The organism is Streptomyces olivochromogenes (assembly GCF_001514115.1).
GTDB classification, from domain to species: Bacteria; Actinomycetota; Actinomycetes; order Streptomycetales; family Streptomycetaceae; genus Streptomyces; species Streptomyces olivochromogenes.
Genome location: NZ_KQ948473.1, coordinates 1 through 57,006 on the forward strand (window position 1 = coordinate 1; position 57,006 = coordinate 57,006).

Sequence of the window (57,006 nt, forward strand, 5' to 3'; positions counted from 1 at the left end):
GGGGCGACCGAGGGTTGGCAGAGGCGTGCGATGAACTCGTGGCCAACGTGCGGAAAGGGGTTGGCCAAGTCGTGACCGGGGTTGCCGGGGAGTTGCCCGACCGTTGCCCGCGCTTGGCCGAAGCCGTAGGCTCGGCGCATACCTCTGACTGAGTCAACTATCAGGTCCGAGCAACCGATATCAGGTCCGAGCGACCAAGGCCGCTGAGCCAGACCCGAACAGGCAGACCCGAACAGCCGGCGCCGACCATCCGGGGTTGAGTGATCATGACCGTCCAGGACTTCCGCTCCTTCAACCGCTTCTACACGAACGTCATCGGCGCCCTCGACTACGGCCGCCACCTCTACGCCCCCTACACCCTCACCGAGTCCCGTGTGCTGTACGAGCTCGCCCACTCCCCCCGCACCGACGCCGCCGACCTCCGCGGCGAACTGTCCCTGGACGCCGGTTACCTGAGCCGCATCCTGAACAAGTTCGAGCAGGACGGCCTGATCGAGCGGACGCCCTCGGAGCGGGACCCGCGGCGGCGGCGCATCACCCTCACGGCACAGGGCAGGGAGACGGCGGCCCTGCTGGACGAGCGCTCACGGGAATCGGTGGGGGCGCTGCTGGCGACCGTGCCGGCCGACGACCACCCCCGGCTCGCCGAGGCGATGCGGACCGTACGCACGCTGCTCTCCTCCGGGCGTCCACCCCGCGGCGAGGACGTCGTCCTGCGCGACCCCGGGCCCGGCGACCTCGGCTGGATCGTGCAGCGCAACGCCGCGCTGTACGCCGCCGAGTACGGCTGGAACGCCGACTACGAGGGCCTGGTCGCCCGGATCGTGGCGGACTTCGCCGAGGACCACGATCCGCACCTGGAGCGGGTGTGGATCGCCGAACTGGACGGCCGGCCGGTGGGCTGCGTGATGTGCGTACGCGACGACGCGCCCGGGACCGCCCGCCTCCGGCTCCTCCTCGTCGAGCCGGACGCGCGCGGGCTGCGCATCGGCGACCGGCTGGTCGAGGCCGTCATCGACTTCGCGCGCGACGGTGGCTACCGGGACCTGGTCCTGTGGACCAACGACGTGCTCTCCGCCGCCCGCCGCATCTACCAGCGCCACGGTTTCGTCCTCGTCGCCGAGAAACCGCACCGCTCGTTCGGAGCGGACCTGACCGGCCAGGACTGGCGGTTGGATCTGCACCCCCCGCAGGAGTGACCGGCCGGGCTCACACGGGTCGTTCCTGACGGTCCCGCAGGGAAAGGCTCGCCCCCCGCCGTGTCCGGATCCCGCATCAGAGGACCTCCCGGACCACCCACCACCGATTTTCCTTTCGACTCTCCTTTTGACCAACAACGGCGGACATCGGTACGCGAGTAGGGTCCATGCTCATGAAGCTGGCCTTCTCCACGCTCGGCGTGCCCGGGCTCCCCATCCCTGACGTCGTACGACTCGCCGCCGCGCACGGCTACCACGGGGTGGAGCTGCGCGCGCATCCCGAGGAGCCGGTGCACCCCGGGATCGGGGCGGCCGAGCGGGCCGAGGTGGTCGCCGAGTTCAAGGCGGGCGGCATCGAGATCCTGGGCGTGGCGGGCTACGCGCGGGTGGCGGCGCCGGGCGACGACGATACCGTCGTCGCCGAGATCAAGGAGCTCCTCGACCTCGCCCACGACCTGGGCGCCCCGTTCGTACGCGTCTTCCCGGGCGCGAGTTCCGAGCAGAGCGTCGAGGAGGCGGACGCGACGGCGGCTCGGCGGCTCGGCACGGCCGCGGAGTACGCCGCCGACCTGGGCGTACGGATCCTGCTGGAGACCCATGACTCGCACCGCACCGGCGCGGACGCGATCAGGATCCTGGGCCTGGTCGGCCACCACCACGTGGGCTCGCTGTGGGACGTCATGCACACCTGGCTCGGCGGCGAGGAGCCGGCCCAGACCTACGCGGCCCTGTGCACCTACCTCGGCTACGTCCAGGTCAAGGACATCGCCTCCGCCGAGGACACCACCCCGCTCCCCCTCGGCGCGGGCGTCCTGCCGCTCGCCGACTGTGTGGAACTCCTCTCCCGGGAGGGCTGGGACGGCTGGCTGTGCTGGGAGTACGAGAAGCGGTGGTACGAGGGGGCCGCGCCGCTTCCTGAGCTGCTGGGACCGGGCCGGGAGCACCTCGGGCGCCTGCTGAACGACTCCGCCTAGGACCGGTTCCGGCGACGCGCGCACACGCCCGGACGGGTGTCCCACGGCTCGCCGCCCCTTGCCGACGGGCTATCGTGGAGCGCATGTCGGCATCGGAACTGATCCGTATCGTCTCCCGCGACTCACCCATGGCCCTGGCCCAAGTGGAGCGCGTCCGGGCCGAGTTGGGCGCGCTCCATCCGCACATCCGCACCGAGGTCGTGCCCGTGAAGACGACCGGTGACAAGTGGATGGGCGACCTGGCCAAGGTCGAGGGGAAGGGCGCGTTCACCAAGGAGGTCGACGCGGCGCTGCTGGCCGGTGAGGCCGATCTCGCGGTGCACTGCGTGAAGGACATCCCCGCGGACCGTCCCCTCCCGGCGGGGACGATGTTCGCCGCGTTCCTGGCGCGGGACGACATCCGGGACGCCCTCGTGCACCCGGACGGGCTCACGCTGGACGAGCTGCCGCAGGGGACGCGGATCGGCACCTCGTCGGTACGGCGGGGCGCTCAGCTGGCCGCCTCGCACCCGCACTTGGAGTGTGTGCCGTTCCGGGGGAACGCCAACCGGCGGCTGGAGAAGCTGGCGGCGGGTGAGGCGGACGCGCTGCTGCTGGCGGTGGCGGGGCTGGAGCGGATCGGCCGGGCGGACGTGATCACGGAGATCCTGTCGACCGAGACGATGATGCCGCCGATCGGGGCGGGCATCCTGGCCCTCCAGTGCCGTGAGGGCGACACCGACGTGATCGAGACGATCAGCGACCTCGGCGACCCGAACACGCACCGCGAGGCCACGGCGGAGCGGATGTTCCTGCACGTCCTCCAGGGCCACTGCAACTCACCGATCGCCGGTTTCGCGAAGGCCCACCGCGGTGGCGAACTCTCCCTGCGTGCCTGCGTGTTCACCCCGGACGGCAAGACCGTACTGAACGCCCACGAGTGGGCGGGCCGTCTCGACGCCGCGACGCTCGGCACGTCGGTCGCCGTCGCCCTGTTGCGCCAGGGCGCCCGCGAACTGATCGACGACATCCCCCACTGATCACCCCCCGCCGATCACCTCACTGATCACCGCAGCGACCCGGCCCAGGCGGCGAAGGTCTCGTGGAAGGCGGGGAACGTCTTCCGTACGCAGCCGGGGTCGTCGAAGGAGACGCCGCCCGGCGCGCGGAGTCCGGTCACCGCGAAGGACATGACGATGCGGTGGTCACCGTACGTCTTGATCTCCGCGCCCGGCACGGGCTGCGCACCGGGGTGGATCTCGATCCAGTCGGCCCCGGTCTCCACCCGTACGCCCAGCCGCCGGAGGTTCTCCGCGCAGGCGTCCAGGCGGTCGCACTCCTTCACGCGTGTGTTGGCGACGTCCTCGATGCGGACCGGGCCCGAGGCGAAGGGCGCGATCGCGGCCAGCGTCGGCATGGTGTCGGAGATGTCCCGCATGTTGACCGTGAGGCCGCGCAGTTCGCCGGTGCCCGCGACCGTCGTCCCGCCGGAGCCGATCTCCACCCGCGCCCCCATCCGCCGCAGTACGTCGACGAAGCCCAGGTCGCCCTGGAGCGCGCCGGTGCCCAGGCCGGGGACCGTCACCTCGTGGCCGGTCAGGGCGGCCGCGGCGAAGAAGTAGCTCGCGGTAGAGGCGTCGGGCTCGATGGCGTAGGTGCCGGCGCGGTAGCCGCCGGGCGAGACCACGAACACCTCTCCCTCCCGGCGCACGGACGCGCCGAACGTCCGCATCATCGCGAGCGTGATCTCGACGTACGGCGCCGAGACCAGGTCCGTGACGGTGATGCGCAGGCCCTTGCGGGTCAGCGGGCCGAGCAGCAGGAGGGCGGTCAGGTACTGGGAGGACTGGCCCGCGTCGAGCGTCACGTCACCGCCCTCCACCCCGGCCGCCGCGATCCGCAGCGGATGGTGGCCCTCCGCCTCGTCGTGCCGCAGGTCGACGCCGAGGTCGCGCAGGGCGCGGGTGAGCGGGAGCAGTGGGCGGCGGCGCATCTGCGGGGAGGCGTCGAAGCGGTAGGTGCCGTGCCCGGCGGCGGCGAGGGTCGGCAGGAAGCGGGCGGTGGTCGCGCCGTCGCGGCAGTACACGTCGGCGTCGGTGGCCGCCGGGCCCTGGGGGCGGCCGTCGATCTGCCAGGCGTGCGGGGTGCGGCCGACGCGGTAGCCGAGCCGTGTGAGGCCCTCCGCGAAACCTTCCGTGTCGTCCGACCGGAGCGGCCGTACGAGGGTCGTGACCCCGTCGGCCGCCGCCGCGAGGAAGAGCGCACGCGCGGTGATGGACTTGGAACCGGGGATGTCGACGACGGCCATGTCCTCATGCTGGCTCCCCGACCCGCTCCGGCGCGGGAACGTCCGCCAAATGGACCTGTCTGCGCGAGCCTGATGTCGCACCGTCCCGCCCATTCGCCCCACCTGCACCAATTCCCCGAACCGGCGGAAACCGGGGAACCCCGACCCGCACCGGTTCGTCCAATCCGCATACTGCCGGATGAGTCTCCGCAGAGCGGTGTCGGCCTCGCTGCTGGCTGCGAACGCTGACCACCCTCTCCGCCGCCTGCGGCCGGCAGCACGCCGTCACCGGCGCGCCCCCCTCCAACTGCGCCGGTGACGGCCCCTCCCCGGGATACTGTGCACACCCTTGACTGGAAGAAACTTCCCGGATATTCGTGACTCCTCGGAAGTTTCCTTCATGAGGGAGGAGCGCACGTGGGGCCATCGAGATCTGCCAGACCGTCCAGACGTACCGTTCTCGCCGCCACCGCCGGGACCACCGCGGCCCTGACCTTGAGCACCACCTCCGTCCGGGCGGCCGAGGACCGGCCTGATGAATCGTCGCTCCGGGCGCTCGTCTCCCGTATGACGCTGGAGGAGAAGGTCGGCCAGCTCTTCGTGATGCGGGTGTACGGGCACTCGGCCACCGCGCCCGACCAGGCCGACATCGACACCAACCTCGAGGAGCTCGGCGTCAGGACGGCCGCCGAGCTGATCGCCAGGTACCGCGTCGGCGGGATCATCTACTTCACCTGGGCGCACAACACCCGTGACCCGCACCAGATCGCCGCCCTCTCGAACGGCATCCAGAAGGTGTCCCTCGACCAGCCGCGCGGGCTGCCCGTCCTCATCTCCACCGACCAGGAGTACGGAGCGGTGGCCCGGGTGGGCAAGCCCGCGACGCTGTTCCCGGGCGCGATGGCGCTGGGCGCGGGCGGCTCGCGGGAGGACGCCCGTACGGTGGGGCGCCTCGGCGGCGCCGAACTGCGCGCCCTCGGCATCCGACAGGACTACTCCCCGGTCGCCGACGTGAACGTCAACCCGGCCAACCCGGTCATCGGCGTACGCTCCTTCGGCGCCGATCCGGACGCCGTGGCCGGGCTGGTGACGGCCGAGGTGAAGGGCTATCAGAGCGCCGGGGTCGCGGCCACGGCGAAGCACTTCCCGGGGCACGGGGACACCGCCGTCGACAGCCACTTCGGCTTCCCCGTCATCACGCACAGCCGCGAGCTGTGGTCGTCCCTCGACGCCGTGCCCTTCCGGGCCGCCGTCCGTGCCGGCATCGACTCGGTCATGACCGCCCACATCATGGTCCCGGCTCTCGACCCGTCCGGGGACCCCGCGACGCTCTCCCACCCGATCCTCACCGGCATCCTGCGCGAGGAACTCGGCTACGACGGGCTCGTGGTGACCGACTCGCTCGGCATGGAGGGCGTCCGGACGAAGTACGGCGACGACCGCGTCCCCGTACTGGCACTGAAGGCCGGTGTCGACCAGCTCCTCAACCCGCCGTCCATCCACGTGGCCTGGAACGCGGTCCTGAACGCCGTGCACGGCGGCGAGCTCACCGAGGCCCGCCTCGACGAGTCCGTCCTGCGCGTCCTGCGCCTCAAGGCCAAACTGGGCCTGCTGGAGAACCCGTACGTCAGCGACTCCGGCGTCGACCACACGGTCGGCACCGCCGCGCACCGCAGGGCGGCCGACCGGATCGCCGAGCGCACGACGACACTGCTGGTCAACGAGGAGCGCCTGCTCCCGCTCTCGCGCCGGAGCACCCCGCGCGTCCTCGTCGTCGGCGCCGATCCCGCCTCGCCGTCCGGTACCGACGGACCGCCCACGACCGTCCTCGCGACCGCCCTCACCGAGCTGGGTTTCACGGCGACGGCACTGTCCACCGGAACGGCGCCCTCCGCGGCGGGCATCGACAACGCGGTGGCGGCGGCCGGGGGTGTGGACGCGGTCGTCGTCGGCACGTACAACGTGACGGCGACCGGGTCGCAGAAGACCCTCGTCGAGCGGCTCGTGGCCACCGGCGTCCCGGTGGTCGCGATCGCGATCCGCAACCCGTACGACGTGGCTCAACTCCCTGACGTGCGTGCTTACTTGGCGACCTACTCCTGGACGGACGTCGAACTGCGCGCCGCCGCCCGAGTGATCGCGGGCAGCGCGAGGCCCCGCGGGAAACTGCCGGTGGAGGTGGAGCGGGCGGACGACCCGACGAAGGTGCTGTATCCGATCGGGTACGGATTGACGTACTAGGTCCGGTATGGGCCGACGTATCACCCCGGGTGGGGATTGACGTACAGGCCCTACGCCGCACACCCGGCGCACTACCCCCAAAGGACGCAAAGCACCCCGGATGTCTGGCGTGTGCCCGTCGCGACGGGTCACGCTGGGCGGGGGTATCGGGGGGAAGCCATGCGAGCCAGCTCGTCGGGTCGGCGTTGCGTCGGGGTGGTGTGCGCGCTGCTGCTGGTCCTCGCCGCGCTCGCGGGGTGCGACCGCTGGTCGGGCTCGGGGAGCGCCGAGCCCGGCGCGGGGACGACGTCGACGCAGCCCTCGGGCTACGGGGCGGTGTTCCTCGCGGTCGACGAGTGCAGTTCCTTCGGGACGACCAGCTTCACCGAGGTGCCCTGCAGCAGCGAACGGGCCGCCGCGCGGGTGATCGCCCGTTACGACGGCAAGGTGGCCGACGGGCCGCTGTGCCCCGCGACCACGGACTTCGTGCTGCACATCAGCGAGACCCGGCCCGCCTCCGACGAGAACGGCGACGGGGTCGTCCCCCAGGGTTACGCCTGCATGCGCAAGCTGGAGGCCCCGCACCCCGGCGATCCGGGCGGGGGCGGCGGGCCCCGCACCATCGTCGGCGACTGCGTCTACAGCTCCGGTGACGGGCAGGTGCGGGAGACCGCGTGCGACGGCAAGGGCAAGAAGCCCCCGGACTACAAGGTGACGTCGGCGGTCGTCGACCGCGCCGAGTGCCCGTCGGCCACGGCCCTCTACGTCCAACTGGGCGGCGGCAGACCGGTGGGCTGCGCCCGCCCCGTGTAGCCGAGGGGCGGACGCAGCCGGTGAACCAGGTTGCAACCGGTGAACCGGGTTGCAGCCGGTGAACCGGGTTACGGTCGCAGCGCGGGCTCGCGCTCGATGTCGCGCTGGTCCAGCTTCGCGTCGAACTTCGCGAGGGGCCTCGCCGCCGACGGGTTCTCCTGGACCGTCGCCGAGGCGACACCCGCCCACTCCAGGATGCGGGCCGTCGCGAGGGCTTTCTCGTCGGGGACGAGTCCTGCGACGTTGGCACCGTGGTTCAGGCCGGGGGCGGTGAAGACGTACGAGTCGCGCGCGCCCTTGCCGAGCCGGAAGCGCTCCGCGCCCCAGGGGTCGTTCTGGCCGTAGACGAAGAGCATGTGGTCGGCGTGGTGGCGGACCCAGGAGTCCACGTCCGCCATGGCCCACGGCTGGAACCTCATGGGGATCGAGCGCGGCACGAAGTTCCGCGGCGGCTGGTAGCCGTAGCGGATGTACTTCTTCTCGATGGCCGGGAAGTGGATCGTGGGCGCGCCGAGCTGCGTACCCGCCTGGTAGTAGTACGGCGTGTACGTGTTCAGGCCCTGGTCGGTGTAGGCCGAGAAGCCCGAGATGGTGTCGACGGAGTCCCAGATCGCGTCATCGGTGGCGTGGGCGGCGTCGGCCGGGATCGAGGCGCAGTCCGAGAGCAGGCTGTACTGCCAGAAGCCCCACACGTAGTCGAGCACGACCGCCTCGTACGCCTTGTCGAGGCTTCCGATGGTGGTGAAGGTGTAGCCGTTGTCGGCGGCGTACGCCTCGTACTTCTTCTCCAGCGGTGCGCGCCGCACCAGCGCCTCGCGCTGCACGGCGTTCAGCTTGTCGCGGCACTCCTTGGTGCCGACGTTCCTGAAGAAGCGGTCGTACGCCGAGTCCTCGTTGTTCACCACGTCATTGGGGGCGACGTAGGCGACGACGCCGTCCATGTCGCGCGGGTAGAAGCGCTCGTAGTACGTGGCGGTCATACCGCCCTTCGAGCCGCCCGTGGAGAGCCACTTCTGGCCGTAGATCGGCTTGAGGGCCTCGAAGATGCGGTGCTGGTCGCTGGCCGCCTGCCAGATGTCGAGCTTCGACCAGTCGGCCGGATCGGGCCGGGACGGGGTGAAGAAGCGGTACTCCATCGAGACCTGGTTGCCGTCCACGATCTGGGTGGGCTCACGGCGGCCGGGGTTCGTGGAGACGTTGTAGCCGCCGGTGTAGAAGACCGTCGGGCGGGAGACGTCCTTGTGCAGCACGGTGATCCGCTGCTGGAACGTGCCCTTGGACGGGTGCCGGTGGTCGATCGGCTGGGTGTAGTTCAGAACGAAGAAGCGGTAGCCGGTGTACGGCTTCTCCTCGATCAGGCTCATGCCCGGTATCGCGAGCAGCCTGTCCTTGATGTCGGTGTCCGTGCTTGTGGTGCCTGGTGCCGTCTCCGGCTGGGCGGCGGTGGCCGCCCCGGCCGTGCTCAACGTGCCTATGAGCACCGTGAGCGCCAGCAGCCATCTGAGCGCCTTGCGCATGCACACTCCCCTGTGAAACGGATGTGCGCTGGAAGCTATCGGAGCAACTCACGGGCGCACCAGGGGAGATGGGGAAAACCCTATGGGAAGGCAGGTGTCTTGGCCGGTTCAGCACCCGGCCGGTTCAGCACTCGGCCGGCTCAGCAGAGGATCCAGCTCGAGCTCACCGAACCCGAGCCGACCGAGCCCTCGACGCGGACGCAGCGGTGGCCCGCGTGGACGGTCACCGGGCCCGCGTGGTGCGAGAAGCTGCCCCGGTCGACCACGGGTCGGCTGCCGCGCGCCTGCACGCTGACGGACATCGTCCGTTTGCGGGACTGCTGATTCTTCGGGACGGTCATCGCGCAGACATAGCCGTCGCGCTTGTAGATCTGGACGGAGCCGGTCGAGAAGCTGAGCGTTCTGACCTTGCGACCCGAGCAGTACGAGTCGGCCGCCTGCGCGCTGCCCGGACTCAACAACGCCATCAGCCCGGCTGCGGTCAACACCGCAAGGCCCAGCGCCAAGCGCCGGCGTATCGCACCACCACGGTCCACTGTCGTCCTCCCCCGGCCATTCAGCGTACTGGTGTACGGACGCAGCACGTACATCGGATGGTTGCCTTCACCCGAGAGAGGTTTTCTTCCGTGTTTGGGGCAACCCCACCCCTTTGTTCGGTGTCCAACTGGTCAGAAAACCGAACGAAAGGTACTCATCCATGTCCCGCACGTCACGTTCACGTACGGCCGTCGGCGCCCTCGTCGCCGCGGCGCTCCTCGCCACGGCGGGTGCCTCCGTGCCCGCGTTCGCCGGCTCCAGCGCTCCCCCGCCCGCCCGCAGCGGCGCCAACGGTCCCGCCTACGACCGGGTGGCGAACTTCTACGGCGCCTACATCGACGCGGTCACCGACGAGGGAAGCGGTCACCTCGGCTCCCAGCTGCGCACCTTCTACCTGACCAAGGATCTCCGCACCCGCCTGGCCAAGTGGGAGAGCCGCGAGCACGCCGACGGGGTGCTGCGCGCACAGGACGTGCCGCGGGCGTGGAAGGTGACGGCCGGAGACAGCGGCGCGGGCCACACCTGGTCGACGGTGCGCCTCACCTGGGGCTCCGCCCAGCACCCCACGTACACCTATCTGACCGTGCAGTCGGACCTGGCCACGAAGAAGATCTCCGACATCAAGGCGAAGAGCTGAAAGCTCAGGCCGATGAGGGAACCGGCTCTTCCTCCTCCGGGGCCCCGACGAACGTCCTCCACAACTCCGCGTAGTGGCCGCCTCGTCGGAGGAGCTCGTCGTGGGTGCCGTCCTCGGCGACGCGGCCGTGGTCCATGACCACGACCCGGTCGGCGCGGGCGGCCGTCGTCAGGCGGTGGGCGACGACGAGCGTCGTACGGCGGCCGGCGAGGCGGTCGGTGGCCTGGTTGACCAGGGCCTCCGTCGCCAGGTCCAGCGCCGCCGTCGCCTCGTCGAGGAGCAGCACGTCCGGGTCCACGAGTTCGGCGCGGGCCAGCGCGATCAGCTGACGCTGGCCGGCGGAGAGGTTGCGACCGCGCTCGGCGACCTCGTGGAGGTAGCCGCCGTCGAACGTGGCGATCATGTCGTGGGCGCCGACCGCGCGGGCCGCGGCCTCCACCTCGGCATCGGTCGCGTCGGGACGCCCGTAGGCGATGGCGTCCCGGACGGTCCCCTGGAAGAGGTACGCCTCCTGCGGGACGACGCCGAGACGGTGCCGGTAGGAGGTCAGGTGGAGCGAGCGCAGATCCGTGCCGTCGACCGTCACCCGCCCGCCCGTCGGGTCGTAGAACCGGGCGACCAGCTTCACCAGCGTGGACTTGCCCGCGCCGGTCTCGCCGACGAAGGCGACGGTCTGTCCGGCCGGGATGCTCAGCGAGACGGCGCTGAGCGCCTCCTCGTCGTCGCCGTAAGCGAAGTCGACGTCCTCGAAGGCGATGTCGCCCCGCAGGGAGAGGACCTCCAGCGGTTCGTCGGCGGCCTTCGTCGAGGTCGGCTCCTGGAGCAGTTCCTGGATGCGGCCCAGCGAGACCGTGGCCTGCTGGTAGCCGTCGAAGACCTGCGAGAGCTGCTGCACGGGCGCGAAGAACAGGTCGATGTAGAGGAGGTAGGCGACCAGCGCGCCCGTCGTGAGGGTGCCGGCGTCCACCCGGTGCGCGCCCACGATCAGCACGCCTGCCGACGCGACCGACGACAGCAGCTGCACGAAGGGGAAGTAGATCGATATCAGCCACTGGCCGCGGATGCGCGCCTGGCGGTAGCTGTCGCTGCCCTGCGCGAACCGCTGCCTGCCCGAGCGCTCGCGCCGGAACGCCTGCAGGATCAGCAGTCCGGAGACCGACTCCTGGAGGTCGGCGTTGACCGCCGACACCCGCTCGCGGGCGAGTTCGTACGCCTTCACGCTCGCCCGGCGGAAGAAGAACGTGCCGATGACCAGCGGCGGAAGGGTGACGAACACGACCAGCGCGAGCTGTACGTCGATCACCAGCAGCGCGCCCATGATGCCGAAGAAGGTGACGACCGAGACGAAGGCGGTGACCAGGCCCGTCTGGAGGAACGTCGACAGCGCGTCGACGTCCGTCGTCATCCGGGTCATGATCCGGCCTGTCAGCTCCCGCTCGTAGTAGTCGAGCCCCAGGCGCTGGAGCTGCGCGAAGATCTTCAGGCGGAGGGAGTAGAGGACCCGCTCGCCGGTCCGGCCCGTCATCCGGGTCTCGCCGATCTGCGCGGCCCACTGGACGAGCACGGTGACCAGCGCCAGCGCGGCGGCGGCCCACACCGCGCCGATCGCCATCCGGGTGACGCCCTGGTCGATGCCGTGCCGGATCAGCACCGGCAGCAGCAGGCTCATGCCCGCGTCCACGGCCACGAGCCCCAGGCTGACGAGCAGCGGGAGCCCGAAGCCGCGCAGCAGCCTGCGCAGCCCGTAGGACTCCTCGGGCCTGACCGCACGCGCCTCGTCGATGCCGGGGGTGTCGGTGGCCGGGGGCAGCGCCTCGACCAGGGTGAGGAGTTCGGGCGTGGCGGGCATGCCGGACAGGGCGTTGTCCTTGGGCTCCCGGTCGCCGGTCCACAGATGGGGAGTGACCCCGCGCTCGGCGTCGAACTCGGCGTCCAGCTCGTCCCGTACGGAGGTGTCCTCCTGGGGCACGGCGGGCTGGGCGTGGCCGGGCGAGACGCCGCCCAGCTCGTCCGGGTCGGTCAGGAGCCGGCGATACAGCGGGGAGCGCTGCTGGAGTTCCTCGTGGGTGCCGATCTCGGCGAGGCGGCCGCCGTCGAGGACGGCGATGCGGTCGGCGAGGTTGAGGGTGGAGCGGCGGTGGGCGATGAGGAGGGTGGTGCGCCCCTCCATGACCCCCTTGAGGGCCTCGTGGATCTCGTGCTCGACGCGGGCGTCCACGGCGGAGGTGGCGTCGTCCAGGACAAGCAGGCGGGGGTCGGTGAGGATGGCGCGGGCGAGGGCGACGCGCTGGCGCTGGCCGCCGGAGAGGGTGAGGCCGTGCTCGCCCACCTTGGTGTCGTAGCCCTCGGGCAGCTCGGCGATGAAACGGTCCGCCTGGGCGGCGCGGGCCGCGGTCTCGATCTCCTCCTGGGTGGCGTCCGGGCGGCCGTAGGCGATGTTGGCGCGCACGGTGTCGGAGAACAGGAAGGAGTCCTCGGGGACCATGCCGATCGCGGCGCGCAGCGACTCCTGAGTCAGCTCGCGGACGTCGTGCCCGCCGATGAGGACGGCGCCGTGCGTCACGTCGTAGAAGCGGGGTATCAGGAGCGAGACCGTCGACTTGCCGGAGCCGGAGGAGCCGACCACGGCGAGCGTCTCGCCGGGGCGGATCTCGAAGCTCAGCCCGTCGAGCACCGGCTGCCTTTTCGAGGTGCCCTCGTAGGCGAAGGACACGTCGTCGAACTCGACGGTCGCGGGCGCGTCGGCCGGGAGGGTCTTGGTGCCGTCCTTGATCGACGGCTCGGTGTCGATGAGCTCGAGGACGCGCTCGGCGCCCGCGCGGGCCTGCTGCCCGACGGTGAGGACCACGGCGAGCATCCGTACGGGTCCCACGAGCTGGGAGAGGTACGCGGAGAACGCGACGAAGGTGCCGAGCGTGATCTGTCCCCGTACGGCGAGCCAGCCGCCCAGCGCGAGCATCGCGACCTGGCCGAGGGCGGGCACGGCCTGGAGGGCCGGGGTGTACTTGGCGTTGAGCCGGATGGTCCGCAGCCGCCCCGCGAAGAGCCGCCGCCCGACGTCCCGGAGTTTCCCGGTCTCCTGCTCCTCCTGTCCGAAGCCCTTCACCACGCGTACGCCGCTGACGGCGCCGTCGACCACACCCGCCACGGCGGCGGCCTGCGCCTGCGCGTACCAGGTGGCGGGGTGCAGTTTGGAGCGGCTGCGCTTGGCGACGACCCAGAGGGCGGGTGCGACGGCGAGCGCGACCAGGGTGAGGGGCAGGGAGAGCGAGGCCATGATCCCGAGGGAGATCAGGAAGAGCAGCACGTTCCCGATGGTCATCGGGAGCATGAAGAGCAGGCCCTGGATCAGCTGGAGGTCGCTGGTGGCGCGGCCGACGACCTGGCCGGTGGACAGCTCGTCCTGGCGTCGTCCGTCGAGCCGGGTGATCGTCCCGTACATCTCGGTCCGCAGGTCGTGCTGGACGTCGAGGGCGAGGCGGCCGCCGTAGTAGCGGCGGATGTAGGTGAAGACGTAGACGAGGACGGCGGCGCCTATGAGCGCGCCCGCCCAGGGCGCCATGGCCTTGGTGTGGTTCCCGATGACGTCGTCGATGATCACCTTGGTGATCAGCGGGACGACCGCCAGGACCGCCATGCCGCCCAGCGAGGAGCCGAGCGCGAGCAGGACGTACTTCGGGTACCGCCACGCGTACCCGGCGAGCCGCTGCGCCCAGCCGCCCCTGTCCCCTTGCTCGAATGCCACGCCGGTGCCTTCCGTAGATCTCACTCCGCCGGAAGACACCAACGCTGAAACAAGCGGATTTCATCCCTCCGCAATAATCAGCCGTTCACCGTGTGTGGCAGGCGGGCACTCAGGGAGTACAGACGGGTGGTCTGGACGGCGTTCTGGTTGTCGTCGCTGACCAGGAGGAGCTGGAGACGGCCGTCGTGGGTGCGGCCGGTGATCGTCAGGCCCTCGATGTTGTCGAGGAGGGGGTTGGGCTGGGGCTGCTTGGCCCGGGCGCCCAGTGAAGGACAGTTCACGAGGTCGGCGAGGAGCGTCTTGCGGGCGAGCCGCACGCCGTCCTGGCCGGTCAGGGTGTCGACGCGGCGGGTGTCCGTGGCGTGACGGAGGTCGGCGAGGTAGAGGCGGACGGTGTTGCCGACGCCCGCGGTGAAGCCGCGCTCCAGGACGAGGAGGCGGCCGTCGGGGGTGGCCTGCGCCTCGGAGACGCCGAGGCCGGTGTCGGCGCGGTAGCCGTACTGGGCGGAGAGCCGGAAGTCACCCTGCCGGGTCGCGCGGTCCCAGGTCTGGAAGCGCACGATGCCGGCGGTGTCACCGCTCAGTGACCCCTCCATGGCGGCGAGCAGGGTGCGGCCGCCGGGGAGGAGCGTGAGCCCTTCGAAGGTCAGGTTGGAGGTGGCGCGGCCCGCGGGAGCGACCTTGAGCGCGTCCGGTACGGGGAGGCTCCCGACGAGGGTGCCGTCGCGCTCGTAGCGGCGTACGGAGGGATCGGTCTCGGAGGTGACGAGACGGGTGCCGTCGTAGTCGACGGCCAAACCCTCGGAGTCGAGCGCGGCGCCCTTCTCGTCGACGAGGTTCACGACGCTCGTCGGCTTCAGCGTCTCGCGGTCCAGGGTGAAGAGCGAGGACCGGTCGGAGAGCGCGGCGATCCGGCCGCCGCGGTCGACGGCGAGCGCGGAGAGGTTGCCGACGAAGGTGCCGTCGTACGTCGTCTTGTCGAGCGCGTCGGAGTAGCCCGCGATCGAGACGGCGGGCGAACAGGCGTGGACGCCCGGGGCTCTGCCGCTGTGGGCGTTGGCCGGAGCGGCGGCGGCCACACAGGTGGCCGCCGCCAGGCCGGCGGTGACGGTGGCGAGTACGGATCTCATGCGCATGCCGGTCACGGTAGGACGGCCGGGTGACGCGCGGGAGACCGCCTCGTGAAGCGTCAGCCCGCGGACGGTACCGCCGGGATCGCTTCCTGGGGGGTGGCCGTGGGCACGTAGCGCAGCACGCTCGCGCTGGTCGTGGAGGTGGTCGGCACCAGGTCCTTGTGGATGGCCTTGGCGACGGCCTGGATGGTGTTGACGCCGTACTGCATGGTGCTGTTGTCCTGCGTCAGCACGGTGATCATGTAGTCGTGGCCCGCGCCGTTGAAGGTGCCGATGCTGTGCACGCGCCAGCCGTGCGTGGCACGCGACAGCCAGCCGTTCTTGACGTGCACGGCGACCGAGGACGGCGCTCCGGCCGGGGTGCCCCAGCGCTGCGAGGAGATGACCTTGCCCATCAACTTCAGCTCGTAGGCACGGGCGTTGTCGCTCAGCACGGAGTTCTTGGCGGTGAGCAGCGCGAGCAGCTTCTGCTCGTCCCGGACGGTGATCTGGGTGAGACCCCAGTAGTTGTTGGCGCCCGGCTTGGTCTGGGTCATCCCGGCAGCGGCGAGGAAACCTTTCACCTTGGTCACGCCGAGCTGCTTCCACAGCGTGCTGGTGGCGTTGTTGTCCGACTTGGTGATCATGGCCGTGGCGAGGGTCTGCTCGCGGCTGGTCAGATACCGGTTGTGCTTCTTGGCGTCCCACAGCAGCGTGGCCAGCACGGTGGCCTTGACGACGCTGGCGGAGTCGTACGCCGTGCTGCTCCGCAGGGTGCAGGTGGTCTTCGCCGTACGGTCGTAGAGACCGACGGCGACGGTGCCGGCGCGGCCTCTGAGCGCCGTGGTGATGTCCTTCTGCAGCTTGACGGCCAGGCCCGCCTTGCTCGACGTACAGCTGACCTGCGGTGCCGCGGCTGCGGCCGGCGCGGCGGCGGCCGCGAACGGCACGATCACCCCGGCGCCGAGGCTCGCCGCGAGCACACGGGCACGCCGGGATATCCGGTGAGTCATGGAGGTTCCCCATCCCCTTCGACCAATACGAGCGCGCCTGTGGCGCACTCGCCTCTCATGACTCGTTCAGGTAGCCGAAAGTTGTACGTGTGTTCCCAGGAGGGGAGTTCGAGGCAGGGAAGTTCGGGGTCTGATCACAGAGGGCATCTGGAGGGTTCCGGTGAGTGACGGGGGGCGGGCCGCGCGCCGTCGGGAAACCGTCAGGTGTCGGCGCTGATCCATCGGGCGACGTCATCCTCATCCTCGATGCCGTCAGGGCCACCAGGGCCGTCATGGGCCGGCAGGGGAAGACGGGCCCCCCGGCTCTCCGCGATGCGGTGTACGTCACGCAGCGCCTCGACCATGCGAGCGGCCAGGAAGCGGAGTTGGGCGGCAGTGACCTTGTGGTCGTCGAGCATGTCGGCGGCATGGTCGAGGAGTGCGGCGGACATCCCCAGCTGCACGCTCTCGACGGCGTCGGCGACGCGGGAGAGACGGCCGGTCCCGTCGCCGACGAGATAGCAGGGCTTGCCGCCCTCGCCGGACCACGGGAGCAGCCGCGCCGATTCCGTCCCGCCGTTGATCACGGGGCCACCTCCACACCATGGATGAACCTCGGCCCGATGTCGACGCCGTGCACGGCCAGCCACAGGGCACGCCGCCGGGCCCGCTGCCTGCGCACCTCCTCGCTCCGCTCATGGGCGACGAGGTAAGGGCGGACGATCTCGTGGTCCTCGCCGCGCAGAGGTCGAGAACCAACGCGGCGGGTCGTCTGGCCAGGGGCGTACAAGAGGGTGGGACGTCGGTACGCCGGGGCGGTGACGGTGGCCGCGCGACGGCGGCGCCCCGAGCCGGGGAACAGCAGCCGCAACAGCGGCTCGAAGAGGCGGGCGACTCGGTGGCTCATGTCGTCAACTCCGTTGGGTTCAGACTCAGGGACATCGCTTTGCGTAGCGGTCTGCTTACAGAGTGAGACGGGTCGGGCTAGGCTCGCCAGAGGGTGGGATGTGACCAGGCATTTGTCACAAGGGAGTTGGCCATGACCAGCACGTACGGTGACTGGCTGAAGCAGCAGCGCGAGACGGCGGGGCTGACGCAACAGCAGTTGGCCGAGGCGGCGGTCATGACCCGTTCGCACATCGCGCACATCGAGGCGGGGCGCCGGATTCCCTCCCGGGAGGACGCGCGACGGCTGGACGAGGCTCTGAACACGGGGAATGTGCTGAGTAGTTTCCTGCCGGTCGAGGACGCGGCGGTCGCCGACTACTTCGAGGCAGCCCGGTATCTCGAACAACAAGCGGCAGTGATCCGCGAGTTCGCGCCCACCTTCGTGCCTGGCATCCTGCAGACGGAAAGGTACGCGCGTTCCCTTCTGAGCGTCGGATACCCCCCTGCGAGTGAAGAGGAATGTGACAGGGCCGTTGTCACACGGCTTGAGCGCTCAAGGATCCTCACCGACCCAGTGGTGCCCGTAGTGTGGGCGCTACTGGACGAGGCGGTCCTGCGACGCCCGGTCGGTGGCCCGCAGGTCATGGCGGAGCAGCTCATGCACATCGTCCGCCTGACCGAGACCAAGCGCGTACGCACCCATGTGATTCCGTACACCGTGGGCGCGTACCAGATCCTGAACAGCATGCTGACGTTGATGTGGTTCGAGGACCAGCCTCCGGTGGCCTATTCCGAAGGCCTGCAGTTCGGCAAGGTTCACGACTCCCCCGCCATCGTCGAACGACTCCAGGGCGCCTACCATCTCGCACTGAGCGACGCGTTGCCGCTGCAAGAGTCACTTGCCCTGTTGAGGGCGACAGCGAAGGACTACGGACACCATGGCTGAGCACACCATCTCGCGCGCAGACATACTGAGCGGTTGGCGCAAGTCGTCCTACAGCGGAACCGAAGCCAACAGCTGCGTCGAGGTACTGGACAACCACCCCTCCGGCGTCCCCGTGCGCGACTCCAAGGTCCCGCACGGCCCCGCGCTGGTCTTCTCGGCCGCGGACTGGTCGTCGTTCGTCGCGGCCGTCAAGCACGGCAGGTTCCCGGGCTGAACAACCGGCCGGGCCGAAGCCCCGGCCCGGTGGTCTGTTCGGACGCCCGGATCCCGCGGTGTCAGACCACCGCCGGACGGGCGGGGTCGTACGGGTCCCATCTCGAGTCCCACACCGTTGCGGGCCCCCGGAAGCGGATGGCCTCCCGCTCCGAGACGTGGATCGGGTAGGCCCCGACGATCCGCACCAGATCCTCCGGGGGCGCGTCGGAGTCCGCGAGGTCGATCGCTTCGGGGAGCGCGAGGGCGGGCGCGGGGCCGGCCAGGACCAGGCTGCTCAGGCCCGAACCTGCCACGTACGGCTTCATGTAGCCGATCACCATGCCTGGAGAGAACGGGCAGAAGCCGCGCAAGGCGGCAACGGCGAGGGCAGGAACCCTCGCCCATGCCTGATCGCCCGAACGCATCGTGATGCAGAGTTCGCGGGCAGGCGGCTGCCCGTTCGCCCGCTGCCACGGTGACAGCCCGTAGGTGACCCCGGTGACGAAGCCGGGTTCCGGGACGTCCGCGAAGACGAGGGCGAACACCTCGCCGTCACCAGGCTCGCGAGGCGGGACCTCCTGGATGTCCGGCTCCGTGCCGACCATCGCGCTCAGGCGCTCCGCAAGGCGAGCGAGCCGGTCTGGGTCGTTGAGGGGCGTCATTCGCCGAACCGCCAGTCCCACTCCGGCTCGCTGTCCTCAGTGCTCTGATCTCCGCCATGAACTCTCGATGCTCCGAGCCCGGCACGAGCCGCACGAGCGTGGGCTTCACTGGACGGTCCCTTCGAGGTTGTCTCCCGCCGGGTGAGGCCCAGCCCGGCCACGTCGTCGTAGCGGCGGCACATCTCCTCGACCCGGGCCTCGACGAAGTCGAGCGCCTCGTCGAGGCCGAGACCGTCGGCCCGCTGCCGGTACGGGACATGGACCCCGGCGGGCCACTCGCCCATGTCCCGCTCCAGGTCGAGCCGGACGAACGCCTCCACCGCGACCCCCGCCCCGGTGAAGGTGAGGGTCACGGCCAGGCGGTACTCGCTCAGCTCCTGGTCGCGGGTCAGGTCCATCCAGGTGATGGCATGGTCGAGCGTCATCTGCGGTGAGCCGTCCACGACGTCGAGCCGTACCTGCGGGCTGAGTGTCGAATCGCCGTCGTCTCCGGAATCGCTGCCGAAGTCGCACGCCAGGTAGGCGCCGAGCATGAACTCGGCCAGCTGCTTCTGGAAACGATCGAGAAGCAGCAGGAATCCCGAGAACTGCTCTTCCACAGAGGGCACGGCGAACGCTCCAAGTTCATGACGACGTCAGGGGTCAGGGTTCCGCACGGAGTCGGACGACAGGGCCTAGGACGCCCTGAGAGTGAACAGCACCCATGCCCCCTTGTGTCCATCCGTCCCCTTGTTGATCTTCATGACCACCAGGGTGAGCTTCGTTCGGATCCACAGCTGACCCCCAGGCAGACCACAGTGCGCACCCATCACCCCCCGGCACGGTGCAGTGGTGACGTCTGCCACCGATCCGCATCCCCACGCCTCCGCGCCCCTCGCGGCCAACACCGACTCGCCGCCTTCCGCGCGGTCCGGACCACCGGAGACACAGTCCGGCCCGCCGGAGAAAGCGCCCCGCTGGTCCCTCCCCGCCCTGATCGCGATCATGGTGCTGGCCACGGTGCTGTACTCCTGGAACCTGTCCGGCTCCGGTCTCAACAGCTTCTACAGTTCCGCGATCTACAGCGGAACCCAGAGCTGGAAGGCGTGGTTCTTCGGCTCGCTCGACGCGGGCAACTTCCTGACCGTCGACAAGCCGCCGCTCGCACTCATGGTCATGGGCCTGTCGTGCCGGATCTTCGGCTTCGGCACCTGGCAGATGATGCTGCCGATGATCGCGGCCGCCCTCGGCACGATCTGGATCCTTCACTCCTCCGTGAAGCGGGTGTTCGGCCACGCCGCCGCCGCGGTCGCCGCGCTCGTGCTCGCGCTCACCCCGATCACCGTCGCCATCAACCGCGACAACAACCCCGACACCCTGCTCCTCCTCCTGATGGTGTCGGGCGCGGCCCTCGGACTGCGCGCGACCCGCGACGGCAGGCTGCTGCCGCTGCTCGGCTCGGCGGTCTGCTTCGGGCTCGCCTTCAACACGAAGATGCTCCAGGGCTACATCGCGCTGCCCGCCGTCTTCGCGGTCTATCTGTACGCGTCGCACCTCGGCTGGGCGAAGCGGATCCGCAACCTGCTGCTGGCCACCGTGGCCCTGGCCGTGTCCAGCTTCTGGTGGGCGACGGCCGTCTCGCTGGTGCCCGCCGACGACCGTCCCTACATCGGCGGTTCGACGGACGGCACCGCCTGGAACCTGATCTTCGGCTACAACGGCTTGGGCCGCGTCCTCGGCGGCGAGGGCAACGGCGGTGGCGGAGGTGGCGGCGGCGGCTTCTCCGGTTCCGCGGGCCTCGGCCGGCTGTTCAACGACATCCTGGGCGGCCAGATCTCCTGGCTGATCCCCTTCGCGGGCATCGCCCTCGCCGGCGGCCTCGTGCTGTGCGGGCGCGCCCCGCGCATCGACCCGACTCGTGCGGCGCTGGTGCTGTGGGGCGGCTGGCTGCTGCTGCACTACCTGACGTTCGCCACAGCCGAAGGCACCATGCACCCGTACTACACGACCGCGGTCGCCCCTGGCATCGCGGCCCTGTGCGGTGGCGGCGGCGTCATGCTGTTCCGTGCCTTCCGCGGCGGTGACGTCCGCTGGTCCTGGGTGCTGCCCGCCGGGCTCGCGGTCACCGGCATCTGGGCGGTCGTGCTGTTGCGCCGGGCCACCGACTGGAACACCTGGCTGTGGCCGGCCATCGCGGTGGTCATGGCGCTGGCCGTCGTCGGCCTGCTCGTCTTCCGCTCCGGCAACCGCGTACGGCTGCTGGCCGCGTCCCTGGCGGCGGCGGTCGTCGCGGCTCTCGCGGGCCCGGCGGCGTACTCGTTCGCCGTCCCGGCCGGTGCGGGCGGCGCGGGCGGCGGCATGGGCGGCACCAATCCGACCGCCGGACCGTCCACCGGCCAAGGCGGCTTCGGCGGCGGACGGGGTGGCCCCGGCGGCAACGCGGGGGGTCCGGGCGGCGGCGAGATGCCTGGCGGCACCCAGCCGGGCGGCCAAGCGGCCGGCCAGGAGGGCGGCCAGGTGACGCCCGGCGGCGGTGGAACCGGCGAACTGCCCGGCGGCGCCCCGCAGGGCGGCGAGAACGGCGGTTTCCCCGGCGGCGGCACGGGCGGCCAGAACGGCGAGTTCCCGGGCGGCCAGAACGGTGGCGAGAACGCTACGGCCCCGGGCGGCACGGGCGGTCAGCGCGGCGGTTTCGGCGGCGGTGGCGGCATGGGCGGCGAGACCAGCAGCGAGCTGATCTCGTACCTGGAGAAGCACCAGGACGGCGCCAAGTGGCTGCTCGCGGTGTCCAATTCGCAGAGCGCCGGGCAGCTGATCCTGAGCACCCACAAGCCCGTCATCTCCATGTACGGCTTCACCGGCACCGACAAGGGCATGACGGTCGCCAAGCTCAAGGAGCTGGTGAAGAAGGGCGAGCTTCACTACATCCAGGTCGGCGGCTCGGGCATGGGCGGCGGAATGGGCGGCAACAACAGCACCAGTTCCGCGGTCACCGCCTGGGTGCAGAAGAACGCCACCGCGGTGAAGGAGAGCGCCTACAGCAAGACCTCGTCGTCCGAGTCGAGTTCGGCCACGGGCTCCGAGTCGGAGAACGGCCAGTCGGCCCAGTCGGCCTCGACGCTCTACCGCCTGGACCCGTCCGACCTGAACTGACCGGTCCTCGAGCGCCGGAAGGCCCCTGCCCACGCGACATATGGGCGGGGGCCTTCCGGTGTGTCAGATCACGCGCACAACAAGCGACTTGCCGGTTTCCGTCACCCAACCGACACGCTCCGTTCATTCCCTGAAACGCATGTCCATGTCACGCTCCGGTTGCCCGCTCAATCAACCCGCGTAGAACGGACGCCCCCACCATGCCCGCCACGCACATACGCCGCTGGAAGACGCTGGCGCTGACCACCTCAGCCGTCCTGGTAGGCCTCACCCTGCCGACGATGACCGCCACTCCCGCGAGTGCCACGACGACCGCGTACGACAGCACGTACTACAAGAACGCGGTCGGCAAGACCGGCAGCAGCCTGAAGTCCTCGCTGCACACGATCATCAGCAGCCAGACCAAGATCTCGTACTCCGCGGTCTGGAACGCGCTCATGGTCACCGACCAGGACCCGAACAACAGCAACAACGTGATCCTGCTGTACAGCGGCACCTCGCGCGCCAAGTCGCTCAACGGCGGAGACGTCGGCGACTGGAACCGCGAGCACGTGTGGGCCAAGTCCCACGGCGACTTCGGCGAGGTGACAGGTCCCGGCACGGACCTGCACCACCTGCGTCCCGCGGACGTCCAGGTCAACAGCATCCGTGGCAACAAGGACTTCGACAACGGCGGCAGCACGGTCAGCGGCGGGGGCGGCAGCCTCACCGACTCCGACTCGTTCGAGCCGCGTGACGCGGACAAGGGCGACGTGGCCCGCATGATCCTCTACATGGCGGTGCGCTACGACGGCGGCGACGGCTTCGCCGACCTCGAACCCAACGAGAAGGTGAACAACGGAAGCAACCCGTACATCGGCAAGCTCTCCGTGCTCAAGGAGTGGAGCGACGAGGACCCGCCGAGCGCCTTCGAGGAGAAGCGCAACCAGGTCATCTACGACAGCTACCAGCACAACCGCAACCCGTTCATCGACCACCCGGAGTGGGTCGACGCGATCTGGTAGACGGTTGAACCCCCGGTCGTCCCGTCGCACCTGATCTGCTTCGTGGTCAGGCCGGTGACCTGCGGCGACCAGATCAGCCGCGTGTCTTCCGGGCCGCCCGAGCGAAGGCGGCCATCCGCCGGACGTATCCGTCCGGGTCGCCGAAATGCACCGCGAGGTGCTCGGCGCCGGCGGCCCGGAAGCCTCGGCGCACGATGACCGCGCACCTGGAACGGATGGACGCGGACATCGCGGACCTGCGCAGCCGCCGGGCCGCGCTGGCCGCGTTCCGCGCCGCGACCGAGGCACGGCAGGCGTCCACGCCCGATGCGCTCCTCACCTGGTGAAAGAGGCGACTCAGCCGAGATGCGTCGGTGCGAACATCCGCAGCACCGCCGGGAGCAGCACCACGGACGGGCCGGGGCTCGCGAGGGCCTTCGCCAGGTCCTCCTCCAGTGTCTCGGGGGTCGTACGGATCCCCGGGACGCCGAAGGACTCGGCCAGCGCCACGTAGTCGGGGCGGGTCAGCTCCGTGGCCGTGGCCTGGCCGAAGGCGTCGGTCATGTACTCGCGCAGGATGCCGTAGCCGCCGTCGTCGACGATCAGCCAGGTGACGTTCAGGTCGTACTGCCTCGCCGTGGCGAGTTCGGCGATCGAATACAACGCGCCGCCGTCGCCGGAGACCGCGAGGACCGGGCGGGTGGGATCGGCAGCCGCCGCGCCGAGGGCCGCCGGGAAGCCGTAGCCGAGGCCGCCCGCGCCCTGGGCGGAGTGCATGGTGTTCTTTCCGCGCGGGTCGAAGGCGGACCACGCCCAGTACGCCAGGATGGTCATGTCCCAGAAGGACGGGGAGGTGGCCGGGAGGGCTCGGCGGACGGACGCCAACACGTCCTGTTCCAGGGTGAGTTCCTGTGCGGCGATGCGCTCTCCCACCCGGTCGAGCAGCGTGCGGACGCGGTCCGCGGCCGTCGGGTCGGGGCGGTCCTCGACGGTCTCCAGGAGCGCGGAGAGCGCGAGCCTGGCGTCCGCGTGGATGCCGATCGCCGGGTGGTTGGACTCCAGCTTGCCGAGGTCGGCCTCGATCTGGACGACCCGGCCGCGGGGCTTGAACGTGTGGTAGTTCGAGGACAGTTCGCCGAGGCCGGAGCCGACGACCAGCAGGACGTCCGCGTCCTCCAGGAAGTCCGTGGTGTGCTGGTCCTCCAGCCAGGACTGGAGTGAGAGCGGGTGGGTCCAGGGGAAGGCGCCCTTGCCGCCGAAGGTGGTGACGACCGGCGCGTTCAGCTTCTCCGCCAGCGACCTCAGCTTGCCGGACGCGTCCGACCGTACGACCCCGCCGCCCGCGATGATCGCGGGGCGGGCCGCCGAGGACAGCAAGTGGGCCGCCAGCGCGGTGAGTTCGGGGCGCGGGACGACGTCCTCCGGGGTCGCGTCGATCGCCGTGACCTGCGGCAGGTGGGTCTCGGCGAGGAGGACGTCCTGCGGGATCTCCACCCAGACCGGGCCGTGCGGGGCGGTCAGCGCCGACTCCCAGGCCGCCGCGATCGCGGAGGGGATCTGCGACTGCGTACGGACCGTGTGGACGGACTTGACGACACCCCTGAACGACGCCTGCTGGTCGGGGAGTTCGTGCAGATAGCCGTGGCGTCCGCCGCCCAGTCCCGCGGTGGGGATCTGGCTGCTGATGGCGAGGACGGGGGCGGAGGCCGCGGCGGCCTCCTGGAGCGCGGCCAGGGAGGTCAGCGCTCCCGGGCCGGTGGAGAGCAGCAGGGGCGCGGCCTCACCCGTGATGCGGCCGTACGCGTCGGCCGCGAACCCCGCGTTGTTCTCCACCCGCAGTCCGATGTACCGCAACGAGGACCGGCGCAGGGCGTCGAACATGCCGAGCGCGTGCTGGCCGGGCAGGCCGAAGACGGTCGTGGCGCCGAGACCGCAGAGGGTCTCCACGACCAGGTCTCCGCCGTTGCGGCCGGGGGGCGGATTCAGCGCGGCCTCCGTCTGCGCCGCCGACGGACGGAGCACCAGGTCGTGGTCGTGAGTCACTTGTTCCCGGCCTCCTGAGCCCTGGCCGCCGCGATCTGGCGGGACATGATCGTCGTCAGTTCGTACGCCGTGTGGGACGCGGCCACCGCCGTGATCTCGGCGTGGTCGTACGCGGGCGCGACCTCGACCACGTCCGCGGAGACCAGGTTGCAGGAGGACAGTCCGCGCAGGATCTCCAGCAGCTCGCGGGAGGTCATGCCACCGGCCTCCGGCGTGCCCGTGCCGGGGGCGTGCGCCGGGTCGAGACAGTCGATGTCGATGGAGATGTACAGCGGGCGGTCGCCGATGCGCTGGCGCAGCTGGTCGGCGACCTCGTCGGCGCCGCGGCGGTAGATGTCCGCCGAGGTGACGATGCCGAAGCCCATCTTCTCGTCGTCCGTGAGGTCCTGCTTGCCGTACAGCGGGCCGCGGGTGCCGACGTGGGAGAGGGCCTCCGTGTCCAGGATCCCCTCCTCCACCGCCCGGCGGAACGGGGTGCCGTGCGTGTACTCGGCGCCGAAGTAGGTGTCCCAGGTGTCGAGGTGCGCGTCGAAGTGGAGCAGGGCCACCGGGCCGTGCTTCTTGGCGACGGAGCGCAGGAGCGGGAGGGCGATGGTGTGGTCGCCGCCCAGCGTCATCAGGCGGGCGCCCGTGCCGAGCAGCTCGTCGGCCGCGGCCTCGACCGTCTCCACGGCCTCGTTGATGTTGAACGGGTTCGCCGCGATGTCACCGGCGTCGGCGACCTGGGCGAGAGCGAAGGGGGAGGCGTCCTGCGCGGGGTTGTACGGGCGCAGCAGGCGGGAGGCCTCGCGGATGGCGTTGCCGCCGAAGCGGGCGCCGGGCCGGTAGGAGACCCCGGAGTCGAAGGGCACGCCGACCACGGCGACGTCGGCTCGGCCGACCTCGTCGAGGCGCGGCAGCCGGGCGAAGGTCGCGGGGCCCGCGTACCGCGGGACGCGGGACGAGTCGACGGGGCCGCGTGGCTGGCTGCCGCCTGCTGCCGGGAACTCGGTGCTGCTCATCGTCGGACTCCTCCAGGTGGTACGGGTGATGCGTGGTGCGAGTGGTGAGTGGTGCGTGGTACCGGTGTTGCGTCTTCCAGTGTCGCGGACCCCGCTGAGGGGGACCGCCCGGCCCGGGCGCCGTGCGGCGCCCGGGCCGAAGTTCTTCGGGGGCTGGGGTGCGGTGCGGCGGCTAGGCGACCACGGCCGCCGGCTCGGCCTCGGCCTCGGCATCCGCGCCGCGCCCGGCCAGCCGCTCGCGCCAGGCGGCCAGGACCGCCGGGTCGGTCGCGGGTGTGGCCAGGGAGACGATCACGTACGCGGCCAGCGAGGACAGCAGCCCGTAGTAGACGGGCTCGTTCGCAAGGATGCCGTACGTCGCCATCAGCCCGACGACCGCGAGCCCGCCGACGACGACGGAGGCGAGCGCGCCGTGCACGGTCCCGCGCTTCCACAGCAGTCCGCCGAGGATCGGGACGAGCAGACCGCCGACGAGCAGGTTGTACGCGACGGTCAGCGCCTCGACGACGTTGTTGAGGGCGATGGCGGTGCAGATCACGGCGATGCCCATGACGAGGATGAAGACCCGGTTCCCCTTGACCTCGTCGTGGTCGTCCCCCCGGGGCCGTACGGCTCCGCGCAGCTTGGCCCAGATGTCGTTGTTGGCGACGGTGGCGCAGGCGATGAGGGCGCCGGAGGACGTGGACATCACGGCGGCGAGGGCGGCGGCGAGCACCAGGCCCCGTACGCCGACCGGAAGCTCGTCCTTGACGATGGTCGCGAAGGCGGTGTCGGCGCTGGGCAGCGTCGGGTAGAGCACCTTGGCCGCCGTGCCGATGACGGCGCCGGCGAGGGCGTACACCAGGCAGTAGGTGCCGGCGACGGTGCCGCCCCACTTGGCGGTCGTGTCGCTGCGGGCGGTGAACACGCGCTGCCAGATGTCCTGGCCGATGAGCATGCCGAAGGTGTAGATCAGCACGTAGGTGAAGATCGTCTCGCCGCCGATGCCCAGCGGGTCGAAGTACTCCGTGGGCAGCTTGGCCTTCATCTCGCTGAACCCACCGGCCTTGATCACCGCGATGGGGAGCAGGAGCAGGAGCACGCCGACGGTCTTCACGACGAACTGCACCATGTCGGTGAGGGTGATCGACCACATGCCGCCGAGCGTGGAGTACGCGACGACGATCGAGCCGCCGATGATGATCGCGAGCGTCCGGTTCATGTCGAAGAGGACGTCGAAGATGGTGGCGTACGCGATGGTCGAGGTGACCGCGAGCATCAGGGTGTACGCCCACATGACGACACCGGAGATGACACCGGCCCGGCCGCCGTAGCGGAGGTCGAGCATCTCGGAGACGGTGTAGACCTTCAGGCGGGCGATGCGGGCGGAGAAGAAGACGGAGAGGGCGAGGAGTCCGAGGCCGATGGTGAACACCATCCAGGCGCCGGAGAGCCCGTACTGGTATCCGAGCCCGACGCCGCCGATGGTGGACGCGCCGCCGAGGACGATCGCGGCCATGGTCCCGGAGTACATCGCGGGGCCCAGGCGCCGTCCGGCCACCAGGAAGTCACTCTTCGACTTGGCGCGGCGCATGCCCCACCAGCCCATGGCCAGCATGCCGGCCAGATAGACGACGATCACTGTGTAATCGATGGCCATAGGGGGCCCTCCTTCGCGCACTCGTCGGTGGCGTGTCGTGCAGATGGACGTGGGGACGCGGGCCGGGCGAGCGATACCCGGCCGGGAGTCCGGCAGCTGATCGCGGGGACATACGCCCGTACCCGCGGCTGCCGACGGCACTGACCTTAGGTGGCCGGAAGATGACTCTGAAGTGTACGTTTCATCCATTGCAGCCGACCGGGATGGAGGGAACGTCCACCATGCCGGACACATCCGCCACATCCGCCACACCAGTCCCGCCCGTCCAACCTGTCTCACCCGTCCAACCTGTCCCACCCACCCCACCGGTCCCGCTGTCCGCCCTCCTGGCCCGGGAGGACCTCGGCCTGCGCCACATCGCGGGCCCCGTCGCCCCGGACACGGTGATCCACTGGGCGCACACGTCGGAGATGGCGGACCCGTACCCGTATCTGCTGGGCGGTGAGCTGCTGCTGACCGCCGGGGTGCACATCCCGGAGGCGGCGGGCTCGGGCACCTACTTCGACGACTACGTCTCCCGGATCGTGGCGGCGGGCGGCGCGGCGCTCGGCTTCGGCCTGGCGCCGGTGCACGACACGGTCCCGCGCGCCCTGGTCGCGGCCTGCGACACCTACGGCCTGCCCCTGCTGGAGGTCCCGCCCCAGACCACCTTCTCGGGCGTGGCCCGCGCGGTGTGGCAGCTGATGGCGCAGGCCCGGCTGGCGGAGCTGCGGCGGGTCACGGAGGCCCAGCAGAGCCTGGCGGCCGCCGCGGCGCGCCCTGACCCGGTGGCGGCGGTGCTGCGGCAGCTGGCCCAGCGGGTGGGCGGCTGGGCGGTGCTGTACGGCCCGGAGGGCGCGGAGCTGGCCCGCGCGGGGAGAACACCGCAGGAGGGCCCCGTGGCCGCCCTCGGCGCCCTGGCCGCCGTCGTACGCCCCGGGCCGCCCCGGCCCGCGGTCCCCCAGGGCCCCACTCCACCCTCCGCCCCCACCCCCACTCCCACCCCCTCCTCCGCCACCGACACCGTGGGCGGCACCCACCTGGCCGCGTACGCCCTCGGCGGCGGGCGAGGCTTCGTCCTCGGGGTCGCGGCGCCGCGCCGGGACCCCGGGGACCACACCATCGCCTCCGTCGCGGCCGTCCTCCTCTCCCTCCTCACCGGGGAGCAGCAGAGCGGGAGCGGCTCGGCGCGCTCGGCGGCGCTCGTACGACTCCTGCTGGGCGCCGCGCCCGAGGAGGTGGCCCCGCTGCTCGGCGGGGACCGGTGGACCGTCGTGCACGCCCGCCCCGCGGCGGACGGTCCGGCGCCGGACGCCGTCGCCGCGTCCGCGCTGGGGGCGGCACTGGGCTCCGCGCTCATCGACACCGGTGGGAGTGTCGTACGCGTCCTCGTCCCCGGCGAGCGCGAGCCGACCGCGCAGCAGGGCTGGATCTGCGGGGTCAGCGCGGCGGTCGGCCCGCACGAGTGGGCGTCCGCCGACGGGCAGGCGGCCCGCGCCCTGGCCCGCGCCCGGGCGACCCGCACGCCCCTCGTCCGCCACAGCGAGCGCCCCGCCCTGGCGGACCTCGTGCCTCCGGCCGACGCCGCCGCCCACGCGCGCGCCCTCCTCGCCCCCATCGCCGCCACCCCCGCCCTCACCGAGACCCTCCGCACCTGGCTGTCCCTGCACGGCAGTTGGGACCGCACGGCCGTCGCCCTCTCCGTCCACCGCAACACCGTCCGCCAACGCATCGCGCGGTGTGCGGCGTTGCTGGAGGCGGACCTCGACGACGCGGACGTACGGATGGAGTTGTGGTTCGCACTGAGGGAAACCTGAGAACCCCGAGGACACCCCCGGCCCTCGCCTCTCGGTCTCACGCCGAGTGACCCACATCCCACGGTTCAGGACAACCACCCTCCCGGCGGAGCACCCCGGCACAATGGGTGGCATGCCGATATCCGGGACCCCCAGCCGCGCCGAGCTCGTCGACCATCTCGTGAAGACCCGTATCGCGGGCGACGTCGCCACGCCCCGCGAGAACAACCTCTCCCACTACCGCAAGCTCGCCAACGGCGACCGCAACTTCTGGCTCGGCCTGGAACTCGGCGACCGTTGGACCGACGAGCAGGACGTGCTCGCCGTGATGGCGGAGCGGTGCGGTGTGAACGACGACCCGGAGTACCGCTACGGCCAGGACACCATCGACCCGGAGCTGACCGTCGACGCCCTGGACCGGATGGCGGCGCGGCTGCGCAAGGCGGCGGACGGTGAGCAGCGGGTGCTGTTCGCGACCGGCCACCCCGGCGGCCTGCTCGACGTGCACCGCGCCACCGCCGCCGCGTTGCGCGGCGCCGGCTGCGAGATCGTCGTCATTCCGGACGGGCTGCAGACGGACGAGGGGTACGTCATGCAGTTCGCGGACGTGGCGGTGCTGGAGCACGGGGCCACGCTGTGGCACACCCACTCGGGTGAGCCGATGCGCGCGATCCTCAAGGGCCTGGAGGGCGCGGGCCAGCCCCTGCCCGACCTGGTCGTCGCGGACCACGGCTGGGCCGGCTGCGCGGGCCAGCTCGGCATCGACTCCGTCGGCTACGCCGACAGCAACGACCCGGCCCTCTTCCTCGCCGAGTCCGAGGGCACGCTCCAGGTCACGGTCCCCCTCGACGACCACGTCACAAGCCCTCGCTTCTATGACCCGCTGACGGCGTATCTGCTCTCCGCGGCGAACCTGTAGAAACCGTTTCCTCGCTCCCACCGACCCGCGCCGGACGAACAACCCCGGGAACGGCTGGGACGGTAGGGGCGACGGGGGGCGAAATCCCCCGTCACGGCCAGGGGTTCAGGCCCTCGTGGCGGCGTTGGGCGTAGCCAGGTGTCGGGTCGAGGTACACGCGGCTCACCACGGGGAACGCCTCTCGTAGTCGGGCCTCCGCCTGTTCGCAGGCCCATTCGATCTGGGCGGCGGTCGAGACGTCCCTGAAGTCGACCTTGGCCGCGACCAGCGCCTCGCGCGGGCCCTGTACGAGGGTCGTGAGCTCCAGTACGGCCTCGACGTGCTCCACGGCGAGCAGTTCGGCCCGGATCCGCTCCCGCATCGGCTTGGGGAGGGGGCGGCCGATCAGCAGCTCGGCGTTGGAGCGGCCGAGGACCCAGGCGACGTACAGCAGGAGGAGACCGATGCAGAGGGACGCGATGCCGTCCCAGACGCCGGAGCCGGTGAGCTGTCCGCCGAGCAGGCCGCCCGCCGCGAGGACGAGGCCGATCAGGGCGGCCGAGTCCTCCAGGACCACGGCCTTCACGGCGGTGTCCGGGGTGTGCCGGAGGTAGCGCTTGAAGGGCGCCCCCACCCGCTCCGCCTCCCCGCGCGCCTGGCGTACGCCGGTGCGCAAGGAGTAGCTCTCCAGCAGGAAGGCGACCGCGAGCACGATGTACGAGACGAGGGGGTCGCCCGGCTCCTCGCCCGCGACGAGGGTGTGGATGCCGTCGTAGAGGGAGAACACCGCGCCGCCGACGAAGGTGGCGACGGCGGCGAGCATCGCCCAGATGTAGCGCTCGGGTCCGTAGCCGAGCGGGTGGTCCTCGTCGGCCGGTTTCTCGCTGCGCTTCAGCGCGGTGAGCAGCAAAAGCTCGGTGACCGTGTCGGCCACCGAGTGCGCGGCCTCGGACAGCATGGCGCTCGATCCGCTGATGACGCCCGCGACCGCCTTGGCCACCGCGATCCCGAGATTGGCGAGGGCGGCGACGATCACCGTGAAGATGCTCTCGCCGCCGCCGTCGTCCTGCTGTCCGGCTCCCGCTCCAGTCATGGCCATGCCCCAGTCTTACCGGGTCGGCCCCCCGTCAGTCTCACCGGGCAGGCCCGGTCCTACCGGGGGACGCGGACCACGCCCTCCTGGATCACCGAGATGGCGAGCCGTCCGTCCTGGGTGTAGATGCGGGCCTGGCCGAGGCCACGGCCTCCGGAGGCGGACGGCGACTCCTGGTCGTACAGCAGCCATTCGTCGGCGCGGAAGGGGCGGTGGAACCACATCGCGTGGTCCAGCGAGGCCCCGACGACGTCCCCGGTCACCCAGCCGCCGCGCCCGTGCGCGAGCAGGATCGAGTCGAGGAGCGTCATGTCGGAGACGTAGGTGGCGAGGACGACATGGAGGAGGGGATCGTCGGCCAGTTTGCCGTTGGTGCGGAACCACACCTGGGAGTGCGGTTCGCGTATCTCGCCGACCGTGCCGTACGGAGGCGCGTCGACATAGCGCAGGTCGACGGACTCGCGCGCTTCGAGGAGCCGCTCGACGACGACCGGGTCCTTGATGACATCGGCGTACAGCGGCAGCAGTTCGGCGGCCGTGGGCAGCGTCTCCGGGTCGGGCGCGGACGGCATCGCGGCCTGGTGCTCCATGCCCTCCTCGTACGTCTGGAAGGACGCGGAGAGGTGGAAGATCGGCTGTCCGTGCTGGATGGCGACGACGCGGCGGGTGGTGAAGGAGCGCCCGTCACGGATGCGGTCCACCGTGTACACGATGGGCGCGCCGGGGTCCCCCGGACGCAGGAAGTACGCGTGCAGGGAGTGCGCGTGCCGGTCCTCGGGGACCGTGCGCCCGGCGGCCACCAGTGCCTGCGCCGCCACCTGCCCGCCGAAGACGCGCGGGACGACGGCGGAGCGGGACTGGCCGCGGAAGATGTCCTGCTCGATCCGCTCCAGGTCGAGCAGATCGAGCAGGGACTCAAGTGCCTGACTCATGCGTCAGTTGTATCGTGCGCTTGTTTCCGGTGATCTTCGCGGGCCTTAAAGGCCCATGTCCTTCGCGATGATCGACTTCATGATCTCGCTGGTGCCGCCGTAGATACGGTTGACGCGGTTGTCCGCGTACAGGCGGGCGATCGGGTACTCGTTCATGAAGCCGTAGCCGCCGTGCAGCTGGAGGCAGCGGTCGATGACGCGGTGCGCGACCTCGGTGGCGAACAGCTTGGCGCTGGCCGCCTCGGCGGGGGTCAGCTCACCGGCGTCCAGAGCCTCGGTCGCGCGGTCGACGACGGCCTCGGCCGCGTCCACCTCGGCCTGGCAGGCGGCCAGTTCGAACTTGGTGTTCTGGAAGGCGGCGACGGGCTGGCCGAAGACGACCCGCTCCTGCACGTACTGCTTGGCGAACCGGACGGCGGCCTTGGCCTGCGCGTACGCGCCGAAGGCGATGCCCCAACGCTCGGAGGCGAGGTTGTGGCCAAGGTAGTAGAAGCCCTTGTTCTCCTCGCCGAGGAGGTCCTCGACCGGGACCTTCACGTCGACGAACGCCAGCTCGGCGGTGTCGGAGGTCTTCAGGCCGAGCTTGTCGAGCTTGCGGCCCACCGAGTAGCCCTCGGCCTTGGTGTCCACCACGAAGAGGGAGATGCCGTGACGGCGGTCCTCCTTGGTGGACGGGGAGGTGCGGGCGCAGACGATCATGCGGTCGGCGTGCACGCCACCCGTGATGAAGGTCTTGGCGCCGTTGAGGACGTAGTGCGTGCCGTCCTCGGAGAGCTTGGCGGTGGTCTTCATGCCCGCGAGGTCGGAGCCGGTGCCCGGCTCGGTCATCGCGATGGCCCACATCTCCTCGCCGGAGACGAACTTCGGCAGGAAGCGCTTCTTCTGCTCGTCGGTCGCGAGCAGCTTGATGTAGGGCAGGCCGAGCAGCACGTGCACACCGGAGCCGCCGAAGGAGACACCCGCGCGGGCGGTCTCCTCGTACAGGACGGCCTCGAACTTGTACGAGTCGATGCCCGCGCCGCCGTGCTCCTCGTCCACGCGGATGCCGAAGACGCCGAGCTCGGCGAGCTTGTAGTAGAAGTCGCGCGGCGCCTGGCCCGCGGCGAACCACTCGTCGTAGACGGGAACGACCTCGGCCTCTATGAAGGCCCGCAGGGTCTCCCGGAACGCCTCGTGGTCCTCGTTGAACACCGTACGGCGCACCGCCGGCCCCTCTCTGCGCCTGAACCGGCGCCGCTCTCGCGGATGTGGTTGCCCGCCGTCGGGGTTGCGCAATGAACGGCCGCGACCCCTTGGCTAAGCGCTTGCTCAGCACTCAGGTTACCCGTCGGTCACGACGACCGTCCAGAGTCATCGGCCGCCCGCCCCCATGACGCTCGTCACGCCCGCTCCAGCTCCGCCAGCCGGGCGAGAACGCGCTGCGGGAGTTCCGCGGCGGTCAGCCGGAACGGAGTCCAGCGGTCGTTGGAGTCCGGCTTCATCGACGCCGAGAACCGGAAGCGCCCCCTGCTGTTGGGCTCGGCGACCATCTCGCCGAACGTGCCGCTCGGTATCAGCCAGGCGGTCATGATCGTTCCCCGCTCGACGTCCACGGCGACGAACAGCATGTCCAGGCCGGCCCGCGGCTGGAAGGTCTGAGCACGCACGAAGGCCATCAGCTTGCCCTGGCGAACCTGCGACCCGGTGGACATCCTGGCCTTCACCTGCACCGCCAGAGTCGCCGAGCTCCCGCGCCGGTGGAAGACGAGGTCCACCCCCTCGTCGTCCACCAGCGAGGTGGAGACGTTCAGCTCACCGCCCGTGGCGAGGATCGCCGAGGCCGCCACCAGGTACTCGGCGGCCTTGCCCATCCGTGCGGCCGCCGGGCTCTTCTCCAGGTAGTCCTCGTCGTCACTCATGACGTGAACCTACCGAGCACCCGGTGACACGCGCCCGAAGAAGCCACGATCAGAGATCAGGGATCAACGCGCCCATGGACCCCACCACTTGGGCGGCAGCGGGTCGGCCGGTGCCGAAGTCGGCTGATCGGGATGGAGGCCCAGCCCGCGCAGGGTGTCGGCGCGCACCCGGACGACGACCGTGCCGTGCCAGTGACCGTCCGACCGGACCCCGCACATGAGATCGATCCGTACGTCCCGTCCGGCGAAGGGGTCCCAGTCGATGCCCCGGTCACGCAGTCAAACCGCCATCAGCCGCCCCGGCCGCGGGCAGCCGGGGACGTTCTCGAAGCGGAAGAGGGTCACCCAGTCGGAAGCCTGTTCGCTCATGGCCATGTGTCCGTTCATGGCCGCCATCATGGCGCAGGGGACAGAGCCGCCGCTCGCACAAAAAACCGTAGGCGCGAGAACCCGCGTCAAAGAACGGCGTCCCCGGCCGCCGCCGCGAAGGCGCCCCGCGCCATCCGGTGCAGCAGGGCCGCCGTCACGCCGCGCCCCGGCAGCGCCCCGGGCCGCCCGAGGTGGGGTGTCGAGTTCAGGAGGCCGAAGACCGAGTGCACCGCCGAGCGGGCGGTGGGTTCGGTGAGGGCCGGATACACCTCGCGGACGACCTCCACCCACAGCTCGACGTACTGCCGCTGCAACTGTCGTACGAGCTTGCGGTCGCTGTCCCGCAGGCGGTCCAGCTCGCGGTCGTGCAGGGTGATCAGGGGACGGTCGTCGAGCGCGAAGTCGATGTGCCCCTCGACGAGCGAGTCGAGGACCGCCTCCGCACCCCCGTCGGCCTCCGCCACCCGGCGCTTGCCGCCGGTGAGCAGTTGCCCGCTGATCCCCACCAGCAGCTCGGCGAGCATCGCGTCCTTGCCCGCGAAGTGCCGGTACAGACCGGGGCCGCTGATGCCGACCGCCGCTCCTATCTCGTCCACCCCGACGCCGTGGAAGCCGCGCTCGGCGAAGAGCCGGGCAGCCTCCTTGAGGATCTGCTCGCGTCGGGTGGGGGCGTCGGTTCTCGTGGCCATGGAAGCAATTCTAGACAGGGAGGTTAGCGGTCGTTAACCTGGACGACATGCGTTAACGCTCATTAACTGGTGGACCACTGGTGAGGGGACCGCGGGACATGCACGAAGCACCGGAGCTGACGAGCGCGGCAGATCCCGCGTCGGAGGCCTGGCGGGCCAACGAGGCGGCCCATCGCGCCCTCGGCGAGGAGCTGCGCGCCAAGCTCGCCGAGGCACGCCTCGGGGGCGGTGAGCGGGCCCGGGAGCGCCACACCTCGCGCGGGAAGCTGCTCCCGCGCGAGCGCGTGGACACGCTCCTCGACCCGGGCTCGCCCTTCCTGGAGCTGGCGCCGCTGGCCGCCCACGGGATGTACGACGGGCAGGCCCCGGCCGCGGGAGTGATCGCCGGGATCGGCAGGGTCAGCGGCCGCGAGTGCGTGATCGTCGCCAATGACGCCACCGTCAAGGGCGGCACGTACTACCCGATGACCGTGAAGAAGCACCTGCGGGCACAGGAGGTGGCGCTCGAGAACCGCCTCCCCTGTGTCTATCTCGTCGACTCCGGAGGCGCGTTCCTGCCCATGCAGGACGAGGTCTTCCCGGACCGCGAGCACTTCGGGCGGATCTTCTACAACCAGGCGCGGATGTCGGGGGCGGGGATCCCGCAGATCGCCGCGGTCCTCGGCTCGTGCACGGCCGGCGGCGCGTATGTCCCGGCGATGAGCGACGAGGCCGTGATCGTGCGCAATCAGGGCACGATCTTCCTCGGCGGGCCCCCCTTGGTGAAGGCCGCCACCGGTGAGGTCGTCACCGCCGAGGAGCTGGGCGGCGGCGAGGTCCACGCGCGTGTGTCGGGCGTCACCGACCACCTCGCGGAGGACGACGCGCACGCGCTGCGGATCGTACGGAACATCGCGGCCACGCTCCCCGCGCGCGGGCCCCTCCCCTGGGCGGTCGAGCAGTCCGTCGAGCCCAAGGTGGATCCGTACGGGCTCTACGGCGCGGTGCCCGTCGACTCCCGCACTCCCTACGACGTACGCGAGGTCATCGCGCGCGTGGTGGACGGTTCGCGCTTCGCCGAGTTCAAGGCGGAGTTCGGACAGACCCTGGTCACGGGCTTCGCGCACATCCACGGACACCCGGTCGGGATCGTCGCCAACAACGGCATCCTGTTCTCCGAGTCCGCCCAGAAGGGCGCCCACTTCATCGAGCTGTGCGACCAGCGCGGCATCCCCCTGGTGTTCCTGCAGAACATCTCGGGCTTCATGGTGGGGCGTCAGTACGAGGCCGGTGGCATCGCCAAGCACGGCGCCAAGATGGTCACGGCCGTCGCCTGCACGCGTGTACCCAAGCTGACCGTGGTGATCGGCGGTTCGTACGGCGCCGGCAACTACTCGATGTGCGGCCGGGCGTACTCACCGCGCTTCCTGTGGATGTGGCCCGGCGCCAAGATCTCCGTGATGGGCGGCGAGCAGGCCGCGTCCGTCCTCGCGACCGTCAAGCGCGACCAGCTGGAGGCGCGCGGCGAGTCGTGGCCCGCCGAGGACGAGGACGCCTTCAAGGCCCCGATCCGCGCCCAGTACGAGCAGCAGGGCAGCGCCTACTACGCGACGGCCCGCCTCTGGGACGACGGCGTCATCGACCCGCTGGAGACCCGGCAGGTGCTGGGTCTCGCACTGACCGCCTGCGCCAACGCGCCACTGGGTGACCCCCAGTTCGGCGTCTTCCGGATGTGATGAGGGTGCCCGAGATGTTCGAGACAGTCCTTGTGGCCAACCGGGGCGAGATCGCCGTACGCGTCATCCGCACCCTGCGCGCGCTCGGCGTGCGCTCGGTCGCCGTCTTCTCCGACGCGGACGCCGACGCCCGGCATGTGCGCGAGGCGGACACGGCGGTACGGATCGGTCCGGCGCCGGCCGCCGAGAGCTATCTGTCGGTGGAGCGGCTCCTCGAAGCCGCCGCTCGCACCGGGGCCCAGGCGGTGCACCCCGGGTACGGCTTCCTCGCCGAGAACGCGTCGTTCGCGCGCGCGTGCGCCGACGCCGGGCTGGTCTTCATCGGCCCGCCCGCGGACGCGATCGCGCTGATGGGCGACAAGATCCGCGCCAAGGAGACGGTGAAGGCGGCCGGGGTCCCGGTCGTTCCCGGCTCGTCCGGCAGCGGCCTCACGGACGCCCAGCTGGCCGAGGCCGCACGGGAGATCGGCATGCCCGTGCTGCTCAAGCCGTCCGCGGGCGGCGGCGGCAAGGGCATGCGGCTGGTGCGGGACACGTCGGCGCTGGGCGAGGAGATCGCCGCCGCCCGCCGCGAGGCACGCGCCTCCTTCGGCGACGACACCCTCCTCGTCGAGCGCTGGGTCGACCGCCCCCGGCACATCGAGATCCAGGTCCTGGCCGACGGCCACGGCAACGTCGTCCACCTGGGCGAGCGCGAGTGCTCCCTCCAGCGCCGCCACCAGAAGATCATCGAAGAGGCGCCGAGCGTGCTCCTCGACGCCGGCACCCGCGCCGCAATGGGCGAGGCGGCCGTCCAGGCGGCCCGCTCCTGCGGGTACGAGGGCGCGGGCACAGTCGAGTTCATCGTCCCTGGCTCCGACCCGTCGTCGTACTACTTCATGGAGATGAACACCCGCCTCCAGGTGGAGCACCCGGTCACCGAGCTGGTCACGGGACTCGACCTGGTGGAGTGGCAGCTGCGGGTCGCCGCGGGCGAGCGACTGCCGTACGGGCAGGAGGACATCACCCTCACCGGGCACGCGGTGGAGGCACGCATCTGCGCCGAGGACCCCGCACGCGGCTTCCTGCCGTCCGGCGGCACGGTGCTCGCCCTGCACGAACCCCAGGGCGACGGAGTGCGCACCGACTCGGGGCTGAGCGAGGGCACGGAGGTCGGTTCGCTCTACGACCCGATGCTGTCCAAGGTCATCGCGTACGGGCCGGACCGCGCGAGCGCGCTGCGCAAGCTGCGCGCCGCCCTCGCGGAGACGGTCACGCTCGGCGTGCCGACCAACGCCGGGTTCCTGCGACGGCTGCTGGCCCATCCGGCCGTGGTGGCGGGGGACCTGGACACCGGGCTGGTGGAGCGGGAGGCGGAGGAACTGCTCTCCGGTTCCGGCGACGTACCGGAGGAGGTGTACGACGCCGCTGCCGCGGTACGGCTGTCGTCGCTGGCCCCGGCGGAGGGCGGCTGGACCGACCCCTTCTCGGTGCCCAGCGGTTGGCGTCTGGGCGGCGAGCCCGCGCCCGTGGTGTTCCACCTGCGCGCGCCGGGACTCGAACCCGTCGCTCACCGTCCGCGAGGCACGAGCACCGTCACCCCCGGCCGGGTCTCCGTCACCCTCGACGGCGTACGCCACACCTTCCACCGCGCCGGCGACTGGCTCGGCCGCGAGGGTGACGCCTGGCACGTGCGCGACCACGACCCCGTGGCCGCCTCCCTCACCGGCGCCGCGCACGCGGGGGTGGACTCGCTCACCGCGCCCATGCCCGGCACGGTGACCGTCGTGAAGGTGGCCGTGGGCGACGAGGTGACCGCGGGGCAGAGCCTGTTGGTGGTCGAGGCGATGAAGATGGAGCACGTCATCTCCGCCCCGCACGCCGGGACCGTCAGCGAGCTGGACGTCACGCCGGGCACCACGGTCGCCATGGACCAGGTGCTGGCCGTGATCACGCCGTACGAGGAAACGACACCGTACGAGGAGACGACATGAGCACCCCCGAACTCGGCCTCCCCATGGCCGTGGCGGCCCCGGAGCTGCCCGCGCGGGTACGGATCTACGAGGTCGGCGCGCGCGACGGGCTGCAGAACGAGAAGGCGACCGTGCCGACGGAGGTGAAGGCCGAGTTCGTCCGGCGCCTCGCGGACTCGGGCCTGACCACCATCGAGGCCACCAGCTTCGTCCACCCCAAGTGGGTGCCCCAACTGGCGGACGCGGAGCAGCTGTTCCCGCTCGTGAGCGACCTGGGCAGGTCCTCGGGGGTGCACCTCCCGGTCCTCGTGCCCAACGAACGGGGTCTGGACCGGGCGCTGGCCCTCGGCGCCCGCCACGTCGCCCTCTTCGCCAGCGCGACGGAGTCCTTCGCGAAGGCGAATCTCAACCGGACCGTCGACGAGTCCCTGGCCATGTTCGAGCCGGTGGTGTCCCGGGCCAAGGCGGGCAAGGTGCACGTCCGCAGCTATATCTCGATGTGTTTCGGCGACCCCTGGGAGGGGCCCGTACCCATCCACCAGGTCGTACGCGTCTGCAAGGCCCTGATGGACATGGGCTGCGACGAACTGAGCCTCGGCGACACGATCGGCGTGGCGACACCGGGTCATGTGCAGACCCTCCTCGCCGAGCTGAACGAGGAGGGCGTGCCGACCAGCGCGCTCGGCGTGCACTTCCACGACACCTACGGCCAGGCGCTCGCCAACACCCTGGCCGCCCTCCAGCACGGCGTCACCACCGTCGACGCCTCCGCGGGCGGGCTCGGCGGCTGCCCCTACGCCAAGTCCGCCACCGGCAACCTCGCCACCGAAGACCTCGTATGGATGCTCCAGGGCCTCGGCATCGACACCGGTGTCGACCTCGCCCGCCTCACCGCCACCAGCGTGTGGATGGCCGAGCGACTGGGCCGACCCAGCCCGTCCCGCACGGTCAAAGCCCTCTCCCACAAGGAATGATCCCCATGTCCCTGGACCACCGCCTCTCCCCCGAACTCGAAGAACTCCGCCGTACGGTCGAGGAGTTCGCGCACGACGTCGTGGCACCGAAGATCGGCGACTTCTACGAGCGGCACGAGTTCCCGTACGAGATCGTGCGGGAGATGGGCCGCATGGGCCTGTTCGGACTGCCCTTCCCCGAGGAGTACGGCGGCATGGGCGGCGACTATCTCGCCCTCGGGATCGCCCTGGAGGAGCTCGCCCGGGTGGACTCCTCCGTCGCCATCACCCTGGAGGCGGGCGTCTCGCTCGGCGCGATGCCGATCCACCTCTTCGGCACGGAGGCCCAGAAGCGGGAGTGGCTCCCCCGTCTCTGCTCCGGCGAGATCCTCGGCGCCTTCGGCCTGACGGAGCCGGACGGCGGCTCGGACGCCGGCGCGACCCGCACGACCGCCCGTCTCGACCCGGACACGAACGAATGGGTCATCAACGGCAGCAAGTGCTTCATCACCAACTCCGGCACGGACATCACGGGCCTGGTCACGGTCACCGCCGTCACCGGACGCAAGCCCGACGGCAAGCCGCTGATCTCCGCGATCATCGTCCCGTCCGGCACCCCCGGCTTCACGGTCGCCGCCCCGTACTCGAAGGTCGGCTGGAACGCCTCCGACACCCGTGAGCTGTCCTTCGCCGACGTCCGCGTCCCGGCCGCGAACCTGCTCGGCGAGGAGGGCCGCGGCTACGCCCAGTTCCTGCGCATCCTGGACGAGGGCCGCATCGCCATCGCGGCTCTGGCGACCGGGCTCGCGCAGGGCTGCGTCGACGAGTCGGTGAAGTACGCCAAGGAGCGCCATGCGTTCGGACGCCCGATCGGCGCGAACCAGGCCATCCAGTTCAAGATCGCCGACATGGAGATGAAGGCCCACATGGCCCGCGTCGGCTGGCGCGACGCCGCGTCCCGCCTCGTCGCGGGCGAGCCCTTCAAGAAGGAGGCGGCGGTCGCCAAGCTCTACTCCTCCACCATCGCCGTCGACAACGCCCGCGACGCCACCCAGGTCCACGGCGGCTACGGCTTCATGAACGAGTACCCGGTGGCCCGCATGTGGCGCGACTCCAAGATCCTGGAGATCGGCGAGGGCACGAGCGAGGTACAGCGAATGCTGATCGCGAGGGAGCTGGGGCTGACGGGCTGACGGGCTGACGGGCTGACGGGCTGACGTCAGGCGTTCATACGCCGGTGGTGGCCATGGATTGCCAATGGATTGGCGAGCCGGGCCAGAACCTGTCCCTCAGCTTGTGTGCTGGGCACTCAAGGAGTTCAGCAGGGCGGCTCCGCGTTCGGCGTCGTCCACGCTCACGGCGAAATCCCTGCCCCTTGAGGGGTGGATGACCAGGCACTCGCCACCGCGCAGCATCACGGTGGTTCCCAGCCCGCTCAGCCGGTAGCCCCATCCGCCGACCTGGGCGGGCGTGCGGTTCTCGACGCGTGCCGACTCGATGTCCTCGGCGGCCCAGTGTCGTGCCGGCCAGCCGAAGGGCCCGAAGGCGACGTCCAGACCTCGCTCGCCGACTCGCGCCCGCACCGAGGAGCAGCCGAGGACCAGGAGGGACGCGAAGGCGAACGGCGCGGCCGCCAGCAGGAACGGAAGGTCCGTCAGACCCGCGAGCGCCGACACGACGGCGGCGATCGCGAGCAGCCCGGTCAGGGCGGCGAGCGCGTGGAGCCAGGAGTTCGACGTGCGGGCGAGCCACACGACCCGCTGCCCGGCGGGAATGTCCAGGGTCGGGCCGTCCGCCGCGGGCCGCGGTTCGTCCGGCGCCCGGCGCACGGCCAGCAGACCGGCCGCGCCCGCTGCGGCCGCCACAACGAGCGTGCCCACGACCCCGCTCGTCACCGATCCCGCCTCGTGCCAGTCCGCGCGGTCCAGATTCGCCCGTACGACCGATGCCTGCGCGCCGAGCAGTGTCACACCGCCGAAGCCGAGGCCCGCAGCCGCCCACCCTGGTACGCCGCGACCGGCCCCTGCCCGGCGCAGCGTCAGCACGACGCCGAACACCAGCACACCCCAGATCAGCGCCGGGAAGAGTGCCGCGGCCCAGAGCGGCATGGAGTCGTCGGGCCTGTCCGAGCCTGCTTCCCAGTGGGTCGCCAGTCGGTCCGGGAGCCGGCCGCTCGCGGCCAACGGCAGCGCCACCAAAAGGGCCAGGACGCCGACGCCCCAGCCGACGGCGCCCCACGCCGCTCCGCTCTTGCGCCCCTGTTCGGTCACGAGATCCCCCTGATCATCTCGATGAGGTCGTTCTTGCTGTAGCCGAGGTGCGCCGCGTCGGTCACCAGGTCGCGTACGCGGTGCAGCAGGACGGAGCGCTGGTCCGCCCCGTCGGCCACCGTCACACCCCGGCCCCGCCGGAACTCCAACACCCCTTCGTCACGCAGCGCCCGAAGGCCCCGCAGAACCGTGTTGACGTTCACATCCAGGGCCTGGGAAAGATCCCGGGCCGGAGGAAGGCGGTCTCCCGGCCCGCACTCGCCCTCGGCGATGGCGCGCCGGATCACGCCGGCCACCTGCTCGTGCAGGGGGCGACCGTCCGCGGTGTTCAGCCTCAACAGCATGGTGCTAGTGAAAATAGCACCAACTGCTTGAAGTGCGGGTGCGGTTCGAGACAAACGACACGGCGTCGCCACCGCGCACTTCGCCCCCTTCGCCGCCGCACGCTTCGCCCCCTTCGACGCCGCGGGCGCCGCAAAACGCCTGGCGAAATCGTCGACAATTTCGTCGACATGTCTTGCGTCGAGATTGCCACCGGGCTACGTTCCTTCGCCGTACCGCCCCCGCAAAGTCGTGGGTGCGGAAGGAGGTTGTCACCGCCGTCGCGATCCGATCCGCACGTCCGCGCAAGCCGTCGATCGCCCAACGAATGGAGACCGAGCATGGCCACGCTGTCCAGATGGTGTCGGTGGAAGTCGGCCACCTTCATGGCCACCCTCGCGACCGCCCTCACGCTCGTGACCGGCGTGAGCGTGGCACTCGCGGCCGGCGCGACCGGCGGCGCGCAAGCCTCCGCCGCCGCCTCCGCCGCCGCCTCCGCCGCCTCCACCAAGGTCACCTCCGCCTCCAAGGTCGCCGCCAACATCGCCACCACGACCAGCGCCACCCCCTCCGGCATCGCGCCCGCCATGTCCTGCGCCGGCCTCACCTCACTGGACCTGGCCGCCGTCGTCCCGGGCGTGCCCTTCGAGATCACCTCGGCCACGGAGCTGGCCGCGGGCAACAACACCCTGGGCGACTGGGCGGCCTGTGACGTGAAGGGCGTGATCGCCCCGCAGATCCACTTCGAGGTGAAGCTTCCCGAGACCGGCTGGCAGGCGAACTACCTCCAGGTCGGCTGCGGCGGCCTCTGCGGCAACGTGAACGTGGGCAGCGCCCCCGCCTCGGCCGGCTGTGTCCCCCTGACCAGCGGCGCCTTCGCCGTGGCCGCCAGCGACGAGGGCCACTACCAGGGTGGCGGCCTGTTCTCCGCCGACCCGACGCTGCGCGCCGACTTCGGCTACAAGTCCGACCACCAGCTCGCCCAGGCGGCCAAGGCCGTCATCGAGCGGTACTACGGACAGGCCGCCGACCACGCGTACTTCGACGGCTGCTCGCAGGGCGGCCACCAGGCCCTGACGGAGGCCCAGCGCTACCCGGCCGACTTCGACGGCATCATCGCCGGGGCCCCGGCCAACAACTTCACCGCGCTGAACACCTTCTCGCACGCCTGGACCGCCCAGTCCGTCTATCTCGGCGGCGGCCCGGCCACGATCACCAACGCCGACCTCGCCGCCCTGCACGCGGCCGTACTCAAGGGCTGCGGCGCTCCCACGGACGGCATCATCGCCGACCCGCTGAGCTGCACCTGGGACCCGGCGGCCATCCGGTGCGCGGCCGGGCAGACCTCCACGAGCGAGGACTACTGCCTGACCGCGGACCAGGTCACCACCCTGCGCAGGATCTACGCGGGGCCCACCGACGAGAACGGCAAGCTGCTGTACCCGGGTTACCAGCTGCGCGGCTCCGAGCTGAACTGGGCCGGGATCATCACGCCCGCCACGGCCACCGGCGCCTCCGGCGACATCAGCTTCGTCCGCGAGACCCTCCGGTACCAGATCTTCGACAGCCCGCAGCCGACGCTGACGTACAAGGACGTCAAGTTCACCGCGGCCTACTACAAGAAGGTCATGGAGCCCAACGAGGGCATGTACGACGCGACCGACCCGGACCTGAAGGCGTTCAAGGCGGCCGGCGGCAAGCTGATCCTCTGGCACGGCCTGGGCGACCAGCACATCCCGGCGGTCGGAACGATGGCGTACTACAAGGCGGTTGAGAAGGTCATGGGCGGCAGCGCGGCCACGGAAGGCTTCGCCCGGCTGTTCCTGCTCCCCGGCGTCGCGCACTGCGGTGGCGGCCAGGGCCCGGACACCTTCGACGCGCTGACCGCGATGACCGACTGGGTCACCAAGGGCGAGGCCCCGAGCAGTCTGACGACCAGGTCCGTGGACAGCGGCGGCAACACCACCGCCACCCGCCCCGTCTATCCCTTCCCCTACGTCGCCAAGAACACCACGGGCGGCCCGTCGGACGACGCGGGCAGTTACACGCCCGTCAGGTCCACCGCCGAGGCCAACCTGACGCTGAACCGGCTCGGTTCCTTCCGCTCCGGCTACGAGACGGTCGGCAACTGGGTGCACGGCAAGTGGGTGGTGTCCAAGGGCAGGGCCTGACCGCCCGATCGACAGACCGGCGGCCCACGGGCCCGGGCGGAGGGCACCCGCCCCCTGGACAAGTGGTGAGGTTAGGCTAACCTACCTTCGAACTTGTCCGGCGGGCGCTCCCGCCCCGTGCCGAAAGCAGCCACACACATGTCCAACGCCCGTGCCACCCACCTCACCCGCCGCGGCATCCTCGCCGCCGGCGGCGCCCTCGGTCTCGGTGCCGTCCTCGCCGCCTGTGGCGACGACGACGGCAAAAGCGGTGGCTCGGAGTCGACGAAGGCCGCCGCCAAGTCCGGCCCCTGGACCTTCAAGGACGACCGCGGCACGACGGTGAAGCTGGACAAGACCCCGGCGAACATCGTCGCCTTCACCGGTGTCGCCGCCGCACTCTACGACTACGGCATCGAGGTCAAGGGCGTCTTCGGCCCGACCACGACCAAGGACGGCAAGGCCGACGTCCAGGCCGGCGACATGGACGTCAGCAAGCTGACCGTCCTCGGCAACGAGTGGGGCCAGTTCAACATCGAGAAGTACGCGGCCCTCGCGCCCGACGTGCTGATCTCCACCATGTTCGACTCCGCGGGCACCCTCTGGTACGTCCCCGAGGAGTCCAAGGCGAAGATCCTCAAGCTCGCCCCGAGCGTCGGCATCTCCGTCTACGACCGCCAGATGCCCGCGTCGTTGGAGCGCATGCTCGCGCTCGCCGTGTCGCTGGGCGCCGACGAGAAGTCCGCCAAGATCGCCGAGGCCAAGAAGAAGTTCGAGACGGCCGCGGAGCGGCTGCGCACCGCGGCCAAGGCCCGCCCCGAGATCAAGGTGCTCGCCGGTTCCGCGAGCCAGGACATCTTCTACGTCTCCGGCTCGAACCTCTCCATCGACCTGGAGTACTTCAAGGCACTCGGCGTGAACATCGTCGAGCCCTCCGCCAAGGCCCTGAAGGCCAGCGGCGGCTGGTTCGAGAACCTGAGCTGGGAGAACGTCGACAAGTACCCGGCGGACATCATCGTCATGGACGACCGCAGCGCGACCATCCAGCCGGCCGACATCACCGAGGCCACCTGGAAGAAGCTGCCCGCGGTCAAGGCCGGCCAGGTCATCGCCCGCTCCCCCGAGCCGATCGTGTCGTACGACAAGTGCACCCCGCTCCTCGACAACCTCGCCGAGGCGATCGAGAAGGCCAAGAAGGTCGCCTGACACCCCCTGCCGTGATCACCTGACGATGACTCAGGAGCCCCCATGACGACGGCCGTAGCCGCCCCGTTCCGTTTCTTCTCCCTCCAGGTCGTACGGACGAGGCGGCTCGGCCCGTCGCTGGTCCGGATCACCTTCGCCGGTGACGACCTGGTGGCCTTCGCCTCCCACGGCCGGGACCAGAGCCTCTCCCTCTTCCTGCCGCACCCCGGCCAGAGCAAGCCGGCCGTCCCCCACGAGCTGGGCGACGGCTGGTGGCAGGGGTGGCGCGAACTCCCCGACGACGAACGGGCGGTGATGCGCTCGTACACACTGCGGGCGCTGCGCCGGGACACCCGGGGCCATGCGAGCGAGATCGACATCGACTTCGTCCTGCACGGCGTGGAGCCGGACGCCGAGGTCCCCGCGGGTCCCGCGTCCCGGTGGGCCTCCCGTGCGGCGGCCGGTGACCGCGTCGTACTGCTCGGCCCGGCGGTCGAGGACAACCGGGCGATCCGCTTCCGCCCGCCCGCCGACACCGACCTGGTCGTCCTGTGGGCGGACGAGACCGCGCTGCCCGCCGCCTCCGCGATCCTCGAGTCCCTGCCCGCCGGCACCCGCGTCCGCGCCTGGCTTGAGGTCCAGCACGCCGAGGACGTCCAGGACCTGCTGGTCACCGCCGAGGCGGAGATCACCTGGCTCGTGCGCGACGACGGGGCCCCCATGGCCGTCGACGCGGTACGGGCCGCCCGGCTTCCCGCCACCGAGAGCCCGTACGCCTGGATCGCGGGCGAGTCCGGGTGCGTGAAGGAAATGCGCCGTCATCTCGTGCGCGAGCGCGGCATCGACCGCAGGCGGGTCACCTTCGTCGGCTACTGGCGGCGCGGGCTGACCGAGGAGCAACTGCGCGAACAGGACTGACCGTTCGCGAGAAGTCACAGGTGGGGCGGGGTCGCAGTTCGACTTAGGTTAGGCTAACCTAAGTCGAACTGGGCCCCGCCCCTCTTTTCGTCCCGGCCCAGCCCTCGCCCCCACCCGTCCCGCTCGGACTCTCCCGCACGGAGGACCCCCACATGCGCTCGCACCTGCTCAATGACACGACCGCGGAGCGGTACCGCCGCTCCGTGACCGAAGGAATCGAGCGGGTGGCGGCCAAACTCGCCACCACCGACCGGCCGTTCACGGGCGTCACGGTCGACGCCCTCGCTCCCCGTATCGAGCAGATCGACCTGGACCGCCCGCTGCACGACACCAGCGCCGTCCTCGACGAGCTCGAAGAGGTCTACCTCCGGGACGCGATCTACTTCCACCACCCGCGCTACCTCGCGCACCTCAACTGCCCGGTGGTCATACCCGCCGTGCTCGGCGAGGCCGTCCTGTCCGCCGTCAACTCCTCCCTGGACACCTGGGACCAGTCGGCCGGCGGCACCCTCATCGAGCGCCGGCTCATCGACTGGACCAACGAACGCATCGGCCTCGGCCCGGCCGCCGACGGCGTGTTCACCAGCGGCGGCAGCCAGTCCAACCTCCAGGCCCTGCTGCTGGCCCGCGAGGAGGCCAAGCCAGGGAGCGGACCGGGCGACAACGCCGCCAAACTCCGTATCTTCGCCTCCGAGGTCAGCCACTTCAGCGTCAAGAAGTCGGCCAAACTCCTGGGCCTCGGCGCGGACGCCGTCGTCTCGATCCCCGTCGACCACGACAAGCGCATGCAGACGCTCGCCCTCGCCCACGAACTGGAGCGCTGCGAGCGCGACGGCCTGGTCCCGATGGCCGTCGTCGCCACCGCCGGCACCACCGACTTCGGCTCCATCGACCCACTGCCCGAGATCGCCGAGCTGTGCTCCCGGTTCGGCGCCTGGATGCACGTGGACGCGGCCTACGGCTGCGGACTGCTCACCTCCCTCAAGAACCGGGACCGCCTCGAGGGCATCGAGCGCGCCGACTCCGTCACCGTCGACTACCACAAGTCCTTCTTCCAGCCCGTGAGTTCCTCCGCCGTGCTGGTCCGCGACGCCGCCACCCTGCGCCACGCCACCTACCACGCGGAGTACCTGAACCCGCGCCGCATGGTCCAGGAGCGCATCCCCAACCAGGTCGACAAGTCCCTCCAGACCACCCGCCGCTTCGACGCCCTCAAGCTGTGGATGACGCTGCGCGTGATGGGCGCCGACGGCATCGGCGAACTCTTCGACGAGGTCTGCGACCTGGCCCAGGAGGGCTGGAAGCTGCTCGCCGCCGACCCCCGCTTCGACGTGGTGGTCGAGCCGTCCCTGTCCACCCTCGTCTTCCGCTTCATCCCGGCCGCCGTCACCGACCCGGCCGAGATCGACCGCGCCAACCTCTACGCCCGCAAGGCCCTGTTCGCCTCCGGTGACGCCGTCGTCGCGGGCACCAAGGTCGGCAGCCGCCACTACCTGAAGTTCACCCTGCTCAACCCCGAGACCACGGCCGACGACATCGCCGCCGTGCTCGATCTGATCGCCGGCCACGCCGAGCAGTACCTGGGAGAGTCCCTTGACCGCGCTTCCTGAATCCGTCGAAGCCACTGGAAAGACCCACGACTTCGTGGGCATCGGGCTCGGGCCCTTCAACCTCGGCCTCGCCTGCCTCACCGAGCCGATCGCCGAACTGGACGGCGTCTTCCTGGAGTCCAAGCCGGACTTCGAGTGGCACTCCGGGATGTTCCTGGAGGGCGCGCACCTCCAGACCCCGTTCATGTCGGACCTGGTGACCCTCGCCGACCCGACCTCCCCGTACTCCTTCCTCAACTACCTCAAGGAGTCCGGGCGGCTGTACTCCTTCTACATCCGCGAGAACTTCTACCCGCTCCGGGTCGAGTACGACGACTACTGCCGCTGGGCCGCCTCGAAACTGAGCAGCGTCCGCTTCGGCACGACGGTCGAGGAAGTGACGTACGAGGGCGATCTGTACCACGTACGGACGGCGGCCGGCGAGGTGCTGCGCGCCCGCCATCTGGTCCTCGGCACCGGAACACCCCCGTACATCCCCGAGGCCTGCGCGGACCTCGGCGGCGACTTCATCCACAACTCCCGCTACCTCCAGCACAAGCGGGAGCTCCAGGCGAAGAAGTCGATCACGCTCGTCGGCAGCGGCCAGTCCGCCGCCGAGATCTACTACGACCTGCTCAGCGAGATCGACGTCCACGGCTACCGGCTGAACTGGGTCACGCGCTCCCCGCGCTTCTTCCCGCTCGAGTACACCAAACTCACGCTGGAGATGACCTCCCCGGAGTACATCGACTACTTCCACGCGCTGCCCGAGCCGACCCGCTACCGCCTCCAGACGGAGCAGAAGGGGCTGTTCAAGGGCATCGACGGCGAGCTGATCGACGCGATCTTCGATCTGCTCTACCAGAAGAACCTCGGCGGCCCCGTCCCGACGCGTCTGCTCACCAACTCCTCCCTGAACACGGCCGCTCACGAGAACGGCACGTACACCCTGGGCCTGCGCCAGGAGGAGCAGGGCAAGGACTACGAGCTGAGCTCCGAGGGCCTGATCCTGGCCACCGGCTACAAGTACGCCGAGCCCGCGTTCCTCAAGCCGGTCCAGGGCCGGCTGCGCTACGACACCCGCGGCAACTTCGACGTGGCCCGCAACTACGCCATCGACACCACGGGCCGTGGCGTCTTCCTGCAGAACGCGGGCGTCCACACCCACAGCATCACCAGCCCCGACCTGGGCATGGGCCCGTACCGCAACGCGTCCATCATCCGTGAGCTGCTCGGCACCGAGTACTACCCGGTCGAGAAGACGATCGCGTTCCAGGAGTTCGCCGTATGAGCACCACGAGCCGGACAGGCACGACCACCGACCTGGGCACCTTCACCATCCGCCCCCTCGACCCCATCGAGGACGCCGAACTGCTGCACGGCTGGGTGACGCATCCCAAGGCCGCCTTCTGGATGATGCAGGAGGCGAAACTGCACGACGTGGAGCGCGAGTACATGGCCATCGCGGCCAGCGAGTACCACGACGCGTTCCTGGGGTCGCTGGACGGCGAACCCGTGTTCCTGATGGAGCGGTACGACCCGGCGCACGTGGAGCTGGTCGGTCTGTACGAGCCCGCGCCCGGGGATGTCGGCATGCACTTCCTGGTCGCGCCGGCGGAGACGCCGGTGCACGGGTTCACCCGGGCGGTGATCACCGCGGTGATGGAGCACCTGTTCGCCGACCCGACGACCGCGCGGGTCGTCGTCGAGCCCGACGTGCGCAACACGGCCGTGCACGCGCTGAACGAAGCCGTCGGGTTCGTGCCCGAGCGCGAGATAGAGAAGCCGGAGAAAAGGGCGTTGCTGAGCTTCTGCACCCGGGAGCGGTTCGAGCAGACGGCGGGGGTGACCGTATGAGCCTCGCCGACGCCGTGGCCCATCTCTCCCCCGAGCACTGGGAGCGTGCCAACCGCCTTCTCGTCCGCAAGGCCCTCGCCGAGTTCGCGCACGAGCGCCTCATCACGCCGGAGGCCGACGGAGACGGCGGGTACGTCGTCCGCGGCGACGACGGCCTGACCCGCTACCGCTTCACCGCCACCCTGCGCTCCCTCGACCACTGGCAGGTCGACCCCGAGTCGATCACCCGCCACCGCGACGGGGCCGAACTCCCGCTCGCCGCGCTCGACTTCTTCATCGAGCTGAAGACGTCGCTGGGCCTGAGCGACGAGGTGCTGCCGGTCTACCTGGAGGAGATCTCCTCCACCCTCTCGGGTACCTGTTTCAAACTCACCAAGCCGCAGATCCCGTCCGCCGAACTCGCGAAGGCCTCCTTCCAGGAGATCGAGACCGGCATGACCGAGGGCCACCCCTGCTTCGTCGCCAACAACGGGCGGCTCGGCTTCGGCGTGCACGAGTACCTCTCGTACGCGCCCGAGACCGCGAGCCCGGTCCGGCTGGTGTGGCTGGCCGCGCACCGCTCCCGGGCCGCCTTCACCGCGGGTGTGGGCATCGAGTACGAGTCGTTCGTCCGCGCGGAGCTGGGCGACGGGACGGTCGAGCGGTTCGCCGCCACCCTCACCGAACAGGGTCTGGACCCCGAGGACTACCTGCTCATCCCCGTCCACCCCTGGCAGTGGTGGAACAAGCTCCCGGTGACCTTCGCGGCCGAGGTCGCCCAGCGCCACCTGGTCTGCCTCGGCGAGGGCGACGACGAGTACCTGGCCCAGCAGTCCATCCGGACGTTCTTCAACACCACCAGCCCCGAGAAGCACTATGTGAAGACGGCGCTGAGCGTCCTCAACATGGGCTTCATGCGCGGTCTGTCCGCCGCCTACATGGAGGCGACCCCGGCGATCAACGACTGGCTGGCCCAACTCGTCGAGAACGACCCGGTGCTCAAGTCCACCGGCCTGTCGGTCATCCGCGAGCGCGCCGCCGTCGGCTACCGCCACCTGGAGTACGAGGCCGCCACCGACCGCTACTCCCCGTACCGCAAAATGCTCGCGGCCCTGTGGCGCGAGAGCCCGGTCCCCTCGCTCCAGGAGGGCGAGAGCCTGGCCACCATGGCCTCCCTCGTCCATGTCGACCACACGGGCGCCTCCTTCGCGGGCGCGCTGATCGAGCGGTCCGGACTGACCCCCGTGGAGTGGCTGCGCCGCTATCTGCGCGCCTACTTCACGCCCCTCCTGCACAGCTTCTACGCCTACGACCTGGTCTACATGCCGCACGGCGAGAACGTCATCCTCGTCCTCAAGGACGGCGCCGTGCAGCGCGCGATCTACAAGGACATCGCCGAGGAGATCGCCGTCATGGACCCGCAGGCGGTGCTGCCGCCCGTGGTCGAGCGGATCCGCGTCGAGGTCCCCGAGGACAAAAAACTCCTGTCGATCTTCACGGACGTCTTCGACTGCTTCTTCCGCTTCCTGGCGGCCGACCTGGCCGGCGAGGGCATCCTCGACGAGGACGACTTCTGGCGGACGGTCGCCGAGTCCGTGCGCGAGTACCAGAAGTCGGCGCCCGAACTCGCCGACAAGTTCCGGCAGTACGACATGTTCGCGCCCGAGTTCGCGCTGTCCTGCCTGAACCGGCTCCAGCTGCGCAACAACAAGCAGATGGTGGACCTGGCCGATCCGTCCGGCGCACTCCAGCTGGTCGGCAGCCTGAAGAACCCGATCGCGGGTCTCTGAAAATCGCGGGCCTCGGAAACCGGTGGGGCTCAGGAGTACGGTCCTCCTGAGCCCCGTCCTTCCCGTCAAACGCCGCTCACGCCGCGGGCCAGGGCACCTGGGGCGAGCGGTAGTAGCCGATGCCCAGGGCCTCCCAGCGCGGCCCCTGCGCCGCGAGCCGCACCTTGTAGGTGTCCCAGTCGTGCGTCGACGCGGGCGACCAGCCGAGCTCGGCCGCGCCGGGCAGCCGCGGGAAGGTCATGTAGTCGATGTCGGCCCCCTTGACGATGGTCTCCGTCCACAGCGGCGCCTCGACACCCCGGATCGCCGAAGCCGGCGCTCCCGGAAGGTAGGCGCCCGGATCCCAGTCGTAGGACCGTTTCACCTCCACCAGGCCCGCCCAGTCCTGCCCGAGCGGGGTGTCGGCGGTGTACTTCATGTCGAGGTAGACCCGGTCGGCGGGCGACAGCACGAGCCCCGTCCCGTTCCGCGCGGCCTCGGCGACCTGCGCCTTCTCCGTGGCGCTGGTGTCGTCGAGCCCCCAGTACTGCGCGATCGCGCCCTTCACCGGGTGCGCCCCGGTCAGCTGGTGCCAGCCGACCACCGTCTTCCCGTACTTGGCGACGACCGGCTGCACCTTGTCCATGAAGGTGACGTAGTCGGCGTGGCTGGTGGAGTGCGCCTCGTCCCCGCCGATGTGGAGGTACTTGCCCGGCGTGAGCGCCGCCAGCTCCCGCACGACGTCGTCCACGAAGTCGTACGTCACCGGCTTCGCCACGCACAGCGAGCTGAACCCGACGTCGGTGCCGGTGTAGAGCGGGGGCGCGGTCCCGTTGCAGTTCAGCTGGGCGTACGAGGCGAGCGCCGCGTTGGTGTGGCCCGGCATGTCGATCTCCGGGACGACCTCCAGATAGCGGGAGGCCGCGTACCGCACGATCTCCTTGTAGTCGGCCTTGGTGTAGTAACCCCCGTGCCCGCCGCCGACCTGCGTGGACCCTCCGTACGTGGCGAGCCGCGGCCAGGAGTCGATCGCGATGCGCCAGCCCTGGTCGTCGCTCAGGTGCAGATGCAGTTTGTTGACCTTGTAGAGGGCCAACTCGTCGATGTACCGCTTGACTTGCGCGACACCGAAGAAGTGCCGGGAGACGTCGAGCATCGCGCCGCGGTAGCCGTAGCGCGGGCTGTCCTTGATGGTGCCGCCCGCGACGAGCCAGGGGCCGCGCTGCACGGAGTTCTTCTCGACGGCGGCGGGCAGCAGTTGGCGCAGCGTCTGGACGCCGTGGAAGAGCCCGGCGGGTGCGGCGGCCGTGATGGTGACGCCGCTCTGCCCGCTGTCCAGGCGATAGCCCTCGGCACCCGTGGACCCCGCCGCGATCCGCAGCCGGATACCGCCCGCGCCATGTGTGGTGACGGGCAGTCGGTACCCGGTGGAGGGACGCAGGACGTCGGCCAGATAGTCGCCGACCCGGCGGGCCTGAGGCGAGTCCTCGACCCGGATACGGGTGCCGTCGGTGATGCGGTACGGAGATCCGCCCGCGTCGACCGAGGCGGGGGCCGGCACCACCTGCCCGAGCGGGGTCGCGGTGCGGCCCGACTCGGAGTGTGCGGCACCGGCGGCTGAGACACCGGCGGCCGCCACGAGCAACAGCGTACCGAGAAGACGGGGCGTTCTGTGCTGTCTCACATGCGCTCCCTTCGAAGGACCCTGCAATGAATTGCGAATGGGTATAGACCACTCTTCCGCAGACCCGGTGAAACAATCCCCCTCATGGCGGAAATCATCCAGAAGGACGGGACGTGGACCTTCGACGGCGACGCGCTGCGGCTGACTCCGGGGCGCGACAAGAACGTGAGCCTGCTCCGTAAGACCTTGGGTGAACTGAGTGTCCCGCTGGGAGCATTGGCGGGGATTTCCTTCGAACAGGGCAGGAAGAGCGGCCGGTTGCGGCTCCGGCTGCGCGACGGCGCCGACCCGCTGCTCCAGGCGACCGGCGGCAGGCTCGCCGAGCCGAACGACCCCTACCAGCTCACCGTGGAGTCCGACCGCTACGGCGTCGCCGAGTACGTCGTGGACGAGGTCCGGGACGCGCTGCTCCTGGACCAGGTGCCGGCCGACCCGGTCGACGGCTATCTGCTCCCGGGCCCCTCCGTGCCGCTGTCCGTCTCCGCCGGCGACGGCACCGCGAGCTTCGACGGCGAGCGCGTGCGTCTGGAGTGGAACTGGAAGACCGAGGACTCCAAGTCCGCCGCCGGAGCCCGCTCGCTCGCCCTCACCGACCTCACCACCGTCGAGTGGCACCCCGCGGTGGGCCTGGAGAACGGCTACCTGCGCTTCACCGTCCGCGGCGCGGAGAGCAAGGCCCCACCGAAGTACGACCCCAACTCCGTCGAACTGTGGGGCTTCAAGAAGGACCCGCTGATGGCCCTGGTCGCGGCGGCGGTACAGGCCCGGCTCCCGCATCCCACGGCCTCCCCGGAAGCCGCGCGGACGACGGAGCAGCCGGCCGCGATCGCCCCCGAGGACGACCACGACGCCCTGCTCCGCCGCCTGCGCGAACTGGGCGACCTCCACAAGTCCGGCGTCCTGACGGACGAAGAGTTCGCCACAGCCAAACGGGCGGTCCTCAAGCGGATGTAGAAATCCGCGACGAGGACCGCCCGAGGTCGTCCCACCTTGCCTTCTAGGCGTACGACCACGTGGTCTTAGGGGCGCGAGGAACTGCGCGACCAGCCCCCACCGGCCCGCACCTAACGCACTCGACGGGCCACCGTGAAGTGGTCGACCTCCGCACCCGTCTCGGCAATCCCCCGCACCGTCAACGTGGCCAGCCGCCCCTTGTGCGCAGGCGTGACATCCACCCGCAGGAACGAGTAGTTGAGGTAGCGCACCCGGGACCAGGCGACCGTCTCGTTCTGCTTGCCGTCCTTGAGGTTGATGAAGGAGGCGACGGAGTCGACCTCGTTCTCGTGACCCTCGTACGACTCCGGGGCGGTGAACGCGTACAGGCTGCGCCCCGCCGCGCCCGCCGTCACGTACACGACACCGTCGGTCTCCGGGTACGCCGTGCCGCCGATCGGCAGCTTCTTGGTGACCGCGTTGCCCTTGATGACGTCCGTGCGCTCGTACTGGTGGTTGTGGCCGTTGATGACCAGGTCCACCGTGTACTTGTCGAACAGCGGCACCCACTCCTGTCGCACGCCCCCCTCCGAGGCGTGCGCCGTGGAGGTGCAGTACGCGCAGTGGTGGAAGAAGATCACGATGAAGTCGACGTCCTTGGACGCCCGGAACTTCTTGAGCTGGCCCTCCAGCCAGTTCGTCTGCGTTCCTCCGGAGATGCCCAGGTTCGCCGGGATCTCGAAGGAGATGTCGTTGGCGTCCAGCGAGATGATCGCCGTGTTGCCGTAGACGAAGGAGTAGACGCCGGGCAGGTTCTTCTTGTCGGGCCCGTTGTCCGGAAGCGTCCAGCGGGCCTCTTCGCCGCCGTAGCCGTTGGGCGAGTACCAGGCCTCCATGTCGTGGTTGCCGTACGCGGGCATCCACGGGACCTGCTTGGCGACCGTCTCGGTCTGGGCGAGGAACTGGTCCCAGATGCGCGAGTCGAAGCCGGTGTCCTCCTTCTTGCCCGCACCGGCCGGGTCCGCGTACGCGATGTCGCCGGCGTGCAGGTGGAAGGACGGGTTCTGGCCGAGCAGCAGGGCGTCGTTGGCGAGGCCGTGGTAACCGACACCCTCGTCACCGAAGGCCGTGAAGGTGAACGGCTCGGCGTGCGAGGGCGCGGTGGTGAAGGTGCCGAGCGTGCCCAGCAGGTGGGGCGCGCAGGGGTCGAAGCCCGCGTGGCCGACGCCGTAGTAGTACGTCTTGCCGGGGCGCAGGTGGGTGAGCTTGGCGTGCAGGTAGTACTGCGTGTGGTCGCCGCTCGCGCCGACGCCCGCCGGGGTGTAGAGGGTGCGGACCTCGGCCTCGATCTTGCGGGAGAGGTCCCAGGGGTGGGCGCCGATGCGGATGAACGGCTTCTTCACCGCGGCCGGAACCTGCCAGGAGACCGTGATCTCCGTACGCGGGTCATTGCCGAAGGCGAGGTGACGGCCGAAGGGGGCGACGAGGGCGCCGTCGACCTTCTCGGTGGAGGTGGCGGCGGCCTGTGTCGGGACCGCGGCCTGTGCGACGGCGCCGGGCACGAAGGCGCCGCCCGCGACGGCGCCGAGGGTCACGGCCCCGCCTCTGATCATGTTGCGCCGGGAGAACTTGGCGCGGAGATACTCGTGCTGCTCGGCCATGGTCATGCGCTCGGCGAGCTTCTCCGGTACGCCCATGCGTGGAGTGTCCATGGCCACAGAAGTTGCTCCCGGCAATCGACGCGGCACAAGACGCAGGATGGACAGCTTGCAAACAGCCCCCCATAAGACCTTCAACAGCCACTTGCCCGATATCGGGCAGGATTCTTGCGAATCGGCTCTTGGTACCCCAGGATCAACGGGTGCACGACGAACTTGTTGATCACCTGACGCGCTCCACCCCCCTGAACCGGGGCGAGGCACTGCGGGTGATCCAGGACGTGCTCGCCTACTTCGACGAGACGACCGAGGACTACGTCCGTCGCCGCCACCGCGAGCTCCAGGCCCAGGGCCTGGTCAACGCGACGATCTTCGAACGGATCGAGGCGGACCTGAAGTACCGCGCGGTCGCGCCGCCGGAGCTCACGCTCAGGCAGCTGCGCCGCATTGTCTACGGCTGAGGAATACATATATATGTGCGGAATCGTCGGATACATCGGCAGGCGTGACGTGGCACCGCTGCTGCTCGAAGGCCTCCAGCGCCTGGAGTACCGCGGCTACGACTCGGCGGGCATCGTCGTCACGACGCCGAAGTCGACCGGTCTGAAGATGGTCAAGGCCAAGGGCCGGGTCCGTGACCTGGAGGCCAAGGTCCCCGCACGCTTCAAGGGCACCACCGGCATCGCCCACACCCGCTGGGCCACCCACGGCGCCCCCTCCGACGTGAACGCGCACCCCCACATGTCCGCCGACAGCAAGGTCGCGGTCGTCCACAACGGCATCATCGACAACGCCTCCGACCTGCGCAAGAAGCTCGAGGCGGACGGCGTCGAGTTCCTCTCGGAGACCGACACCGAGGTCCTCACCCACCTGATCGCCCGCTCCCAGGCCGAGAAGCTCGAGGACAAGGTCCGCGAC

50 protein-coding genes (1 of these 50 only partly in view) are annotated in these 57,006 nt (G+C 70.4%); 27 read left to right on the plus strand and 23 right to left on the minus strand.

Annotated elements, in window-relative coordinates; all coding sequences use genetic code 11:
• Positions 1-266 precede the first annotated feature (266 nt).
• The 3 genes from AQJ27_RS40985 (at position 267) to hemC (ending at position 3,192) form a co-directional block, all read left to right on the plus strand.
• Positions 267-1,199 carry a bifunctional helix-turn-helix transcriptional regulator/GNAT family N-acetyltransferase gene (locus AQJ27_RS40985; RefSeq protein WP_067380803.1) on the plus strand — a complete coding sequence of 311 codons (933 nt, stop codon included), beginning with the start codon at positions 267-269 and terminating at the stop codon, positions 1,197-1,199.
• Between the two features lie 173 nt (positions 1,200-1,372).
• Positions 1,373-2,173 carry a sugar phosphate isomerase/epimerase family protein gene (locus AQJ27_RS40990; RefSeq protein WP_067381118.1) on the plus strand — a complete coding sequence of 267 codons (801 nt, stop codon included), beginning with the start codon at positions 1,373-1,375 and terminating at the stop codon, positions 2,171-2,173.
• 83 nt (positions 2,174-2,256) lie between these two features.
• Positions 2,257-3,192, plus strand: a complete 936-nt coding sequence (gene hemC / locus AQJ27_RS40995) for a hydroxymethylbilane synthase (RefSeq protein WP_067380806.1) — start codon at positions 2,257-2,259, stop codon at positions 3,190-3,192.
• Positions 3,193-3,218: 26 nt separating this feature from the next.
• On the opposite strand, the gene aroA is transcribed toward hemC, so the two are convergent.
• A complete protein-coding gene (gene aroA, locus AQJ27_RS41000; RefSeq protein ID WP_067380809.1) occupies positions 3,219-4,460 on the minus strand; it encodes a 3-phosphoshikimate 1-carboxyvinyltransferase in 1,242 nt (413 codons plus the stop codon).
• A 396-nt stretch (positions 4,461-4,856) separates the two neighbouring features.
• Here aroA and AQJ27_RS41005 point away from each other — a divergent pair, with 396 nt between their 5' ends.
• Both AQJ27_RS41005 and AQJ27_RS41010 read left to right on the plus strand, forming a co-directional pair.
• A complete protein-coding gene (locus AQJ27_RS41005) occupies positions 4,857-6,680 on the plus strand; it encodes a glycoside hydrolase family 3 protein (RefSeq protein WP_067380811.1) in 1,824 nt (607 codons plus the stop codon).
• 159 nt (positions 6,681-6,839) lie between these two features.
• Entirely contained in the window at positions 6,840-7,472 is a 633-nt protein-coding gene (locus AQJ27_RS41010; RefSeq protein ID WP_067380814.1) for a hypothetical protein, read from the plus strand.
• A 68-nt stretch (positions 7,473-7,540) separates the two neighbouring features.
• Here the strand turns inward: AQJ27_RS41010 and AQJ27_RS41015 are convergent, their stop codons facing one another.
• Both AQJ27_RS41015 and AQJ27_RS41020 read right to left on the minus strand, forming a co-directional pair.
• Positions 7,541-8,989, minus strand: coding sequence for a S28 family serine protease (locus AQJ27_RS41015; protein ID WP_067380817.1), 1,449 nt, complete (start codon positions 8,987-8,989; stop codon positions 7,541-7,543).
• Positions 8,990-9,129: 140 nt separating this feature from the next.
• Complete coding sequence (locus tag AQJ27_RS41020) at positions 9,130-9,456, minus strand: hypothetical protein (RefSeq protein ID WP_425275262.1); 327 nt, start codon at positions 9,454-9,456, stop codon at positions 9,130-9,132.
• Between the two features lie 230 nt (positions 9,457-9,686).
• Here AQJ27_RS41020 and AQJ27_RS41025 point away from each other — a divergent pair, with 230 nt between their 5' ends.
• Positions 9,687-10,163, plus strand: a complete 477-nt coding sequence (locus tag AQJ27_RS41025; protein ID WP_060895650.1) for a hypothetical protein — start codon at positions 9,687-9,689, stop codon at positions 10,161-10,163.
• 4 nt (positions 10,164-10,167) lie between these two features.
• On the opposite strand, the gene AQJ27_RS41030 is transcribed toward AQJ27_RS41025, so the two are convergent.
• The 5 genes from AQJ27_RS41030 to AQJ27_RS41050 all read right to left on the minus strand — a co-directional run bounded on the left by AQJ27_RS41030 (position 10,168) and on the right by AQJ27_RS41050 (position 16,919).
• Entirely contained in the window at positions 10,168-13,908 is a 3,741-nt protein-coding gene (locus AQJ27_RS41030; RefSeq protein ID WP_096240299.1) for an ABC transporter ATP-binding protein, read from the minus strand.
• A 77-nt stretch (positions 13,909-13,985) separates the two neighbouring features.
• Entirely contained in the window at positions 13,986-15,044 is a 1,059-nt protein-coding gene (locus AQJ27_RS41035) for an esterase-like activity of phytase family protein (RefSeq protein ID WP_067381124.1), read from the minus strand.
• 53 nt (positions 15,045-15,097) lie between these two features.
• Entirely contained in the window at positions 15,098-16,033 is a 936-nt protein-coding gene (locus tag AQJ27_RS41040; protein WP_067380823.1) for a serine hydrolase, read from the minus strand.
• A 200-nt stretch (positions 16,034-16,233) separates the two neighbouring features.
• The gene (locus tag AQJ27_RS41045) at positions 16,234-16,599 is read right to left on the minus strand and encodes a hypothetical protein (protein WP_079065641.1); all 366 of its coding nucleotides are present in this window, start codon (positions 16,597-16,599) and stop codon (positions 16,234-16,236) included.
• A complete protein-coding gene (locus AQJ27_RS41050; protein WP_067380826.1) occupies positions 16,596-16,919 on the minus strand; it encodes a hypothetical protein in 324 nt (107 codons plus the stop codon). Before AQJ27_RS41050 ends, AQJ27_RS41045 begins: the two co-directional genes overlap by 4 nt.
• Positions 16,920-17,051: 132 nt before the next feature.
• Here AQJ27_RS41050 and AQJ27_RS41055 point away from each other — a divergent pair, with 132 nt between their 5' ends.
• Both AQJ27_RS41055 and AQJ27_RS41060 read left to right on the plus strand, forming a co-directional pair.
• A complete protein-coding gene (locus AQJ27_RS41055; protein WP_067380829.1) occupies positions 17,052-17,846 on the plus strand; it encodes a helix-turn-helix domain-containing protein in 795 nt (264 codons plus the stop codon).
• A complete protein-coding gene (locus AQJ27_RS41060; protein ID WP_067380831.1) occupies positions 17,839-18,060 on the plus strand; it encodes a DUF397 domain-containing protein in 222 nt (73 codons plus the stop codon). Before AQJ27_RS41055 ends, AQJ27_RS41060 begins: the two co-directional genes overlap by 8 nt.
• A gap of 61 nt (positions 18,061-18,121) precedes the next feature.
• On the opposite strand, the gene AQJ27_RS41065 is transcribed toward AQJ27_RS41060, so the two are convergent.
• A complete protein-coding gene (locus AQJ27_RS41065; protein WP_079065642.1) occupies positions 18,122-18,703 on the minus strand; it encodes a suppressor of fused domain protein in 582 nt (193 codons plus the stop codon).
• The gene (locus AQJ27_RS41070) at positions 18,700-19,311 is read right to left on the minus strand and encodes a hypothetical protein (protein ID WP_159064535.1); all 612 of its coding nucleotides are present in this window, start codon (positions 19,309-19,311) and stop codon (positions 18,700-18,702) included. Before AQJ27_RS41070 ends, AQJ27_RS41065 begins: the two co-directional genes overlap by 4 nt.
• 223 nt (positions 19,312-19,534) lie before the next feature.
• Here AQJ27_RS41070 and AQJ27_RS41075 point away from each other — a divergent pair, with 223 nt between their 5' ends.
• The 3 genes from AQJ27_RS41075 to AQJ27_RS60285 all read left to right on the plus strand — a co-directional run bounded on the left by AQJ27_RS41075 (position 19,535) and on the right by AQJ27_RS60285 (position 23,165).
• Positions 19,535-21,835: an ArnT family glycosyltransferase gene (locus AQJ27_RS41075; protein WP_067380839.1), complete on the plus strand. Its 2,301-nt coding sequence runs from the start codon at positions 19,535-19,537 to the stop codon at positions 21,833-21,835.
• A 200-nt stretch (positions 21,836-22,035) separates the two neighbouring features.
• A complete protein-coding gene (locus AQJ27_RS41080) occupies positions 22,036-22,839 on the plus strand; it encodes an endonuclease I family protein (RefSeq protein ID WP_067380842.1) in 804 nt (267 codons plus the stop codon).
• A 194-nt stretch (positions 22,840-23,033) separates the two neighbouring features.
• Positions 23,034-23,165 (plus strand): hypothetical protein, encoded by a 132-nt coding sequence (locus AQJ27_RS60285; RefSeq protein ID WP_268814607.1) that lies wholly within the window; start codon positions 23,034-23,036, stop codon positions 23,163-23,165.
• A gap of 10 nt (positions 23,166-23,175) precedes the next feature.
• Here the strand turns inward: AQJ27_RS60285 and AQJ27_RS41085 are convergent, their stop codons facing one another.
• From AQJ27_RS41085 to AQJ27_RS41095, 3 genes are all read right to left on the minus strand, one after another.
• The gene (locus AQJ27_RS41085) at positions 23,176-24,861 is read right to left on the minus strand and encodes a thiamine pyrophosphate-binding protein (RefSeq protein ID WP_067380845.1); all 1,686 of its coding nucleotides are present in this window, start codon (positions 24,859-24,861) and stop codon (positions 23,176-23,178) included.
• On the minus strand, positions 24,858-25,862 hold the full coding sequence (gene speB / locus AQJ27_RS41090) for an agmatinase (protein ID WP_067380849.1): 1,005 nt from the start codon (positions 25,860-25,862) through the stop codon (positions 24,858-24,860). Before speB ends, AQJ27_RS41085 begins: the two co-directional genes overlap by 4 nt.
• A 172-nt stretch (positions 25,863-26,034) precedes the next feature.
• Positions 26,035-27,501 carry a sodium:solute symporter family protein gene (locus tag AQJ27_RS41095; protein ID WP_067380852.1) on the minus strand — a complete coding sequence of 489 codons (1,467 nt, stop codon included), beginning with the start codon at positions 27,499-27,501 and terminating at the stop codon, positions 26,035-26,037.
• Between the two features lie 221 nt (positions 27,502-27,722).
• Between AQJ27_RS41095 and AQJ27_RS41100 the strand changes: the two genes are divergently transcribed.
• Together AQJ27_RS41100 and AQJ27_RS41105 are read left to right on the plus strand one after the other, a co-directional pair.
• On the plus strand, positions 27,723-29,297 hold the full coding sequence (locus AQJ27_RS41100) for a PucR family transcriptional regulator (RefSeq protein WP_235613790.1): 1,575 nt from the start codon (positions 27,723-27,725) through the stop codon (positions 29,295-29,297).
• Positions 29,298-29,409: 112 nt separating this feature from the next.
• Positions 29,410-30,195, plus strand: a complete 786-nt coding sequence (locus tag AQJ27_RS41105; protein ID WP_067380858.1) for a phosphatase — start codon at positions 29,410-29,412, stop codon at positions 30,193-30,195.
• A gap of 91 nt (positions 30,196-30,286) precedes the next feature.
• Here the strand turns inward: AQJ27_RS41105 and AQJ27_RS41110 are convergent, their stop codons facing one another.
• From AQJ27_RS41110 to AQJ27_RS41130, 6 genes are all read right to left on the minus strand, one after another.
• Complete coding sequence (locus AQJ27_RS41110) at positions 30,287-31,273, minus strand: cation diffusion facilitator family transporter (protein WP_067380861.1); 987 nt, start codon at positions 31,271-31,273, stop codon at positions 30,287-30,289.
• Between the two features lie 53 nt (positions 31,274-31,326).
• Complete coding sequence (tesB, locus tag AQJ27_RS41115) at positions 31,327-32,199, minus strand: acyl-CoA thioesterase II (RefSeq protein WP_067380864.1); 873 nt, start codon at positions 32,197-32,199, stop codon at positions 31,327-31,329.
• A gap of 45 nt (positions 32,200-32,244) precedes the next feature.
• A complete protein-coding gene (locus AQJ27_RS41120; RefSeq protein WP_067380867.1) occupies positions 32,245-33,402 on the minus strand; it encodes an acyl-CoA dehydrogenase family protein in 1,158 nt (385 codons plus the stop codon).
• Between the two features lie 176 nt (positions 33,403-33,578).
• On the minus strand, positions 33,579-34,097 hold the full coding sequence (locus AQJ27_RS41125) for a hypothetical protein (RefSeq protein ID WP_067380870.1): 519 nt from the start codon (positions 34,095-34,097) through the stop codon (positions 33,579-33,581).
• Between the two features lie 63 nt (positions 34,098-34,160).
• The gene (locus tag AQJ27_RS57580) at positions 34,161-34,316 is read right to left on the minus strand and encodes a hypothetical protein (RefSeq protein WP_167552143.1); all 156 of its coding nucleotides are present in this window, start codon (positions 34,314-34,316) and stop codon (positions 34,161-34,163) included.
• A gap of 236 nt (positions 34,317-34,552) precedes the next feature.
• A complete protein-coding gene (locus AQJ27_RS41130; RefSeq protein ID WP_067380873.1) occupies positions 34,553-35,155 on the minus strand; it encodes an SACE_7040 family transcriptional regulator in 603 nt (200 codons plus the stop codon).
• Positions 35,156-35,253: 98 nt separating this feature from the next.
• On the opposite strand from AQJ27_RS41130, the gene AQJ27_RS41135 reads away from it, so the two are divergent.
• Genes AQJ27_RS41135 through AQJ27_RS41150 form a run of 4 tightly spaced genes read left to right on the plus strand, consistent with a single transcriptional unit; the run spans position 35,254 to position 40,968 of the window.
• Complete coding sequence (locus AQJ27_RS41135) at positions 35,254-36,870, plus strand: carboxyl transferase domain-containing protein (protein ID WP_067380876.1); 1,617 nt, start codon at positions 35,254-35,256, stop codon at positions 36,868-36,870.
• A 14-nt stretch (positions 36,871-36,884) separates the two neighbouring features.
• Complete coding sequence (locus AQJ27_RS41140; RefSeq protein ID WP_067380879.1) at positions 36,885-38,843, plus strand: acetyl-CoA carboxylase biotin carboxylase subunit; 1,959 nt, start codon at positions 36,885-36,887, stop codon at positions 38,841-38,843.
• A complete protein-coding gene (locus AQJ27_RS41145; protein ID WP_067380882.1) occupies positions 38,840-39,796 on the plus strand; it encodes a hydroxymethylglutaryl-CoA lyase in 957 nt (318 codons plus the stop codon). Before AQJ27_RS41140 ends, AQJ27_RS41145 begins: the two co-directional genes overlap by 4 nt.
• A gap of 11 nt (positions 39,797-39,807) precedes the next feature.
• Positions 39,808-40,968, plus strand: coding sequence for an acyl-CoA dehydrogenase family protein (locus tag AQJ27_RS41150; protein ID WP_067381127.1), 1,161 nt, complete (start codon positions 39,808-39,810; stop codon positions 40,966-40,968).
• Positions 40,969-41,064: 96 nt separating this feature from the next.
• Here the strand turns inward: AQJ27_RS41150 and AQJ27_RS41155 are convergent, their stop codons facing one another.
• The gene (locus AQJ27_RS41155) at positions 41,065-42,045 is read right to left on the minus strand and encodes an SdpI family protein (protein WP_067380885.1); all 981 of its coding nucleotides are present in this window, start codon (positions 42,043-42,045) and stop codon (positions 41,065-41,067) included.
• Positions 42,042-42,389: a GntR family transcriptional regulator gene (locus AQJ27_RS41160; RefSeq protein ID WP_067380888.1), complete on the minus strand. Its 348-nt coding sequence runs from the start codon at positions 42,387-42,389 to the stop codon at positions 42,042-42,044. Before AQJ27_RS41160 ends, AQJ27_RS41155 begins: the two co-directional genes overlap by 4 nt.
• A 318-nt stretch (positions 42,390-42,707) precedes the next feature.
• Between AQJ27_RS41160 and AQJ27_RS41165 the strand changes: the two genes are divergently transcribed.
• From AQJ27_RS41165 to AQJ27_RS41195, 7 genes are all read left to right on the plus strand, one after another.
• Positions 42,708-44,537 (plus strand): tannase/feruloyl esterase family alpha/beta hydrolase, encoded by a 1,830-nt coding sequence (locus AQJ27_RS41165; protein ID WP_067380892.1) that lies wholly within the window; start codon positions 42,708-42,710, stop codon positions 44,535-44,537.
• Between the two features lie 138 nt (positions 44,538-44,675).
• Complete coding sequence (locus tag AQJ27_RS41170) at positions 44,676-45,722, plus strand: ABC transporter substrate-binding protein (RefSeq protein WP_067380895.1); 1,047 nt, start codon at positions 44,676-44,678, stop codon at positions 45,720-45,722.
• Between the two features lie 42 nt (positions 45,723-45,764).
• On the plus strand, positions 45,765-46,619 hold the full coding sequence (locus AQJ27_RS41175) for a siderophore-interacting protein (protein WP_067380898.1): 855 nt from the start codon (positions 45,765-45,767) through the stop codon (positions 46,617-46,619).
• 152 nt (positions 46,620-46,771) lie between these two features.
• Positions 46,772-48,229 carry a lysine decarboxylase DesA gene (gene desA / locus AQJ27_RS41180; RefSeq protein ID WP_067380901.1) on the plus strand — a complete coding sequence of 486 codons (1,458 nt, stop codon included), beginning with the start codon at positions 46,772-46,774 and terminating at the stop codon, positions 48,227-48,229.
• Entirely contained in the window at positions 48,213-49,499 is a 1,287-nt protein-coding gene (locus tag AQJ27_RS41185) for a lysine N(6)-hydroxylase/L-ornithine N(5)-oxygenase family protein (protein ID WP_067380904.1), read from the plus strand. The genes desA and AQJ27_RS41185 overlap by 17 nt, the downstream gene beginning before the upstream one ends.
• A complete protein-coding gene (locus tag AQJ27_RS41190) occupies positions 49,496-50,065 on the plus strand; it encodes a GNAT family N-acetyltransferase (RefSeq protein ID WP_067380906.1) in 570 nt (189 codons plus the stop codon). The genes AQJ27_RS41185 and AQJ27_RS41190 overlap by 4 nt, the downstream gene beginning before the upstream one ends.
• Positions 50,062-51,834, plus strand: a complete 1,773-nt coding sequence (locus tag AQJ27_RS41195; RefSeq protein WP_067380909.1) for an IucA/IucC family protein — start codon at positions 50,062-50,064, stop codon at positions 51,832-51,834. The genes AQJ27_RS41190 and AQJ27_RS41195 overlap by 4 nt, the downstream gene beginning before the upstream one ends.
• 76 nt (positions 51,835-51,910) lie before the next feature.
• Here the strand turns inward: AQJ27_RS41195 and AQJ27_RS41200 are convergent, their stop codons facing one another.
• Positions 51,911-53,497: a beta-N-acetylhexosaminidase gene (locus tag AQJ27_RS41200; RefSeq protein WP_067380913.1), complete on the minus strand. Its 1,587-nt coding sequence runs from the start codon at positions 53,495-53,497 to the stop codon at positions 51,911-51,913.
• 84 nt (positions 53,498-53,581) lie between these two features.
• Between AQJ27_RS41200 and AQJ27_RS41205 the strand changes: the two genes are divergently transcribed.
• Positions 53,582-54,451 (plus strand): DUF4429 domain-containing protein, encoded by an 870-nt coding sequence (locus tag AQJ27_RS41205; RefSeq protein ID WP_067380916.1) that lies wholly within the window; start codon positions 53,582-53,584, stop codon positions 54,449-54,451.
• A 110-nt stretch (positions 54,452-54,561) separates the two neighbouring features.
• Here the strand turns inward: AQJ27_RS41205 and AQJ27_RS41210 are convergent, their stop codons facing one another.
• The gene (locus AQJ27_RS41210; protein WP_067380919.1) at positions 54,562-56,127 is read right to left on the minus strand and encodes a purple acid phosphatase family protein; all 1,566 of its coding nucleotides are present in this window, start codon (positions 56,125-56,127) and stop codon (positions 54,562-54,564) included.
• Positions 56,128-56,291: 164 nt separating this feature from the next.
• Between AQJ27_RS41210 and AQJ27_RS41215 the strand changes: the two genes are divergently transcribed.
• Entirely contained in the window at positions 56,292-56,549 is a 258-nt protein-coding gene (locus tag AQJ27_RS41215) for a hypothetical protein (protein ID WP_054232868.1), read from the plus strand.
• Between the two features lie 13 nt (positions 56,550-56,562).
• On the plus strand, positions 56,563-57,006 hold the beginning of the coding sequence (glmS, locus tag AQJ27_RS41220) for a glutamine--fructose-6-phosphate transaminase (isomerizing) (RefSeq protein WP_067380922.1). It continues 1,374 nt past the right edge of the window; only the first 444 of its 1,818 coding nucleotides appear in the window; it begins with the start codon at positions 56,563-56,565; its stop codon lies beyond the right edge, outside the window.

Excerpts from the sequence above, each read along its gene's own strand:
- AQJ27_RS40985 (WP_067380803.1), top strand. The coding sequence starts at position 267 with ATGACCGTCCAGGACTTCCGCTCCTTCAACCGCTTCTACACGAACGTC.
- AQJ27_RS40990 (WP_067381118.1), top strand. The coding sequence starts at position 1,373 with ATGAAGCTGGCCTTCTCCACGCTCGGCGTGCCCGGGCTCCCCATCCCT.
- hemC (WP_067380806.1), top strand. The coding sequence starts at position 2,257 with ATGTCGGCATCGGAACTGATCCGTATCGTCTCCCGCGACTCACCCATG.
- aroA (WP_067380809.1), bottom strand. The coding sequence starts at position 4,460 with ATGGCCGTCGTCGACATCCCCGGTTCCAAGTCCATCACCGCGCGTGCG.
- AQJ27_RS41010 (WP_067380814.1), top strand. The coding sequence starts at position 6,840 with ATGCGAGCCAGCTCGTCGGGTCGGCGTTGCGTCGGGGTGGTGTGCGCG.
- AQJ27_RS41015 (WP_067380817.1), bottom strand. The coding sequence starts at position 8,989 with ATGCGCAAGGCGCTCAGATGGCTGCTGGCGCTCACGGTGCTCATAGGC.
- AQJ27_RS41020 (WP_425275262.1), bottom strand. The coding sequence starts at position 9,456 with ATGGCGTTGTTGAGTCCGGGCAGCGCGCAGGCGGCCGACTCGTACTGC.
- AQJ27_RS41025 (WP_060895650.1), top strand. The coding sequence starts at position 9,687 with ATGTCCCGCACGTCACGTTCACGTACGGCCGTCGGCGCCCTCGTCGCC.
- AQJ27_RS41035 (WP_067381124.1), bottom strand. The coding sequence starts at position 15,044 with ATGCGCATGAGATCCGTACTCGCCACCGTCACCGCCGGCCTGGCGGCG.
- AQJ27_RS41040 (WP_067380823.1), bottom strand. The coding sequence starts at position 16,033 with ATGACTCACCGGATATCCCGGCGTGCCCGTGTGCTCGCGGCGAGCCTC.
- AQJ27_RS41050 (WP_067380826.1), bottom strand. The coding sequence starts at position 16,919 with ATGAGCCACCGAGTCGCCCGCCTCTTCGAGCCGCTGTTGCGGCTGCTG.
- AQJ27_RS41055 (WP_067380829.1), top strand. The coding sequence starts at position 17,052 with ATGACCAGCACGTACGGTGACTGGCTGAAGCAGCAGCGCGAGACGGCG.
- AQJ27_RS41060 (WP_067380831.1), top strand. The coding sequence starts at position 17,839 with ATGGCTGAGCACACCATCTCGCGCGCAGACATACTGAGCGGTTGGCGC.
- AQJ27_RS41065 (WP_079065642.1), bottom strand. The coding sequence starts at position 18,703 with ATGACGCCCCTCAACGACCCAGACCGGCTCGCTCGCCTTGCGGAGCGC.
- AQJ27_RS41080 (WP_067380842.1), top strand. The coding sequence starts at position 22,036 with ATGCCCGCCACGCACATACGCCGCTGGAAGACGCTGGCGCTGACCACC.
- AQJ27_RS60285 (WP_268814607.1), top strand. The coding sequence starts at position 23,034 with ATGACCGCGCACCTGGAACGGATGGACGCGGACATCGCGGACCTGCGC.
- speB (WP_067380849.1), bottom strand. The coding sequence starts at position 25,862 with ATGAGCAGCACCGAGTTCCCGGCAGCAGGCGGCAGCCAGCCACGCGGC.
- AQJ27_RS41095 (WP_067380852.1), bottom strand. The coding sequence starts at position 27,501 with ATGGCCATCGATTACACAGTGATCGTCGTCTATCTGGCCGGCATGCTG.
- AQJ27_RS41100 (WP_235613790.1), top strand. The coding sequence starts at position 27,723 with ATGCCGGACACATCCGCCACATCCGCCACACCAGTCCCGCCCGTCCAA.
- AQJ27_RS41105 (WP_067380858.1), top strand. The coding sequence starts at position 29,410 with ATGCCGATATCCGGGACCCCCAGCCGCGCCGAGCTCGTCGACCATCTC.
- AQJ27_RS41110 (WP_067380861.1), bottom strand. The coding sequence starts at position 31,273 with ATGGCCATGACTGGAGCGGGAGCCGGACAGCAGGACGACGGCGGCGGC.
- tesB (WP_067380864.1), bottom strand. The coding sequence starts at position 32,199 with ATGAGTCAGGCACTTGAGTCCCTGCTCGATCTGCTCGACCTGGAGCGG.
- AQJ27_RS41125 (WP_067380870.1), bottom strand. The coding sequence starts at position 34,097 with ATGAGTGACGACGAGGACTACCTGGAGAAGAGCCCGGCGGCCGCACGG.
- AQJ27_RS57580 (WP_167552143.1), bottom strand. The coding sequence starts at position 34,316 with ATGTGCGGGGTCCGGTCGGACGGTCACTGGCACGGCACGGTCGTCGTC.
- AQJ27_RS41130 (WP_067380873.1), bottom strand. The coding sequence starts at position 35,155 with ATGGCCACGAGAACCGACGCCCCCACCCGACGCGAGCAGATCCTCAAG.
- AQJ27_RS41135 (WP_067380876.1), top strand. The coding sequence starts at position 35,254 with ATGCACGAAGCACCGGAGCTGACGAGCGCGGCAGATCCCGCGTCGGAG.
- AQJ27_RS41140 (WP_067380879.1), top strand. The coding sequence starts at position 36,885 with ATGTTCGAGACAGTCCTTGTGGCCAACCGGGGCGAGATCGCCGTACGC.
- AQJ27_RS41145 (WP_067380882.1), top strand. The coding sequence starts at position 38,840 with ATGAGCACCCCCGAACTCGGCCTCCCCATGGCCGTGGCGGCCCCGGAG.
- AQJ27_RS41160 (WP_067380888.1), bottom strand. The coding sequence starts at position 42,389 with ATGCTGTTGAGGCTGAACACCGCGGACGGTCGCCCCCTGCACGAGCAG.
- AQJ27_RS41165 (WP_067380892.1), top strand. The coding sequence starts at position 42,708 with ATGGCCACGCTGTCCAGATGGTGTCGGTGGAAGTCGGCCACCTTCATG.
- AQJ27_RS41170 (WP_067380895.1), top strand. The coding sequence starts at position 44,676 with ATGTCCAACGCCCGTGCCACCCACCTCACCCGCCGCGGCATCCTCGCC.
- AQJ27_RS41175 (WP_067380898.1), top strand. The coding sequence starts at position 45,765 with ATGACGACGGCCGTAGCCGCCCCGTTCCGTTTCTTCTCCCTCCAGGTC.
- desA (WP_067380901.1), top strand. The coding sequence starts at position 46,772 with ATGCGCTCGCACCTGCTCAATGACACGACCGCGGAGCGGTACCGCCGC.
- AQJ27_RS41190 (WP_067380906.1), top strand. The coding sequence starts at position 49,496 with ATGAGCACCACGAGCCGGACAGGCACGACCACCGACCTGGGCACCTTC.
- AQJ27_RS41195 (WP_067380909.1), top strand. The coding sequence starts at position 50,062 with ATGAGCCTCGCCGACGCCGTGGCCCATCTCTCCCCCGAGCACTGGGAG.
- AQJ27_RS41205 (WP_067380916.1), top strand. The coding sequence starts at position 53,582 with ATGGCGGAAATCATCCAGAAGGACGGGACGTGGACCTTCGACGGCGAC.
- AQJ27_RS41210 (WP_067380919.1), bottom strand. The coding sequence starts at position 56,127 with ATGGGCGTACCGGAGAAGCTCGCCGAGCGCATGACCATGGCCGAGCAG.